This window comes from Paraburkholderia sp. SECH4 (assembly GCF_030511745.1).
In the GTDB taxonomy this organism is placed as follows: Bacteria; Pseudomonadota; Gammaproteobacteria; order Burkholderiales; family Burkholderiaceae; genus Paraburkholderia; species Paraburkholderia madseniana.
Map to the genome: position 1 here is coordinate 1 of NZ_JALOCP010000017.1, position 57,671 is coordinate 57,671.

The window sequence follows — 57,671 nt, forward strand, 5'->3', positions numbered from 1 at the left end:
GTGGCACGCTCACATTCCTGTGGACGATGGCAGGCATCGAACAACCCTAAACGACTCCTGTCCCACGTCTCGCTCGGAAGTTGACATTCGCTGAATGCTGAAACGACGGATCTCGGATGACTGCAATGGGTGATAACGGCGTGAATGAGACTGATGCGATAAACGACTTCCGCGTACAGGGCCTAAAATTATAAATAGCGCCAGTCCCTTTGTGTGGGGCGGCTCGCCCTATCCTCTTCTGTCAACGGCAGGCGGCCATGAACACTCACGATGCGCCTTTTGTTCGCCCGGTGCTGGCTGCACTTTGCGTGGCCTCGCTCGCCACACTCGCCGCGTGCGGCGGAAGCGCCTGCTTCGGCTTCGACGGCTGTAGCGGCGGAAACGGGACGCCGAACGTCGCCGTATCCGGCACGGCAGCCATCGGCAAGGCGCTCGCCAGCGCGACGGTTAGCCTCAGTTGCGCGTCGGGTTCGGGCTCCACCCTGTCAGACGGCGGTGGACACTACAGCACGACCCTCAACGCCACGCTTCCCTGCATCCTCACCGTGACCGCCGGCGGCACGACCCTGCATTCGCTGGCATTTGCCGGCGGCACTTTCAATACGACGCCTGAGACCGAACTGATGCTCGTCTATCTCGCTTCGCAACTTGGCACAAACGAGACCAGTCTGATTGCGAACTTCCAGAACAATTCACAGTTCCAGCGGGTGCTGGAAAATCAGACCGATGTACTGGCTGCGCAAACGGCAGTTGTCGCGAATCTGCAGCAGCGATATGCGGTCACGCTGACGGCACCGGCGTTTCTGACGACGCCGTTTGTCGTCGGGCAAGCAGGGGTGGACAGCGATCTCGGCGCGCTGGCGACAGCAGGCGCCATCGACGTCAATGGCATGCCCGATCCGGCTGCCGTCTCGCTGCTGTCCGCGGCGGGTCTCGCCCATCCGCTCACAACGACGTCCACACCTTCATCCGGCACTGGCGGAACAGGGAGCGCCCCCGGCGGCATGATGTGAACTGAGGCAGTTTGAGGCTGGCGTCATCAGGCAGAGGTCGGCCAGGAACGATCCATCGTCGTTGGACTCTCGCTCCGCATTCACTGCGCCGTGACCGCCATTTCGTCTGGACCAGCGACGAGAGTCCCGACACATCTGGACGCGACGTCTTCAAGCAAGCTGTAGCGGTCGTGCCCAGATGAATTTGCGCCGGCGGGTGCCTTTGCCGGCGCACACTGCTGCTGCGCCCTGAGACAGGGCTAAACCAGTTCCGCTTCAGGCTTCCTTAGAAGCGCGTGCGCAACCCGACCGTGCCGACCACCTGGTTTGCCGTCGACGACGCACCACCCGACGTATTAATGAAGGCGACAACGTTTTGGCCGATTGCGTGCTGATACATGGCTTCGGCGTAAACATCCGTGCGCTTGGAAAACGCGTAGACAGCTTGCAAGTTGACCTGATTCCACTTCGGATCCTTGCCGTACTGCGTACCGGTCGCATTAAACGCGCCTGACAGATGGGCATCGGTGTACGTGTCAGTGATGCCCAGCGTAATCGCCGGTGTCAGCGTGTACTTGGCGTTCAGTTCATAGTTGTTGAAGCGCTGCGAACCGTTGTTGAGGTTGAACGATTGCGTGCCCTGATAAAAGCTGTTCGTATACACGAAGCCGACCACTGCCGGGCCGAAGGTGTAGTTCAGACCCGCGCCGATCGTGCGCTGAACGTTCGCCCCGAACCGGAAGCCAGCCGTCTGGGCAGGCGCTTCGCCGAGGTCAACTGCGCCGCTGGTGTTCACTTGGGGGGCAGCGCCGTTGCCGTTGATCTGCAGGTAGCCGGCGGCCATCTTGAACGGGCCAAACTCGTAGCTTGCGCCCGCGCTGTAAGCACGGTTCAGCGTGAAGTCAGTGTTGTTGGAGAACGCGTAGAGGCCGCCGAACTTCAGGCCTGCATAATTGCTGCTCGTGTACTTAACCGCGTTGCTCATCCGCAGCGTGTGGTTCAGGTTGTCGTTGTCAAACGGGTGCGCGAAGCCCGTGTCGCCGAACGTGCCGGCCGTACCGGACAGCGGTGCCACGAAGTCCACCAGTGAGTCATACTGGCGGCCCAGCGTCACCGTACCGAAATCGCTGCTGCTCAGGCCGACAAACGCCTGACGACCAAACATCCGGCTGTTCTGGCCGAGCTTACCGTTCTGCACGTTGAAGCCGTTTTCCAGCACGAAAATGGCCTTCAGGCCGCCACCGAGGTCTTCGGCGCCACGCAGACCGAACCGGCTGCCGTTAATGGTGCCGCTGGTTGCCTGAAACAGGCCGCCGTGCGAAGTGGCGGAGGTCTTGACGTTGTTGGTATACATCAGGCCGGCATCGATCAGGCCGTACAGGGTGACCGAACTCTGTGCATGGGCGGCCGATGCGGCGAGTGCAGCGGATACGGCGAGAGCTACGGGGATCTTTTTCATGAATTAACTCCAGCGGATTGCGATTCAGGCGGAAAACAGCGGCGCGAGTATAAGAGGCAGGTAGCCTCATGATGTCATTTCCGGGCTGGATTTCACCGTTACGTTTTGCTGAGATAATTCGTCATAAATCCGAAATAATTCTGGCGAAATCCCTGCCAGAAAAGGCGCGGTGCTGTTTTTCATCCCATCCGGGACGCATCCGGGACGCATCGCCGTTGTATTGAAGCGACGGCATCAGGTTAGCCGGCATCCCACCACTGACATGACATCTGACAGCGCCCATCTGTATCTGGCTTTGACACAACGACACGCACGCCGACACCTCGATCTGGCCTCGACATGTTGCCGGTACGTTTTGACAAACCGAGGTACAGATGCCTCGGCTGTTCGCTGGCACGACCGTTCGTCGAGATAGAGCTAAACGTTAGACAAATGGTCGTTCAGGCTTCGCTGACCGTGCGTAGTCGGGATGGTGAGCGGCCGCTCTTTTTGCGAGGTTGGGACATTCGGAGAAGCATCCGGCCGTGCTGCTGAAGATCTACATCTACGGCTATCTGAACCGGGTTCAGTCGAGCCGCCGCCTGGAACGCGAATGCCAACGCAATGTTGAATTGATGTGGCTCACCGGCCGTCTTGCGCCGGACTTCAAGACCATAGCTGACTTCCGCTGTGACAACGGCACCGGCATCCGCAACGTATGTCGCCGCTTCGTCTGCTGCGATGATTGGGAGCGAATGAGTTTGTTGAGTTCGGCTCCTGACTTCGGGTCTTGACTTCGTTGGCGCACTCGCTCAGCTGGTTCCCTTACTTGGATTCCTGTGCCTCATTCTTGATCGCCTGGCCTCCCTTCGAAATGTCCTGGCCTGCGCCCGCCATCGTGTTGCAGCCGCCGAGAACTACGGTACCAGCAATCAGCATCCATGCAATCAATCGAATCATTATCTTCCCCTTGTTCAAATCAGGATCGGACCAGATTAATTTTAGACGATTTTGCCGTCGGCGCTGCCTGTTTCGCCTGTTGGCATCGCTTGACGCGGCATCCGGTGAAGTTCGTTAAGTCTGCTAGGGGTTCCCTTTGATTATGCGTTTTACGGGAGTAGCACGATCTTGGTCTCATGCCGATGCGCTCGTGGAAACCGGCGTTTTGCCCTGTTCCCTTCATTTCGGAAAACGTGGCGTTACCCGTCGATTGGTACGTCGAACCGCGTCCGACAACCTGGGCATTTGAATGGCTCGAAGTTACCTTGCGCCGGCAATGCTGCGAGCGGCTGCTCCTCGCCGGCGAGGTAGCAGACTGGGCATGGAAACGCTTCGTGCGATCGAAGTCGGTGCCACCGATCGACAAACCGCTGAATATCGATAGGCTGGGTGCCGTTCGCTTCGAGGTGGTCGAGAAGCACGTGGAACAGAGCGGGGCTTTGCATTGAGACCTCTGCGGCAATTTCCAGCCATCGTAGCATCCGCCACCCATGCGCGGCCCGCGCTCAAGCAGTTCCGCGCGCAAGCCACCGTGGATGTTCAGTGCTAGTGTAGTGGTGGGGATTTTTCCCAGTCACCGGGAGAACGCGATGCCGTCAGACCCCGCCACAAAATCCGCCGAGCCACCTTCGCCGCGAGACAAGCCGCTTCCTGCCGCGGCGCCGCAGGCCGAGTCATCTGCACGGGACGCAGATAAAGACGAGCCGGTACCGCATGAGCGCCCGCCAGTCCGATCAGACGACAACTGACTTTCCGCCGCGCCCTCGGTTTAACGGAAGGGTTCGTGTGTGCGGAGGTCAGAGGTCTCTCGACAGGTAGTAGCTACGCACCAGTGAAATCTGAGAGCGACTCGACTGCCTATCTCGGCCGGACTTTCGAAGGTCCGTTCTGCTCAGTTAGCTGCCCTTGCCCTGCTCGAAGGACGCTGCGGCGGTTTCGTCCATGACGTTGGTCACGCGCTGCACCGATTGCGTGTTCTCATCCATCGCAGCGCCGGACGCTTGACGAACTCGGCGCCGGCTCGCACGCCCCCCTCGAAGTCCTGGATAGTCAGTGTTGTCGCCTCCTCCGGAGCGTCGGCGGCGAAATGGCGTTTCGGTCGCGCGGAAGATCTACTGATCGATCTTTCGTGTGACGCTCGATTGCGGTTCGCTGTATGCCAACCTCCTTCGCCTCTGTGCAAACATTTGTGCGCGCTGGAACAAGTATGCGGAATTTCGTCTATCTACCCTTGCGCTGGTGCGATGCAACAAGGCGTACATGGTGTGGGCCATTGCCATCTGCCGCTCAGGGAGTTCCGGGATGTATATCAATCTTGTCGATCACGGGCATGGAGTGCTGCGCGCAGGCGGTCTTGCCCGCCGCTGGCGCGAGCTGGTTCTTGGCGCCGTCAGTCTGCTGGCGCTGCTGATCTCGAGTCACGCACAGGCTGCCGCGCCGGCGCCTGCCGAATGCGCGGCGCTGCAGGCGAAATACCCGCAATTCAAGGGCAAGACGCTAATCAACGCGATCAACCCACACACGCCGGGCTATGAAGCGCTGGACCCGAACGACCCGAGTAAATACATCGGCTTCGACATCGACCTCGGCGAAGCGATCGGCAACTGTCTTGGCTTCAAGATGGCGTACAAGCCTGTCTCGTTCGCGGCGCTGCTGACCACGCTGCAAAGCGGCCAGGCCGACATCGTAATCTCCGACATCTATGCGACCGAGGAGCGCGCGAAGGCGGCGGACTTCATCACCTATTCGAAAGTGTTCGACGGCGTGCTCGTCGCGAAGGGAAATCCGAAGAAGATCAGCGGCATCAACCCGACAATGTGCGGCACGACTGCCGCAGAGAACACCGGCTACGTTGAAGTGCCGCTGATCCAGAATCTTGCGCCGGCCTGCAAGGCGGCGAACAAGTCGGAAGCGGCCGTGCAGCTGTATGACAACAACGCGAACGCGATCCAGGCGATTCTCTCGGGCCGCGCGGACACGTACATCAACGATGTGAACACGGTGGACCAGGCGGTCAAGGCGTATCCGAACCAACTCGAAAAGGCTAGTGCAGTGACACTGCCGTATTCGATCGGTATCGGCGTTCCGAAAACTAATCCGGCAATGCGCGCAGCCGTGATGGCAGCGCTTGTCGCGATCCAGAAGGCCGGCATCCAGACTGACTTGCTGAAGAAGTGGTCGCTCGGTGTTGAAAACCTCGAAACCCCCAAGCTGATTGCCTCGAACTGATGAATCTGTTTCTGCACTATCTCGGTCTGCCGTATCTGCTGAGCGGCATCGGTTTTACGATCGCAGTCACGGCCCTCGGGCTCGCGGGCGGTCTGATCGTGGGACTGGTGCTCGCGAGCATGCAACTGAGCAAGGTGGGGCCGCTCGCCGCGATCGCGCGCGGCTACACAGTGATTTTTCGCGGCACGCCGCTGATTCTGCAACTCGTGTTCGCGTACGACGCGCTGCCGCACATCGGGCTGAAGTTGAGCGCGATGGGCGCAGCGGGTCTCGCGCTCGCGGCGAACGAGGGGCCGTTCATCGCGGAGATCCTGCGCGCTGGCGTGCTCGGCATCGACCGCGGGCAACTGCTCGCGGGGCAGGCGCTCGGCATGACGCCGACCGTGCTGCTGCGCCGTGTGATCGCGCCGCAGGCCATCCGCACGATGATCCCGGCGCTCGGGAACGAGTCGGTCAGCGCGTTGAAAAACTCGTCCCTGGCCTCCGTGATCGCGGTCGACGAACTGACCTTGCGCAGCACCCAGCTCGCGTCGTCGACGTTCGATTTCTTTTCGATCTTCTTCGCGTCCGGGCTGATGTATCTCGTGCTGACAGGCGTGATCGCCGCGATCCAGTTGTTCGCCGAAACCGCGCTCGATCTCGATCGTAGCCCGTCCGGGCGCTTCGCACGGCTGCTGCCGTGGCGCCGCGCCGGGATTGCGGCGAACTCGACCGGCGCGGCCCCGACGTTACCCGTCGATGCGCCGTTCGGACCGACGCCGTCGCCCATGCCCAACGCGGATGACCTTCACGCAGAGCGCGCGCAGCGCTACACGGCGCTCCAAAAGCAGAGCGCGACCGTGCAGGTGAAGGGTCTGCGCAAGCGTTACGGCGGGCAGACGGTACTCGACGGTTTCGACCTCACAGTCCGCTTCGGCGAGGTTATTGCGCTGCTCGGGCCAAGCGGATCGGGCAAAAGCACGCTGCTGCGCTGTATCAATCACCTGGAGCAGTGGGATTCGGGGGAAATCCGCATCGCCGGCAAGCGCCTCGGTTTTCGGGTCGATGGTCAGCAGATGACCCAGGGCGATATCGCCAACGAGCGTGCGAGTGCCGGTGTCGGCATGGTGTTCCAGCATTTCAACCTGTTCAGTCATCTGACGGCGTGCGAGAACATCGCGGGGCCGTTGCGCTGGGTGCACGGCATGGCGCCCGCCGATGCCGAGCGCCGCGCGCGCGAACTGCTCGAACGCGTCGGCCTCAGTCATCGCGCCGATGCGTTGCCGCGCCATCTGTCCGGTGGCCAACAGCAGCGCGTCGCGATCGCCCGCGCGCTTGCGCCCAATCCTCGCGTGCTGCTGCTCGACGAACCGACGTCCGCGCTCGACCCCGAACTCGTCGGCGAAGTACTCGACGTAATCCAGCGGCTCGTGAACGAAGGCGGTCTGACGATGATCATCTCAACGCACCAGTTACGCTTCGCCGATCAGGTCGCGGATCGCGTCGTGTTCATGAGCGGCGGCGCGGTGGTCGAACAGGGGCCTGCGCACGAAGTGCTCACACACCCACGCCATCCTTTGACGGCGCGATTCTTGAGCGTGATGGGCGCCGACGACCGACTCAAAGTCGCGTCGTGACGGCACGCGCCATTCAGCATCGCCCGGCCCTTTGCGCCCGGCGCCTTACGAGGTTCGAACAAACATGAAGCACCATACTCTCCCCGTGTCGCCCGAAACGGTTCACTGGGGTTACTTCAGCAAAAAAGTCGAGCCGGCGTTGACGGTGCGCTCCGGCGACCGGATCACGATCGAGACGCTGACACACCATGCAAACGACGATCACGAACGCATGGTCGCGGGCGACCCCGGCGCCGAAAGCATCTTTCACTGGACCCGGGAGCACAAGGCCATGCCGCGCCGCGGCGCGGGGCCAACCGACGGACCCTTTACGCTAGGTTCGGGCGAAGGTGTCGGCGTGCATCTGCTGACCGGGCCGGTCGCGATTGAAGGGGCCGAGCCCGGCGACGTGCTCGAAGTGCGGATTCTCGACGTACGGCCGAGGCCGAGCTGCAATGCGTGTTATCGCGGCCGTTGTTTCGGTTCGAACGTCGCCGCATCCTGGGGCTTCCACTATCGCGATCTGATCGAGGAGCCGAAGCCGCGTGAAGTCGTGACGATCTTCGAGCTCGATACCTCCGGCGAGCCGTTCGCACGTGCGGTCTACAACTACGTGTGGACGCCGCAGACCGATCCGGACGGCGTCGTTCATGCGATGATCGATTATCCGGGCGTGAAGGTCGATCATTCGCTGGTTCGCAAGCGAGAGAACATCCTGTCGAACGTGAAGGTGCCGGCCAGGCTGCATTTCGGCACGATGGGGCTGGCGCCGACGGAGGCCGACTACGTCAGCTCCAATCCACCCAGCTACACCGGCGGCAATATCGACGACTGGCGTGTCGGCAAGGGGGCGCGGATGTATTACCCGGTCGCCGTCGAAGGCGCATTCTTTTCGGTCGGCGATCCGCATGCGGCTCAGGGCGACAGCGAGCTCGGCGGTACCGCGATCGAGACCTCGTTGACGGGGGACTTCGAATTCGTGCTGCACAAAAAGAACGACCTGGGCGGCACGATCCTCGAAGGCCTCACGCACCCGATGCTGGAAACCGACGACCAATGGTCGGTGTACGGCTTCACCTTCCCGAACTACCTGGCGGCACTCGGCCCGGCCGGACAGATCGAGGTGGCGCAGCACTCCAGCCTCGACAAGGCGATGCGCGACGCGTTTCGCAAGCTGCGCCGCTTCCTGATGACCGTACACAGGCTGAGCGAGGACGAGGCCATCGCGCTGATGTCGGTCGCCGCGGATTTCGGCGTCACGCAAGTCGTCGACGGCAACTGGGGCGTACATGGCTCGATTCGCAAGAATGTCTTCGTCGACGGCGCGGGGGACTGAGCGTTCCCGTGTGGGCCGCGAGGCGATGCGGAGCCCACAAGGGCTGGCGTGCCGGATGCATCGGTACGGTGCATATGCGCGCTGCTGGTGCGGTCTCGCGCACGACTGTGGCGGCCTCGCGCGCGCTGCCGCTCAGGGCCGGCCGGGCATCATCGATGCAGTCGACGTGCGATGGCGCGAATATTGCTCTTCTGCGATGACCCGTCCGGCTCCCCGAATCCATCCAAGGGTAGCGGGCGCCCTGCGACGCGCTCGCGCCGCAGGCATCGGCCCTGGAGTCCACTTGGATCTGCTGCGCTTTACTACCGAATCCTATCCGGAAGTCGAACGGCTGCGCGCCTGGCGGGAAGCGCTCGACAGGATGGGATGGCGTAGCGGCGCGATACCTCCGGCACGAGCGTTGCACGGGACGATCCAGACGCAGCGGTCGGTCGGGGGCTTCGATCTGAGCCTGCTGGCGTCCGTTGCGCAGACGCTCGAGCCGAATGCTGCCGGCGGCGACAGCGTGCTGATCATGCTGCACCTTGACGGCGTGGCGACGCTGCTCGCCGACGGCCGACGCCAGCCCCTGACGTTGAACGACCTCGTCTATCTGCCGTCACGCGAGGGTTGCTCGCTGGTTTTCGCCACGGATTTCCGCGCCTTTGTCGTGCGTATACCGCGTGCGGCGATCAGAGGGCGGCTGCTTGCGCCGTCGTCGATGTGTGCCGGGCGGATCGCCGGAGATGCCGGCATCGGACATGTGTTTTCCGGTTTTCTGGCGTCGCTGGCGGAAAGCGTGGACACGTTGTCGGCCAACGAGTTGCGTCCGCTTGAACTCGCGCTGATTGAGTTCCTGGTAGCGATTCTCGCAGTGCATCAGCGCGAAACGCCGATCAGCGGGCTGACATCGTCGCAGGCGGCCATCTTCTCGCGCGTTTGCCGCAGTATCGATGAGCGGCTCAGCGACCCGAAAATCAGTCTCGCGCTTCTCGCCACAGAAGAGCGCGTCTCGCAGCGCTACCTGCAAAAGCTGTTCGAAACCGCTGGCCAGAGCTTCTCCACCTATTTGCGGCTGCGCCGCCTCGAACGTTGCAGGGCCGAACTAGTCGATCCGCTACACGAAAAGATGTCGATCTCGGATATCTGCTTCCGTTGGGGTTTCAACGATCCCGCGCATTTCAGCCGTGCGTTTCGCGACCAGTATCACACCTCGCCGCGTGCCTTCCGTAACGAAGCGAGCCTGGATCTGGCCCGGCATCTGGTGCAGCGCATTTCGCGCGGACTGCCGTTCAACACGGAAGCGCTGCTGCTCCATGCGCAAGCCGCGGCGCAGGCCAGCGCGCAAGCGCGGCCGCGGGAAGCAACGCTCGACGATGCGGGTACGGTCGTGGCCAGCCCCACCGTCGAGACGCGGACCGAGTCCACAAGGGGCGTCGCCCGCCGGCCGGGCAAGCCGCGCCACCACCTGTTGCGTGCGACGGCAAACACGGTGCACTGGGGCTATTTTTCGCACGACCTGAAGCCGGTGCTCGAAGTCGACAGCGGCGATACCGTGACGATAGAGACGCTGACGCAGCATGCATCGGACGACTGGGCGCGCATGGTTGCCGGTGACCCAGGCGCCGAAAGCGTGTTCCACTGGACCGCAGAGCGCAAGAACGTGAACCGGCGCGGTGCCGGACCGATCGATGCATCGATCTACGGACGCGGCGCCGGCGAAGGGTTCGGGGTGCATATCTGCACTGGTCCGATCGCGGTGCGCGGCGCCGAACCGGGCGACGTATTGGAAGTCAGGATTCTCGATGTACATCCGCGGCGCTGCGCGAATCCGCAATTCAGCGGGCGCGCGTTCGGCAGCAATGCGGCCGCGTGGTGGGGCTTCCATTACCGCGAGCTGTTGACCGAGCCTAAACCGCGCGAAGTTGTCACGATTTATGAACTCGACGCCGAGCCGCAGCCGCACGACGGTCCGCCATATGCACGTGCGGTCTACAACTACCGCTGGACGCCGCAGCGCGATCCGTTCGGTGTGGTGCATCCAACGATCGATTATCCGGGCGTGCCCGTCGACCATTCGACGGTCGAGGAGAATCACGGGATCCTGAAGGGTGTCAAGATTCCCGTGCGCCCGCATTTCGGCCTGATCGCGGTCGCGCCGCAACAGGACGGCCTCATCGATTCGATCCCGCCGTCCGCGTTCGGCGGCAACTTGGACAACTGGCGCGTCGCGCAGGGCGCAAGCGTCTATCTGCCGATTGGCGTTCCCGGCGCGTTGCTGTCAGTCGGGGATCCGCACGCGTCGCAGGGCGATTCGGAGCTGTGTGGGACCGCCATCGAATGCTCGCTGACCGGCGACTTCCAACTGGTGTTGCACAAGAGAGCGACTCTTGCCGGTCAACCGTATGCGGACCTCACGTATCCGCTCGTCGAAACCCCCGAAGAGTGGGTGCTGCACGGCTTCAGCCATGCAAACTATCTGACTGAATTCGGCACGCACGCGCAGAGCAAGGTCTACGAGAAGTCGACGCTAGACCTGGCGATGCGTGACGCGTTCATCAAGACACGCCGCTTTCTGATGACGACCAAGGGTCTCACCGAAGATGAAGCAATCTCGTTGATGTCGGTTGCGGTCGACTTCGGCGTGACACAGGTTGTCGACGGCAACTGGGGGATGCACGCGATTATCCGCAAGGCCTTGTTCGCGGATTAATTATTGTGTGACGTTCGCTATGGCGCTGCCAGGCGTCGTACGCGTACGACGCTTTTCTTTGTTCATGGAGTTACGGTAGATGGATTTATCGACGAGATTCTGGATGGTTGAGGATGCGCCTACGCCAGTCGGTCCCTTTTCTCATGCCACCGAGCAGCACGGCTGGGTGTTTCTCACTGGCCAGATGCCGACATCGCCTGACGATGACAACGCCCCGCTTCCCGAAGGTGTTGCCGCACAGACAACCCGGGTGATGGACAATCTGGTTCTCGTGTTAAAGGGGATCGGGCTTGGGCTCGAAGATGTCGTCTCCGCGCGGATCTTTCTGACCGAGTTCAAACGCGATTACGCGGCGATGAACGCGGTCTATGCTGCCTATTTCCCGCCTGCGAAATTGCCGGCGCGGACTTGCATCGGCGTGACTGGATTGGCGCGTGACGCGCTCGTCGAAATTGACTTTATTGCACACAGGCAGACTTCAGCAGCCGCTTGATATCGGTGGGCGGATGTTGACCATTCCGGTGCCGGATTCATGACTGTCAGCAGCGGGTCGGCCGTTCTTCTTGCCTGGGCCGTCTGGATGAGTCGGGAGCACTCATTCGTGCCCCACGCCCGACTACCTGGAAATCTTCTCCAGCTCGAGCCCCTTCGTCCGCGGCCCCATCAAGCCGATCACCAGCATCACAATCAGCATTGCCCCGGCGATGAACACAAACACACCAGTCGTCCCGAAGTGCTTCAACACGGCAGCGATCAGAAAGGCCGTGAAAATCGCCGAGAAGCGGCTCCACGAATAGACGAAACCCACCGCCCGCGCGCGGATACTTGTCGGAAAAAGCTCGGTCTGATACGCATGGTAGCTGTACGAAATGATGTTGCCCGCGAGCGTCAGACACACACCAAGGCTCACCAGCAACACCGCACCAGACGCCTGGCTGAACCACAAACCGCACACGATATTCACCGCCGCCATTACCACGATCACCGTCTTGCGCTCGAAGCGGTCTCCGATGAAAAGTCCGATCACCGGACCGATAGGCGCGGCCAACGCGATCACGCTCGAGTACATCAGGCTCGTGGTGATCGTAATGCCCTGCTTGATCAGCAGCGTCGGCACCCAGTTCGCAAAGCCGTAAAAACCGACAGTCTGGAAGATATTGAAGATCGTCATCATCAGCGTGCGGCTGCGGTACGGCGGCACCCACATATCGCGGAAGCTGCCGCGCGGCGCGACCGGCGCGGGCGGCGCCGGCGGCGGCAGTTCACGGCCGTATTCGCTGCGTACTTTCGCTTCGAGTTCGCTCATCACGCGATCGGCTTCGGCGAGACGCCCTTGTTGCGCAAGCCAACGCGGGCTTTCCGGCAACGCGCGCCGGATCCACCAGACAAACAGCGCACCGTGTGCGCCGATCAGCACCACCCAGCGCCAGCCGTCGAGGCCGAACAGCGTGCGCGGCACCAATAGATAAGAGAGAAAAGCCACCACCGGGACGGCCGTAAAACCAACGGCCTGCTCGCATGCGAAAGCGCGGCCACGAATCTGCTTGGGCACCAGCTCCGAGATATATGTGCCGATCGTCACGAGTTCGACGCCGATACCGACGCCCGCCACGAAGCGCCAGAAGTTCAAACCCGTCGCCGTTTCCTGAAACGCCATTACGACGTTGGCCGCCGTGTACCACAGCAGCGAATACGTGAACACGGCGCGGCGGCCGAAGCGATCCGCCAGAAAGCCGCATGCGATCGTGCCGATGAACAGCCCGCTGAACAGTGCGGCGATGAAACTCGCGACGCCGGTCGAGCCGAACAGGCCGTGCGTCGTCGCGGTCAGCAGGCCGCTTTTGACGAGGCCAGGCGCGACGTAGCCCGAGTACAGCAGGTCGTAGAGTTCGAAGAAGAAGCCGAGGCTCAGCAGCACCACCAGTTTCCACACAGAGCGCGTGGCGGGCAGTCGGTCGAGGCGCGCGGAGATGCTACCGGCGTCGAGCGTGGTGGATGCAGCGGACGCCGCGGCAGTCGCGCTTGCGGAAGACGCCGCGCCGCCGGCGCTGCGCGCGACGGACCCGGCGTGATCGGGGGATGCCATATTGTTTGTCTCCTGGTGATGCGGGTCATTCAGGCGATGCACGATGATGCTCGCCGCGACCGGTCTTGTGCCGGCCTTGGGTACTTTCGTATGTCACGCGCACCACGATGCCGGGCCGCAAGGTCCGGCCAGCATTCTAGCGGCGCGCGTGCTTCAATTGTTCGAAGGTGGTGATTTTTCCGGCCAGCGCGCTCGCCGCAACGGTGTACGGGCTCGCGAGCCACACGTTGCCCGGCCCCGAGCGGCCAGGGAAATTGCGGTTGATCGCGCTGATCGTCACCTCGCTCGCATCGGCCGACTGGCCTGGTCCGCAGTTCGCGCACGAACCGCAGCCCGGCATCACGAGCGTCACGCCCGCGCGCTCGAAAACCGGCAAATAGCCCTGGTTCTCGCAGTAGGCGCGCACGGCCATGGTGCCGAATTGCAGGAAGAGACGCGTGCCCTCGGGCACATGCATGCCCTGCTCCACGCCCCAGCGCAATACCTCGTGATAGAAGTCGAAGTCTTCGCGCTTGCCCGCCGTACACGAGCCGCCATACGCGATATCGATTGCGACGTCCTGCTTCAGTTGCGGCGCCGGCACGCCATTGCCCGGATCGCCCGGACGCGCGAGCATCGGTTCGATGGCGGTGGCGTCGATGCGGATCGTGTCGCGATACGTGGCGCCCGCATCGCTTTTCATCCAGTTTTCAAGGGCGAAATCGACGCCGCGACGCTCCTTCAGGAACGCCACGGTGCGTTCGTCCGGTTCCACGATGCCCGTGAAGCCGCCCAGTTCCGCGACCATGTTGGTGAGCGTGGCGCGTTCGTCGATCGACATCGCGCGCACCGCGGCGCCGCCATACTCGAACACGAGGCCGATCGCGCCGCCCGAGCGGATCACGTCCATCTGCAAGAGGTGCAGCACGAGGTCCTTCGCAGTGACGCCGTCGCGCAACGTGCCGTCGATTTCAATGCGCAAGGTCTCGGGCACCTTGCAACGCACGTAGCCCGTCACCCAGCTATTGGCGATTTCCGTTGCGCCCGCACCGAATGCAAGGCAGCCGAGCGCGCCGGAATGCGGCGTATGCGAGTCGGTGCCGCATGCAACCTGTCCTGGCAATGCGTACTGCTCGGCCATCAACGCATGACAGATGCCTTCCGAACCCGGCGAGTTGTCGAGCGCGCCGTGCGAGCGCACCGGATAGTCGCGCGAGAACGACGTGTGCCCTTCCATCAGATTGGCAACGCCCGGCAGCAATCCGTCGCGCACGTGCGGAATGCTTTGCGAAGCGAGCACCAGGTGATCCTGGAACGCGATGATGTGATCCGGCGCATGCAGCGGCGCGGGCTTGCCGAACGCGCGATGCATCAGATGCGCGCACATGCCGGTGAAGTAGTCGTGGCTGAAGCGCCAGTCGGCGGCGATGAACACGCCGTCGCCGCGCTGCGCGCTTTCAATGCCGGGATGAAGATGGCGTTCGATGATCTTCTCGACCAGCGTCTTCGGCTCAGGGGCGGTTGCGGTGCTTGCCGCGTTTGCCGGGTTTGCCATTTCCCGCACACGCGGCGCCGGCCAGTTCGCGAACTTGCTGTACGCAAGCAAGCCACCGCTGCGAATGATCTGCTGCGTGAGCGCGTCGCGGCCTTTGAGAAACTCGTCGATCGGCACCGTCTCTCCCGCGATCAGACGATCGAGCACGGAGAAATCGGTGGTCGTGAGAATGCCGATGTTGTCGCAGTTCTGCTGATAGATACGCTCGAAACTCTCCGCGACGATCAGGCGAATGCCCGCCGACAACTCTGCCAACGGGCTCGATTCGCGCGACGACCCCTTGCCGTAGCGCTTGCCCGCCACCGTCACCTGGAAGCCACCGTTCTTGACCGCATGGCGGCCGATCGGCATGCGCTCGCCGGCCTTGAAGCCGACGTACGGATACTGGCCGAGGCGTTCGTCATAGGTGAGCATGACGGTGACCGGTGTGATTTCGTCGGTGGAGACGTTATCGCGCAGCGCACCGGCGGTGGCGCGCGTGAAATTTTCACCGGCAAGTTGCGCCTCGATCACCGCGGGGTCCTGTGACAGGTACAGCACGCGGCCGTCCAGACGAATCGTATCGCTCATGAGCATTCTCCTTGCGCCCACTATACGGCGCGCGCAGGCAATGCCGAAGTGCCGGTCCAGCAACACAGACGTCTCGTTTGGAGAATGGTGCGAGGCGCCCTGCGGGCTAGGGCTTGCTGCCGAGGAACCCCACCAGTGCCGCCGCGCTGGCGCTTAACTGATCTCGCGACTTGAAGATCATGATGAGATGCCGCACCGCCCAGGCGTCGCTCAAGGACAGCAGGCGCACGTCGAGCGCATTCACATAGAGCAGTCCCACCTGCTCGGGCACGATTGCGATGCCGAGACCGGCATGGACCATCCGGCACAGTGCGTCGAGACTGCTGACGCGGATCTTGACGTCGATCTGCCGCCCAGCGCTGGCCGCCTGCTGTGCGAGAAGTTTGGTCAGCGCACTCTCACTGCGCAGGCCGACGAAGCTGTCGTCGAGCAACTCGTCGAAGGCCACGCGCGAAGCGGAGGCCAGACGATGGCCGCCCGGCACCAGCACCGCCAATCGGTCTTCCCGATACGGCACCTGCTCGAAAGCTTCACTGCCCGCCACCGGATTGCAGATGCCAAAGTCGGCGCCGTGTTCGTCGACGATACGCAGCACGTCGGCGCTGTTCTCTTCCTCCAGTTCGATCGACACCTCCGGGAACGCGCGCCCGAAAGCCGCCACGTCCTCCGGCAAAAACTGCACGATCGACGAGAGATTCGCCACCACCCGCACCCGCCCCTTCGCCCCCGAGGAGAAGCGCGACAACTCGGCGCTCATCTGTTCGATGTTGCCGATGATCGCCTGCGCATAGCGCAGCACGGTCTCGCCGACCGGCGTTACCGTAATGCCGCGCGACTGGCGCTGAATCACCGGCAAGCCGATCAGCGCCTCGATTTCAGCAATGCGCCGGCTCACCGCGGACGAGGCGATGAACTCACGCTCAGCCGCGCGCGCGATGTTCTGCTCCTGGCAGACGGCGACGAACAGGCGCAGCGAGGTGAGGTCGAGCTTTTTGAGGAGGTTTTCCATGGTGCTGCGTTTTACATTTGAGAGTGCAAAGGCATTGCCTTTTTCTACATTTGAATAAAGCGGTGACCGCTCCGCGAGCAAAGTCGCCGCCTTTTTAACGCCCGATTTGCCTCTATCCTACCCGTCGGCGTGTCTCGCCCCTGAAGCGGCTGCTTCGAACAATAGGTGAGGTTTGCTATGAGCATCAATGAACGTTGTTACCTACTTCGGCATTGCTCCTGCCATCGTCGTGATCAGCGAGCAGTCCATCCATACGCCTAAGGCAGTGCGATCAGTTTGATTCGAACGCTAGATCGCCTATCGCGCTTCATGCACCTTATGGTCGGCGCTTCTCTCGCGTTCCGCCGCAAACGGCCGCGGACCGGACGCGGGAATGATCTGCAGCAGCATTGAGGCGCTGGCAAAAACGAGCCCGACACCGCACACGCCCGGCCAATGCCACACGCTCCATGCATAGTTGCCAAGCGTCGCGCCGAGCGCCCCGCCCGCAAAGCGGATCGTCATATAGAGCGTGTTGGCGCGACTCATCGCGGTGCTCCGAACTGCCAGATTGCGCGCCATGTTCGAGACATGCGAGCTTTGCAAGCCTAGGTCGAGCAGGACCACGCCGACGATTAGCCCGCCGATGCTCGCGCCTTTCCAGGCAAGCAGCATATACGAGGCGATGAACACGATGCTGGCCACGAAAATGACACGACGCGGATCGTGCCTATCGGTCAGCTTTCCAACGGCATAGGACGCGCTCGCGCCGGCGACACCGACAAGCCCGAACAATCCGGCTGTCTCGCTGCCGTAACTGGCGTTGAGGCCGTGCAGGTGAAACGCGAGCGTCGTCCAGAAGGCGCTGAATGCGGCGAATTGCAACGCCGCGATCGAAGCGGTCTGCCGTACCACGGGCTCCTCGCGCAGCAGCGCAAGCAGCGAACGCATCAACGCACCGTAGCTGCCCGAGAAGGTCGGCTCGACGCGCGGAAGCACGCGCGCAAGCATGACGGCAACGGCCACCATTGCGACTGCCGCGAAGGCGTAGACAGCGCGCCATCCGAAATACGCAGCGATCACGCCCGATACCGTGCGAGAGACGAGGATGCCGCAAAGCAGGCCCAACATCACGATTCCGACGGCCTTGCCGCGGCCTTGGGGTCCTGCAATCTGCGCCGCAAGAGGCGTGAGCAGTTGCGGTGCCACACTTGCCATGCCCGCGGCAAAGCTCGCCGCCACAGCCCAAGGCAGCGTGGGCGCCGCCGCCATCGCAACGAGGGCAACGACGGACGCCGCCAACGTGAACGCGAAGAGCTTGCGAAGCTCGACCTTGTCGCCCAGCGGAATGAACAGGAGCAGGCCGAGCGCATAACCAGCCTGCGCGGCGATGGAAACCACGCCGGCCTGCCCTTCAGCAACCCTGAACGTATGCGCGAAATCGACGAGCAGCGGCTGGTTGTAATAGTTGTTGGCGACGACGAGCCCGGCTGCGAGTGCCATGACCCAGTAGATCGACTGTTTCATCTGCGTCCATCCTTTGCCGGAAATGTTCGAAGAGCTCACGCGCTCCAGGCGTGGCGCGCGGGCTTTTGCGGTTTGCTCAAAGGGGAATGTAGACTATTCCCCGATTCGGGAGTACGGTCATAAAGCGATAATGACTCTTCCGCTTCGAGGAAAGGTGACCAATGGACCGATTCGACGCGATGAACGTGTTTGTCCGAGTGGTGGAAACCGGCAGTCTGTCTGCCGCTGCACGTGCGATTCCGATGTCGCTCACTTCGGTGAGCCGCCACTTGTCGGCGCTCGAAAAGCAATTCGGCATGCAACTGCTGCGGCGCACGACACGGCACATTGCGCTGACGAACGAGGGGCGTCTATTTTTTGAGCGCGCGAAGTCGATCCTCGCGGAGCTGGACGAAGTGGGCACGTTACTCAGCGCGGGCCAGAGCGAGCCGGCGGGCCGTTTGCGCATCGCTGTGCCCACGCTGCTCGGCCGAACCGTCATCGCGCCGCTCTTGCCGTGCTTCCTTGCGCGCCACACCGCGGTTTCGGTCGAACTGCTGTTGATCGACCGCGCCGTGAATCTCGTCGAGGAGGACATCCACCTCGCGATTCATGTGGGCTGCCTGCCCGATTCAGCGCTCGTGGCACGCAAGCTCGGTGACGTGCGCATGGTCGTTTGCGCCGCGCCGTCTTATATCGAACGCCGCGGCGCGCCTTGCTCGCCTGACGAGCTGCGCCGGCACGACTGCCTCGTTTTCTCCGATCAGCCCGGCCCCGTCGATTGGCGCTTCAAGTCCGCAGGCACCCGTCATTCCGCCCGCATTACAGGTCGCCTCTGGGCCAACGCGCTCGACGTGCTCGCGGCCGCGGCGATCGACGGTGCGGGCATCGTGCGCGCCCCGTCGTGGCAAGTGGCAGCCGACATCGAGTGCGGCCGGCTGCGGCGTATCCTGCAGGACTACGAGACTATGCCTGCACCTGTGAATGTGCTCTTCGAACGCGCGCGACGCACGTCACCCTCTGTGCGGGCCTTCCTAGACTACCTGGTCGAATCGACGGAAACGGGCCCGCTCGCGGGCATGTCCCGCTTCGGCGAAGCGCTCGGCGCGGCAAACGGGTGATACCGCATTACGCCGGGCGCCTATGCGACATGTTCGTTCGTGAGTCTTAGCTCCCACGCCTTGGCGCCCTGAGCGCGCGCCAGCGTCAACGCTTGCTGCAAAATCAACGCCCGTGGCGCTCGCCGAGATGACCTCTTCTCCGAGAGCGTCCGAGACTTGACTCTCATCAGTTCAGGGGCGTTCCAAAACTGTCCAGTAGCGTCGCCGGCCAGCCGGGCATTAATGAGGCTGGCTGCTTCTCGCATACGGCCCTGTTCCAGCATTGCGCTCGCAAAGTCGGATAAGAAAACGGAATAAGCCGGATCAAATCCACGGGCTTGCAGCGTCTCCAGTGTCGATCGAAGCTCGACGAAAGAGACAGCGTTCGGATCCTGGAATACTTTCGCCCAAAGTGAAAAAGCCGAACCATAGAGTCCCCAAAAGTCCAGACCGTGAGTTCCTGCCACTTGGATAAGCTGCTGGGACACACGCTTGACGCCTTCTACGTCTCCCGAAAGTGCGCCCACGTTACAGCTTCCCTCCGCAAGGGCGCAGCATAGGGTGCAGGCGTGATCCAGTGCCATCGCCTCGTCAATCGCTATCTGGGCAGCCCGTCGCGCTTTGGCCGGGTTTCCCATTACCCACAGAATGCGCGAAAGAAAGGCCCAACCTGCCACGCGCTGGTCCATTCCAAATCTGAAATGGGAGCCATGACGTTCGTCGCGCGTATAACTGTCGAGCATGCACTCAATTTCAGACAAAGCTTCAGTGTGATTTCCCAGAAAATGATGAGATGTCCCAATCAAACGACGTGCCGTCAGAAGTGCCGCTTGATCGCGATGACTCGCGGCTAGATCTGCCATGTTTTTCCCGTGCTGGAGGGCCTGTGCGTAGTAACCGCTGCGGAGATGATAAAGCCATAGACCGTATTCAGCCTGCAGTTGCGTTTCCGCGTCGTCCAGCCGGAGCGCGAGATCGCTGGCCCTGCTCCAGGCCCGCCCATTAGCCGGAACGGGTCCACGTGACCAGGTCAGCGAAGTGGCCAGTGCGGTCTGGATCATCATCTCCTGGCGCTCTTCAACCGGAGGAATTTTCGTTTCTTCCAGTACGTTCGTAATCCGCAGGCGACACTCGTCGTAGAGTGATAGTTGTATCCAGAATGGGGCGGAGTTCGCGAGAATGAGCAGACCCGAGGCACGGCGCTTACTATCTGACAATGACCAGTCAAGAGCGGCCCTGATATCGTCAATGTGGTGTTCGTATTGTCGCTTCCATTGCGTCGTGGGTAGCGACGTCCAATCTCGTTGGGCTTGAGAAGTCAATTGCTCAACGAAGCGAGCATGCTTTTCAGTCATGGCCGCCGTGCGGTTCGCAAGCTGCTCCAGGGCGTATGCCCGCAGCATGGTTAGATAGCGATAGCGAATCGGTTGGGTTCCGGCCTGCAACGTGATCAGCGACTTGTCAACGAGGCTGCAAAGCACATCAACCAGTCGGGTGGGCTTTTCCAGATTGGTGGATACGATACGTTCTGCGGCAGCGACGGTGAAATCGGCAGGGAAAATGGCCAGCTCCTGGAACACCGCTTGTTCCACGGAGTCGAGTAATTGGTAACTCCACTGCAGCGCGTCACCAAGCGTCCGATGGCGACCTGGGGTCTGGCGTTTCTGAGCGGCAAGCAATCCGGACGAAAGGGCTAAATCTTCGGTGACCGCTGCGAGACCCAACGATGGCACGCGAGCTGCAGCGATTTCCAATGCCAGTGGAACCCCATCGAGCGCCCTGCATAACGTCGTAACCTGCTCTACGTTCGTTTCCGTAAGCTCGAAGTGATAGTCCGCGGAAGTTACACGGCGGACAAACAGTTCAACCGCACTATAGCTTCTTGCGTTTGCTGCGTTGATGGTGCGCGGAGGTAACGCGAGGGGACTGAGCCGGTAGACCTGCTCACCGTCCAGCCCCAATGGGGTCTGGCTGGTGAGCAGCACGCTCAGTTGCGGATCAGATTCCAGAACCCGCTCGAGGGCCGCTGCACAGGCCGACGTAACGTGTTCGCAGTTATCAACGACCAGTAGTGCCCTTCCCGGGTGAGACGCCAACTGTTGTGTGCTTGTCCCAGCAAGCCCCGCCAACGCGCTCGAAATAGCTGGCGATACTGAGGCTGCGCTCAGTTGCGACAAGTCGGCGAAGTAAACCCCGTCGGGAAACCAGGGACGGGATTCTGACGCGGCCTCTATCGCCAGGCGGGTCTTACCTATGCCGGCAGGGCCTGTGAGCGTACATAGCGTTTGGGTAGCCAGCAGCCGGTTCAATTCCAATAGCTCCTCAACGCGGCCGATCAAAGGAGACCGTGGGCTCGGCAGGCCAACTCGTGGTTGAGGTGCGCCTATGGACGACGTGACAGCCCGATGCGCCTGCACTGAACCTGTAAAACGATAGCCTCGACCGAATTCCGTCGCGATAAGGTCCCGATCATCCCCCAGTATTTTTCGCAACGACGAGATCTGCGCCTGCAAGCTGTTTTCCTCGATGACCTCCTTCGACCATATCCGGGAAAGAAGCGAATCTTTGGATACGACCTGGCCTGCCGTACTGACAAGCTGGACTAACACGTCCAGCGCACGCTCACCTACGTCCAGTCGTACACCGTCTCTTAACAATAGCCGCAAACGTGGGAACAACTGGTAGCTGCCGAAAGCAACCATATCGTCGTCGCGGGAGTCCGGGCCCTTCGACGGCCTTTCATGGCGAGTCTTTGTACCTGTAGGCATTTGTCAATGTCACACGGCGAGATTTCGGGGATCAACAGGGATTTCAGACGTCTGAAATTGTAGGCCAAAGACTTCTTGTGTGCGCTGCATCACGATGAAGGTCCCTGTACTACGTCGTGAGTCTGGACATGTCACCCAATACAGTTGGTAGCGAATCTCCGGCGCAGTCCGCCGCCCCTGAAGAGCCCGGGTTAACACATCACCTGGACAGTTCATTGCTGATGGTGATGGCGGTTGCCTGCGGTGTCTTCGTCGCTAATATTTACTACAACCAGCCGATCCTGGAACTATTGCAGCAGGCTTTCCCACGATCGGTTGGCCTCGTCAATCTGGTTCCGACGGCGACACAACTGGGTTTCGCCTGTGGTCTGTTTTTTCTGGTACCTCTGGGAGACCGGATTGATCGGAGAAAATTGATTCTCGGGCAAACGGCAGTGTTAGTCGTGGCGTTGGTATGCCTTGCTGCAGCCCCGAATGCCTGGTTGCTGGTAGTCGCTTCAGCAGTAGTAGGTATTTCAGGATCTGTTGCCCAACAAGTCGTACCGTTCGCGGCAGAACTAGCCGGATCCAATCGCCGTGGCCAGGTCGTCGGTACCGTGATGAGCGGCCTGCTTTGCGGCATTCTGCTGGGACGGGCCGTCGGCGGATTTACTGCCGATCATTGGGGCTGGCGTGCCACGTTTTGGCTAGGGGCCGCGATGACCGCCATTATCTGGGTCATGTTGCTAGTCAAACTCCCACACAGTGAACCCAAGACAAGTCACAGCTACTTTCGTCTCATGAAGTCACTCATCGAGTTGTGGCGAGAAGAACCGTCACTGCGCCGTGCAACGTGTATTCAAGCCGCGATGTTCGGCTCCTTTATTGGGCTATGGACGATTCTGGCATTGCGTCTGCATGAAGCCTTCGGCTTGGGGGCTGATGTCGCAGGCCTCATGGGGATCGTTGGTGCGGCCGGTATTCTGATTGCCCCACTTGCCGGCCGTGTCGCCGATCGTCGTGGACCTCATGCAGTTATCGGGCTTGGTTGTCTGATCATGCTGCTGTCATACGCGGTTCTCGGCCTTTGGGGCAGCCTCGTTGGCCTGATCGTCGGCATCATCCTGTTGGACTTCGGTGAGCAGTCGGCTCTCATCTCCAACCAACATGTGGTGTACGCACTTCGCCCGGAGGCAAGAAGCCGACTCAACACGCTATTCATGAGCGGCATGTTCGTAGGCGGTGCCGCGGGTTCCTGGGGAGCAAGTCTCAGTTGGCGACTAGGTGGATGGCACACAGCGTGCATATTCGGCGGCGCATTGGCATTGCTCGGGTTTGTTCTTCATTTCTCCGGGAGGCTGGCTGCTTATGGCACCACCAGGAGTTGAAACGTCGACAGTGGCTGAAAGCAACCGGGAATGGAATCGATGCCTCCCCCTGTAAGGGCCGACGGACGTAGCAGCTCGAAGGAATCAGGAAACTTTCGTACTCGACTCAATGTGAACGTAGAAAAGAGAGCGGGACGCAAGCGTCCCGCTCTCTTCTCACCTTGTGCTTTTGCTTACGCGTCCAGATAAGCCACTTCGCCATGCAACTCGGTATCGAGCCCGTGCTGCGCGGCGGCTTCACCGACCTTAACGGGTGTCACGCGGTTGATCAGCCACAACATGCCCCACGTGAACACGAACGCCCAGACGCCGGACACACATACCGCCACGCATTGCTTGACGAAGAAAGCGCCGCCACCTAACAGCAGGCCATCCGCGCCATTCGGATTCCACGCTTTCGACGCGAACACGCCGAGCAGAACGGTACCGACAAGACCTCCCACGCCATGCACGCCCCACACGTCGAGCGCGTCGTCGAGGCCAAGCCGGTTTTTCAGCGCAACAGCGTAATAACAGATCACACCGGCAGAAATGCCGATTATCGCGGCGGTGCTCAACGACACATAGCCGGCCGCGGGCGTGATGGTCGCAAGGCCGGCGACCGAGCCGGTCAGCAAGCCGATGAATTTCGGCTGCCGTGCGTTGGCCCATTCGATCAGCAGCCACGTAATGGCAGCGAACGAAGCGGCGACGTCGGTGTTAAGGAAAGACGAGGCCGTGATGGCGTCGACGCGCAGCTCGGAGCCGGCGTTAAAACCATACCAGCCGAACCACAGCAGACCCGTGCCGAGCGCGATCAACGGCACGTTGTGCGGCTTGTGCGTGAGGGTCTGACGGCGTCCCACATACAACACCGACGCTAGCGCGGCGAATCCGGCGGTGTTGTGGACCACAATGCCGCCCGCGTAATCGAGCACACCCCACTTCGCGAACAGTCCATCCGGACTCCAGACCATGTGCACGAACGGGAAATACACCAGCACCAGCCAGCCGGTCAGAAACAGGAAGTACGCCTTGAACGTCACGCGGTTGGTGAACGCACCTGTGATCAGCGCCGGCGTGATGATCGCAAACATCATCTGATAGGCGACGTGGACCACCAGCGGAATGCCCGCGTCATTGCCCGTGTACATCGTTTGCAGCGTAATGCCGCGCAGGAACGCATAGTAGGTCGGGTCACCAATGATGCCGTGCCAGCTTGGGCCGAAGCACATCGAGTAGCCGAACGCGAACCACAGCACGGTTGTCCACGCGAGCGAGATGAAGCTCTGCATCATGATCGCCAGCACGTTCTTGCGTTCGACTAGGCCGCCGTAGAAAAACGCGAGACCCGGCGTCATCAGCATGACGAGGCTCGCGCACAGCAGCATGAAAGCGGTATTGCCAACGTTGATCGGCATGGTTGCGGGAAGCACAGCTTGTCTCCTTGATGGTCGTCGTGATGTGTGCCTCCGGCGGCGCGAGGCACGGGCGTCGAAAAGAGCCCTTCAGCGCGGAATTTCTTTCAATTTGTAGGCTTCGTCTGTTTTCGCGCGTTTGCGGCAGGCGAAAAGTATTCTCGCGCCGGAGTCGGCGCAATACGGCTGGAAGATATAGCGGGATTCACGTGCCCCGTATGGCCGTCTCAGGCCCGACCGGCGACCGCTCGCCATCGTCAGCGTGCTGTAAGCGCGGGTAAACCACGTCCGCTCGAACGGCCGCTCATTGCGATGCCTGCGCAAAAACGTCGCTTTTTTGCGTCAGTTTCACATCGCTCCGTCCGCCCCGCCCACAGGCCACACAGGCTTAAAAACACCTATGATTTACAAGACATATTTCCTTCAAAAGGAAATTTAATCACTTCATGAAACAGCTTATTGTAAAAAAGTAGAGACACATTGGAACCGGTTCCATTTACTATGGCGCCGAAATCCGAAGACCGTCCGTGCACACCACGGCGCGCCCCCATCTCGCGATAAAGAACAATATGGCTCAATCTCCCCTCACCTCCCGCCGCGGCTTCTTACGCACGGCCGTTGCGCTGGTTCCCGCCGGGACCCTCGCCGGCTGTGAAGTCAAGCAATCCGCCACGACTGCTCAGGGCGCGAGCGGCACCGCCTCCGCGGGCCAGCCCTCCGGTGCCGACTACAAGCCGCATTTCTTCGACGCGAAGGAATGGGCGTTCATCCACGCGGCGGTCGATCGCCTGATTCCATCGGACAGCGAAGGCCCGGGCGCGGTCGAAGCCGGCGTGCCCGAGTTCATCGACCGGCAGATGGACACGCCGTATGCGCACGGCGCGCTCTGGTACATGCAGGGCCCATTCATGCAAGGCGCGCCGGAACTCGGCTATCAGTTGAAGCTCGTGCCACGCGATCTGTACCGGCTCGGCATCGCGGCGGTCAACGCCTACTGCACGAAGACCTACTCGCATCCGTTCGACGCCCTCGACGCACCCACACGCGACACCGTGCTCGCCGCGCTGGAGACAGAAAAGATCGATCTCGCGGACGTCCCGGCCGGCGTCTTCTTCGGCCAGTTGCTGCAAAACACCCGCGAAGGCTATTTCTGCGACCCGATCCACGGCGGCAATCGCGACATGGGCGGCTGGAAGATGATCGGCTTCCCCGGCGCGCGCGCCGATTTCATGGACTTCGTCAACCAGAACGGTCAGGCCTATCCGTATGGCCCCGTGTCGATTGAAGGAAAGCGCACCTGATGACCACACAAACCAAACCGCACGTCGACGCGGTCATCGTCGGCTTCGGCTGGACCGGTGCGATCCTCGCGAAGGAACTCACCGAGGCCGGCCTCAAAGTGGTCGCGCTCGAACGCGGCGAGTATCGCGACACCTATCCGGACGGCGCGTATCCGAACACGATCGACGAGCTGACCTACAACGTCCGCAAGAAGCTGTTCCTCGACCTCTCCAAGACCACCGTATCGATCCGTCATAACGTCGGCGACACCGCCCTGCCTTATCGGCAGCTTGCCGCGTTTCTGCCGGGCGAAGGCGTCGGCGGCGCCGGCTTGCATTGGTCAGGCGTGCATTTCCGCATCACTCCGGAAGAGCTGCGTCTGAAGAGCCACTATGAAGAACGCTACGGCAAGCGCTTCATTCCTGACGGGATGACGATTCAGGATTACGGCGTCAGCTACGACGAACTCGAACCGCATTTCGACTTCGCCGAGAAAGTGTTCGGCACCTCGGGCCAGGCTTATAAGGTCAACGGCAAGGTGGTCGGCGACGGTAACGTGTTCGACGCGCCGCGCAGCGACAACTTCCCGCTCCCCGCGCAGTTGAACACCTACTCGGCCGAACGCTTCGGCAAGGCCGCGCGCGAACTCGGACTGCACCCGTACCGCCTGCCTTCGGCGAATACGTCGGGTCCGTACACGAACCCGTACGGCGTGCAGATGGGACCGTGCAACTTCTGCGGATTCTGCAGCGGCTACGCGTGCTACATGTACTCGAAGGCGTCGCCCAATCTGAACATCCTGCCGGCGCTGAAGCAGTCGCCAAACTTCGAACTGCGCTCGCGTTGCCACGTGCTGCGCGTCGAACTCGACGATACGAAAAAGCGCGCCAAGGGCGTCACGTACGTCGATCCGGCGGGCAACGAAGTGTTTCAGCCTGCGGATCTCGTGATCGTCGCGGCGTTCCAGTATCACAACGTTCACCTGCTTCTGCTCTCGGGCATCGGCAAGCCGTATGACCCGATCTCGGGCGAAGGCGTGGTTGGCCGCAATTTCGCGTATCAGAACCTCTCGACGATCACCGCGTTCTTCGACAAGGACACCTTCACCAATCCGTTCATCGGCGCGGGCGGCAACGGCGTCGCCGTCGACGACTTCAATGCCGACAACTTCGATCATGGTCCGCTTGGCTTTGTCGGCGGCTCGCCGTTGTGGGTGAATCAGGCGGGCACCAAACCGATCAGCGGCATCGCGACACCGGCCGGCACGCCCAACTGGGGCGTGGACTGGAAGAAGTCGGTAAAGGACCACTACGCACACACCATTTCGATGGACGCGCATGGCTCCAACATGTCGTATCGCGACGTGTTCCTCGATCTCGATCCGACCTATCGCGACTCCTACGGCCAGCCGCTGTTGCGCATGACCTTCGACTGGAAGGACAACGACATCAAGATGGCGCAATACGTGACCGGGCAGATGCACAAGATCGCGCAGCAGATGGGGCCGAAGTCCATCGGCGTCTATACGCGTGAATTCGGCGCGCACTTCGATTCGCGCCGCTATCAGACGACTCACCTCGTCGGTGGCGCGATCATGGGCACCGATCCGAAGACGAGCGTGTTGAACCGCTACCTGCAAAGCTGGGACGTGCACAACGTGTTCGTGATGGGCGCGTCGGCGTTCCCGCAAGGCATCGGCTACAACCCGACCGGCCTCGTCGCGGCGCTCGCCTACTGGTCGGCGCGCGCGATCCGCGAGCAGTATCTGAAGAACCCCGGCCCGCTGGTGAGCGTATGAAGAAAAACATCGATGTGAAACGCCTGGGTCAGGCATTCAGACGCGTGCGCGCAGCGTCGTTCTGCATCGCGGCTACGTTGTCCGTTCCGCTCGCCGCGCAAGCCACAACGCTCCCAACTCAATCCGACGCGGCGTTGAGCGCGCACGGCGAATACCTCGCGCGTGCGGGTGACTGCATTGCTTGTCACACAGCGCAATCGGGCAAACCCTTCGCGGGCGGCCTGAAGTTCGACACGCCGATCGGTGCGATCTACTCGACCAACATCACGCCCGATCGCAACACCGGCATCGGCTCATGGACCTTCGCGCAGTTCGATCGCGCGGTGCGTGCCGGCGTGCGCCCTAACGGCGACACGCTGTATCCGGCGATGCCATACCCCTCGTATGCTCGCCTGAGCAATGACGACATGCACGCGCTGTATGCGTACTTCACGCAAGGCGTCGCGCCGGTGAACCAGGCGAACCGTGCAGTCGATATCGTCTGGCCGCTGTCGATGCGCTGGCCGCTCGGTATCTGGCGTTATCTGTTCGCGCCTGATCCCGTGGCGTTCGATTCGAAGCACTATGCCGATCCGGTGATCGCACGCGGTGCCTATCTCGTGCAAGGCCTCGGCCACTGCGGCGCCTGCCACACGCCGCGTGCGGTGACGATGCAGGAACGCGCGTTGAGCGATCTCGACGGCTCCGAGTTTCTCGCAGGCGGCGCGGCGATCGACGGCTGGGTCCCGTTGAGCCTGCGCAGCAATCCACGCACCGGCATCGGTTCGTGGAGCGAGGCCGATATCGTGCGATTCCTGAAGGCCGGACGCACGCAGCACAGCGCGGCATTCGGCGGCATGACCGACGTCGTGCAGCACAGCATGCAGCACATGAACGACGCCGACTTGACGGCGATTGCGCGTTACCTGAAGACGCTGCCGTCGACCGATCCGAAGGAAACGCCGTACGTGTACAACGATACGGCGGCTCGCGCTCTGCGCACCGGCGACGCCACAACGCCAGGAGCCGCCGTATACCGCGACAACTGCACCGCCTGCCACCGCAGTGACGGCCGCGGCTACACGCGCGTGTTCCCGGCACTGGGCGGTAATCCAGTCGTGCAGGGCAAGGACGCGACCTCGCTGATTCACGTCCTGCTGACCGGCAATACGCTCGAAGGCACGAAGACCGCGCCGTCTTCGTTCACGATGCCGGCCTTCGGCTGGCGGCTGAACGATCAGGAAGTCGCCGACGTCACGAACTTCGTGCGCAACAGTTGGGGCAACACCGGTTCGACAGTCAGCGCGGCAGATGTCGCCAAGGTCCGCAAGACCGTCACGGTGCATGCGCCCGAAATGCCACCTGCCGCGGCACTAAGCCACTAACATCGCGCCCTTGCAACTCGCCCGCAATCAGGGCGAGTGACGACAAGGGTTGCGCAAGCCGCTTCTCCCCTTCACGCAATCTGCTCCGTTGGTCATGAGGCGAAGCGGCAGTAGCGATTCGCTTGCCTCTGCCGCTCACTGCTGTTGCTGGACCGCGTCGAGCATCTCAAGATGACGCGCTTCCGTCTCGTCGTCTGCGGGGAACATGCATTCGATACGCAGCTCCTGTGCCGCGACGGCTTGCGGCGTGCCCACGGTTGCGACCATTGAAAAGTAATTCAGGACCTTGCCGCCCTTGACGAAACCGATTGGGATCACCGGCATGGCCGCAGCAGCGGTCCCGGTTTCCACGGTGCGCTGCGAAGCCTTCAAATCAGGCTGCACATCCGGATAGGCACGCAGCGCGGCAAGCAACTCGTGCGTCTGTTCGTCGACCACGCGACCGACCGATTCCCGATAGACACGCTGAATCAGGCTATTCGACACCGCTTGCCAATCGGCAACGAACGGACGCATTCCATCCGGATCGAAAATCAGATGCAGCATGTTGCGCGGCCCCTTGCGCGCAGCCATATCGATGAAGCAATTGAAAAAGCGCGGCGCGGATTCGTTGGTCATCAGCACGTTCCAGTAGCGGTCCATAACGAGTGCGGGAAACGGCTCGTGCTGACGCAACATTCTCCCAAGTGCTTTCGTGACACTCTGCATTTCCTGTGCGTTCCAGGTGCCATCGGCATACATCGGCGCATAGCCCGCTTCCAATAGCAACGTGTTGCGTTCGCGCAGAGGAATGTCGAGCGTCTGAGCGATATCCATCAGCATCTGACGGCTCGGCACGCTGCGTCCGCTTTCGATAAAGCTGATGTGACGCTGCGAGACACCCGCGTTGAACGACAAGTCCAACTGGCTGATGCCGCGCATGTCTCTCCAGTGACGCAACAACGCGCCGAGTTCATTCGGTGGCGTCTTCCTTCCGGGATTCGCAGGATTCATCGGTCTGTGGTCCGCTAGTCGATACAGATCAGGTTCGGTGATCGATGGCGCCGGAGCATCGTGGACGTCCGGCGCCAATCGGTCGTTCGAACCGCGCCGGTCAGCATACTCCCAGTTGCCGACCAACCCTTCCAGACGCGACCTATGCGGTCCAGACATATTCCTGGAACGGCGCTTCGAGCGGCGGCTTTGTGATGTTGCCGGCGTAGTTCGTGATAGTGGAAGCAGCCAGCACCGTGAGGACCTCGAGCACCTGGTCCTGACGGAAGCCGGCCTCGATAAACGGGTCCACGTCCTTATCGTCCAGGTGTCCGCGCTTTTCGATCGCTGTTTTCGTCAAGGTCGACAACGCGGCATGCTTGCGATCGGCAGGTGCGCGGCCATCGCGAATCGCTTCGAAATCGGCGGGTGAAAGGCCCTCTTTCAGTGCGAGCGCGGTGTGAAACGCAACCGCCCACGTACACGCGTTGGTCACTGCGTTAGTCAGCAACAGCGTCTGTATCTGCGCTTCCGTGAAAGTACCCGCATGAACCTTCTGGAAAATACCGATGAAACCGTCGATCAGCACCGGCGATTCAGCCATCGCGCCCGCGATGTTGGGGATAAGGCCGAAGTTTTGCTCAAGCTGCCGAAGCACCGGCCTGGATTGTTCGGGCGCGGATTCAATCGTGTGAATGTGAAACGTCGACATGGTATGTCCTCGATCGTAAGCGCCGCTCGGGATGAGTTGCGCGATGACCGAAGATTAGGCGTGAGTGTGCGGTCCGCCAATTACCTCGGATGTAATAGGTTTCGGTAACCGGCACGCGGCCATGCAAGCGTTCACGAAAAGCAAAAAGCCGGGTCTGAACTGCCCCCGGCCTTTCTCACCGCAAAAAACTACCAATCAGAACCGGTGAATAATACCCACACCCACCGCCAACTGACTGCCTGAGGAAGACGGCGCACTGTTATACCCATCGCCGAGTGTTGCCGTGGCGTCGATGATCTGCCCGGCGCCGTTGGTGCCCAGCGTCTTGCCCTTCGCCTTCTGATAAGCCTCCAACGCATAGAAACCCGTGCGCTTGGACAATGCGTAGTACTCGGAGAGATTGAACTGGTGGTATTGCGCATTGTCCTGAATGCCGTTCGCGCGTGTAGCACGGGTATAGCTGTACCCCGCGCCAAAATCCCACGCAACGGCCGGTTTCCAGTGCAAGACCGTACCAGCCGTATTGAAGATCGCCGTATCGTGGAACTTCGAGCCACTGCCCGGAATGTACTGGACGTTCGAATAGGTCGCCGTGATATCCCACGCGCCATTGAACTTATAGCCGCCACCCACCGCGAAACGCTGTTGCGCCTGCGCAGTCTGATAGCCGTTCGTCAACGCGGATACGCCGATCTGCGAGCCGCCGTTCGTGGTGGTCGAATCCGCGCCCCATGAGCCGCCGCCCGCGGTCGAATTGTTGATTCGCGAGAAGCCGACTGCGAGGCCGACCGGCCCCATCGCATACTGCACCGCGGTCGCCCAGGTCGAGCCCTGGTTCGTGCTGCCCGCCACGCCGCCCAGCGAATACGAGCCGCTCACCGTCAGGCCATAGAGCTTCGGCGACGTGTACTCCAGCGTGTTGTTCGCACGGTAGATCGTGTCGAGGCCGTCGATATCGCCAGGATGCGCGCCGTAGTAGCCGGTGATCCATGTGGTCGGGCTATACGGTGAGAGCAACTGGTAGTACGAAGCGTACTGGCGGCCCGCCGTGAAGGTACCGTACGTCGGGTTGGTCAGGCCGACCCACGCCTGCCGGCCGAACATCGCGTTGGTGTATTGCTGGGCACCGGTTGCCGAATTGAAGCCGGACTCGAGTTGGAAGATCGCTTTTGTGTTGCCACCCAGGTCTTCCGCGCCCTTGAGGCCGAAGCGGCTGCCCGCAAATACACCCTGCGTCATCTTGACGGCCGATTTTCCTCCGCTAGTGGAGCCGAGCGACGTCAGATTGTTCGTATAAGAAAAGCCGTTGTCGACGATACCGTATAACGTGACGCTGTTTTGCGCGAAAGCCGGCACGCAAGCCGCGATCGCTGCTCCCAACAGCACAACGTCTACTCGTCTGATACTTTTACTCATTCTCCAGATCTCCAAATCATACGTGTTATTGAAATTGTCTCAATCGGCATTGACACTCGAGGTTCGCCAAACACTTTGTTCTATCGCCCTTGCGGCTGCAGCAGTCGCTTTACCGTCAAGGCTAAGGGGACCGTGAAGAAGATATGGGACATGAAGCCACCGATGATCACAGCCGGGTCGTAGTAGTTCGGATGGTTATCGGAGGCGATCATGATTGCCACATGCATCGCGATCCACGCAAAAACCGCGTAAAACAGCGCCACGAAAGTGGCTTCGTATCCGCGCCGGCGAAAGTAAGGCCAGATTGCCGCGAACAGAACGCCCCACGCCGACGCGAACACGAAGTGAATACCCGTGCCGACGATATAAGCCCACACACCGAGCGACTCCTGCACCTGCTTGCCGAACACCAGCCCCGTCGCGTTGCGTGGAATGCCCGCCAACGGCATCAAGTGCTGCGCCCCTACCCAGACGAGTGCTTCGTAAATCCAGATGATCACGGCGCCGACCAATCCGCCGATCACGCCCGCGCGAATCATGGCCATGCGGTTCGGCCATTCCGTCACATTGGCCGTCTCACCCTTGTTGAGCCCACTTCCGCTCACGCTCAAATCGCCACTCATGTCTGCTCTCCTTCAATAACTTCTGGTTAGGGCTGCCGTGCACACAGCAGCCAACACGCCCTTGCGTGGGCCCGCCGCTGGAAACGCGTTCAGGCGTCGGCCACGGGACTCGTGATAAAGCGCAGCGCGAGACGGTTCATGACGATCGCCGCAGCAGCGATCAGCGCAGGCACAGCGAGCACCGCGAATACGGTTTCGAAACTGAATCCCAGCGACAGCAACGCGCCACCCACGAGCGAGCCCAGAATGCCGCCGAGCCGGCCGAACCCAAGCATCCAGCTCACGCCGGTTGCGCGGGCACGAGTCGGATAACAGCTCGGGGCAAGTGCATTGAGACCGGTCTGCGCGCCGCTCATGAAAAAGCCGGCACAGGTAACGAGAACCGGCAGCAGGTTCGACTTGAGCGTGCCCATGCCCAGCGCGAAGATGAACACGCCACCGAACAGATATGCCGCACCGATCACCGCGTTGCGATCCATGCGGTCCATCGCGAAGCCGACCGCAACGGCGCCCACGGTGCCGCCCAACTGGAACATGCCGGTGATCGCGGCGGCACGCTCGACCGGCAAGCCGGCATCCTTGATCAACGTGGGCAGCCAGCCAGTGAGCAGATAGATGATCAGCAGGCCCATGAAGTACGTGAGCCAAAGCATCAGCGTGCTGAATGCGTAGCCGTCCGCGAACAGCATCCGCACCGGCGCCTTCGCAGCGACCACCGGTTCGGGCGCGGTGAAGCGCACGTCTTGACCGAAGACATGTCCGCAGACGCGGCCGAGCGTTGTCGCGATGCGTTCGGTCGACATTTTGCGCACCAGCATCAAACGCGCTGACTCAGGCAGCAGCCACAACAGCAAGGGAACACTGAGGATCGGCAAGATGCCGCCGAACATGAACACCGCGCGCCAGCCGAAGTGCGGAATCAGCGAAGCCGCCACGAATCCGCCGGCCCCCGAACCGAAGTTGAAGCCAGTGAACATGATCGTGAGCAACAGCGAGCGACTGCGTGACGGTACGTATTCGGAGAGCAGCGTGGTCGAGTTCGGCATCGCGGCGCCGAGACCCAGGCCCGTCAGAAAGCGCAGCGCAACGAGTTCCATGGGTGAGTCGGCGAATGCGCAGGTCAGGCTGAAGAAGCCGAAGCAGAGCACGGAGGCAATCAACACTTTCTTGCGCCCGATGCGATCGGCAATCGGCCCTGCCGCCAGCGCACCGATCGCGAGGCCTACCATCGCGGCGCTCATCACGGGACCGAAGGCGGCCCGGCTGACGTTCCAGTCATGCATGATGACGGGCGCGACAAAACCCATCACGGCCGTGTCCAGCCCGTCCATCATGACGATCAGAAAACATAGAACGAGGACCAGCCATTGGTACGCCGACATCTTGCGTGCGTCGATAAACGCCTTGATGTCGACTGAGTCTGCAGATTTCATGCGTGTCTCCGAAGAAAACAGTTTCCCGCCCCGGCGTTCTGTCGAAGCCGGGGTCTTCTTGGTATTGAAATGAAAAACCGCTAAAAAAAGATGCGGCGCAGGGCCGAGTCGCCTTAGACGGCTTCCGGCACCCTGCGCGTTTTCAGAAACGCCTCGAGCGTTTCGCCTCGCATGCTGGCGTACATGCCGAGATTCGTGATCTTCACCACGCGCGCAAATTTCTCGAGAACGAAGAAACACACGCCATATCGAATCAGCCCGATCCAGTCCGTGTTGTCGACGAGCGCGCGCTCGTCCGCCGTCAGGCTGGCCACGTCGTACGCAGCGGTCCGGTTCTCCAGCCACAGCGTGCGAGCCGGCGCTTCCCGCATCTGCCAGAAGAAACGGTTCAGGCGCATCGCTTTCATACTCTGGCGGATATCGAACGGATACGTGCCCTTCAATTCCTCGATACCGATCAGTTGCGGGTTCATTGCATCACCTCTTCTTCGTAGAGGGTCACGGCCATCGCGGTGCTCGTCGCAAGGTAATAGCTGCGATGCAGTTCACGGACCTTCGGCCCGAGCGCGCCGCGCATCGCGAGCCACATGATCGTCTCGACGCTCTCCGCGCCTCCAAGGCGCACATAGTCGACATGCTTCATCGCGGCGAGACGCTGCGGCTCATGCACGATCAGATCGAGGAACTCGATGTCCCAATCAGTATTGTTGAAGCCGCTTCGCTCGCCGTGGACCTGGTGCGACAACCCGCCGGTGCCGACCACCACGACATCCAGATCCTGCTCGAACGACTCGATCGCGCGGCGCAGCGCCTGACCGAGACGGTAGCAGCGGTTCGCGGTGGGCAGCGGATATTGCAGCACGTTGACTTCCATCGGCACGAGCGACATCGGCCAGCCGCCGTCGTGCGGCAACATCAGCGAAAGCGGGGAATTGCATCCGTGATCGAGTGCACGATCCTGGAAAATCGTGAGATCGAACTCGTCGTTGACGAGCTGCTCCGCAATGTGGATCGCCAGATCGGGATGACCGGCAATGTCCGGCAGCGGGCGCTTGCCGGCGCCCTCGTCAGCGAACTCGTGATTGGCCGATACACCTAGCGCGAAGGTCGGATAGCAATCGAAGAAGAAGCTGTTCGCGTGGTCGTTGTAGAACATCACCATTACGTCCGGCTTGCGCTCGGCGAGCCAATCGGCCACCGGTTCGTAGCCTTTAAAGAGCGGCGCCCATGCGGGATCGTTCTGCTTGCCCTTGTCGTACGCCATGCCGATAGTGGGCACATGCGATGTGCCGATTCCACCAATGATCCTTGCCATATCCCGTTGTCTTCCGTTGCTTCGTGCCGCGCGCCAACCAGCGCCAATCGGATGGGTCGCCGCTACCGGGGTGGCAGCCATTGCAACCATCTTGATGGTGCGACCATAAAGATCATGCAGGCTTGCCGAAAGTACGGGTAAACCACATTCGCACCGGTTAAATTGCTCGCAAGCGCCCTGAATGCCAGTGACCGGCGCACGGATAAGCGCTGAAAGCCCCACCGGATAGGGGGTTTGGGGCATCGCTGACGAGCGTGCCGAGCCCCGGCCTCGCCTCCTGACTATCCACATGCGATAAACAAAACAGATGCCCGGGAAACGAAGTCGCAAGCCGTCTGGCAAGCGTGGTACGGGACGTGATGCGTCGCTATACTTGATGGCCTCGAATGAGTAGATACCCATGAACCAGATCACCCAGCACACGATCGCGGACACGTTGAACATCCGCCAGCCAGAACGCCACCATCCGTGAGCAGCAAAGAACTCCTCAACCTCGCGCAATTGCGAGCATTCAGACTCGTTGCCGAGATGGGTAGCGCCACGCGTGCGGCAGCGGCGCTATTTCGCGCCCAGTCGGCTGTGACGCGTTCCGTGCAGGAACTGGAGTCGGCACTCGGCGAGGCCCTCTTCGATCGCGGCCCCTCCGGCATGCTGCCGACGCCCGTTGGCCGCGCCGTGCTGCAGCGTTGCGAGCGGATCTTCGCCGAACTGGAAGAACTCGCGCAGTGGTGCTCGGCGAGGCAGGCACGCCGGCGGCCAACAGCAGAAGGCGCGCTGCCGGCCTATCTGCTCAACACCCGGCGGCTTCAGCTATTCATCGCATTGGCGCGTCATCGGCACATGCCGAGCGCGGCGAAGACCTTCGGCATCAGTCAGCCGGCCGTGAGCACAGCGATCCGGGTGCTGGAAAGCGGCGCCGGTTTGAGTCTGTTCCATCGCAGCCCGCGCGGCATCCTGCTCACCACGGAGGGCGAAACGTTTCTGCTTCACGTGCGCCGCGCATTGAACGAATTGCGGCATGTGCCCGACGATATCGCCGCCCTGCACGGCAAGATTCAAGGCGCAGTGACAGTGGGCGCATTACCGCTCGGGCGCACGTTGCTCCTGCCCAAGGCGATTGCGCGGATGACCGCGCAGCATCCGGGCGTGAGAGTCGTCACTGACGAAAGCGCCTATGAGGCGCTGGTCGCCGGCCTGCGCGCGGGCGATATCGACTTCATTCTCGGCGCGCTGCGCGATAACGACGCCAGCAGCGGTCTGAAGAACGAGCGCCTGATGTCGGAAGATATGGTCGTTCTGGTGCGCCGCGATCACGCGCTCACTCGCGCGCGCGATCTGAGCATCATGGATTTGCGCGACGCGCAGTGGATCGTGCCACGCAGCAATGCGCCGGCTCGCTCACTGTTCGAAGCGCAATTCAAGCGAATGAAAGTGAAGCCGCCGATGCCCACGGTCGAGACAGCAGACCTTGCGGTGATTCGTGGGCTGCTGCTCGGCACGGACATGGTCGCGGCATTATCGGGCCAGCAACTGCACTACGAAGTTCAGTCTGGTCAACTGGCGATGCTCGACGTGCAGTTGTACAACACCCGGCGCGACATAGGACTGACCATGCGGGCAGCCGGCACGCCCTCACCTGCGGCGCGTGCGTTGATCGACGCGATCAGGCTTTCGGTTGTCGATGTCACGCGCACGATCAGCATCGCCGCGAATTAGTCGCTGCGTACAGGGGCTTTCACAACGAGCCTTAACGCGCCATAGTCACTGGAAACTGGAATTCAGAATTACAAAGATAGCCAGAATATGCTGCTGCCGCCTTGGTCGAATAGTGACGATCAAGACAACGGAAGCAATATGAAAAGCCAACCTTTTTTGTTAGCACTATTCGCGGTCGCCGCGTTCTGGACTGCCGATAGCCAGGCCGCGCAGCCGGGTTACGCCTATTCGACGACGGTGCATCTTTCCGACGGCAAAACGCTGAGCTGTGCTGTGAACGAGCCCTTGAGCGCCGTGCGCGACACCGGTACCACGCTCACCCGACGCGAAACGACGGAAGCCGACGTATTGGCGACTCAGCGACTGCGCCTGCTCAGCGGCCCCACGTCTGAGTATCCATCACCGTACACTGCGCCGAACGTCACGTGCGGGGCCATCAGTTGACGCTGAGTGGGACGACGGAGTTCGTGCAGCTCATTCGGTACGATGCGGAACATCGTTCGGGAAAGGATAGGGGGCGTGAGGTCCTGGCCATTCCGCCGCCGGTGGACCGCGTAGCGCATCGCATCCGGCGAGACCTGCGAGAAAGCTGCACGTGAGTAAAGCGGCGCAAATGCACCGGAATACTGCTCGACCGTTCATCGCACACCTCCTCGCATCTACCGCATACGCTACTTCTTGGACCTCCGGTCGGGGTGGCAGGTTGCACACAGGCCGGTTCGACCGTCATAGAGCCGGCCTGCGGCGATGGGTGTCATGCGAAAACCGTGCTATCTGATTCCAGTTCTGTCCGCTGGGTTCGTGGGGCGGACAGCTTGTCTGTTTCGCGCAGCCTGAACACGGCCACCGCATCGACGAGCGCACGAGCCTGATCTTCCAGCGATGCCGCAGCAGCGGCGGCTTGCTCGACTAGCGCGGCGTTCTGTTGCGTCGCGTTGTCCATCTGCGTCATCGCGGTATTGATCTGATCAATACCGTGCGATTGCCCTTCGGAAGCAGCACTGATCTCGCTGACGATACCCGTCACGTTGCGGGCCGCCGTGACGATTTCGGCCATGGTTTCGCCCGCGCGCGTTGCCAGTTCGGCGCCGTTCCTCACCTTCGCAACTGAATCGCCGATCAGTTCCCTGATCTCCTTCGCGGCGGCCGCCGAACGTTGCGCGAGCGCGCGCACTTCTCCCGCGACCACCGCGAATCCGCGTCCCTCCTCGCCGGCACGTGCAGCTTCGACGGCCGCATTCAAAGCGAGTATGTTGGTCTGGAACGCGATGCCCTCGATCGCGCCGATGATATCGACGATCCGCTTTGAACTCGACGACATGTCCGCGATCAGGTCGACAACCTGGCCAACAACCTCGCCGCCACGTGCCGCGATCTCCGATGCATTTTCCGCGAGCGCACTGGCCTGCCGCGCGTTATCGGCATTTTGCCGGACCGTCGCCGTCAACTCTTCCATGCTCGATGCGGTCTTCTCCAGCGTCGCCGCCTGCTGCTCCGTACGCGTCGACAGGTCCGCATTGCCGCTCGCGATCTCGCCCACGCCGTGCGTAATCGCCGCCGTTCCCTGCCGCACCTGGCTCACGGCCGCAACGAGCCCCGCCTGCATCCGGCCGAGTGCGGTCATCAATCGTCCCATTTCGTTGACGCGCAGCGTTGCGATCTCACTGGCCAGATCACCAGCAGCAATGCGCTCGAAATGGCGAATAGCGGCATCGATAGGCCGCACGATCGAATTCGTCAACGCGGATCGCGCGACAAGGCCGAGGATCATTGCAGCGGACCCGATTGCTCCAAAGAGCCAGAGCAACATATAAAAATGCTGCTGTGCCGATGCAAAGCGCGCTTTTTGCTGCTCTGCCTGAAAATCCTCCAGCGCGCGCGCGGCGTTCCGGTAGTCGCTAAACAGTGTGTCAGGCGCCTGCCGTTGCGTCGTCCGGAACGACATGAAATCGTTCTGGTCGAGTGCCGCGACTTCGGGGCCAAGCGCCTGTTTCATCAATAGCTCGCGCTTCACACGCAGCGCGTCGGTCAGCTTCCTCTCAACCTCATTCGACGGCGGTTGCGCAGCATAGGCCGCCAGCTCGCGATCACTACTCGTCTGCTCCGCATGCACTCGCGCGAGCACCGCATCGGTTGGCTTTCCCTGCGCGACGAGCGTCTCGTACGCACCGAGATCGACTCGCACCTGCAGAAGCGCTTCGCTGCTGGCGCCAAGGTGTCGCAGCGCAGCCGTCTCTTCGCTGTACATCCTGTCGAGCGCTGTATTGGCCGTTTCCAGGCCCGCAATCGACGTTCCGATCACAAGCATCAACGCGGCCGTGTAGCCGGCAATCGTGATGGTCAGAGCGGTCCGGATACTGGTATTTCTGAACATGGCTGTCTTCCTCGACCCGGTGAGCCAAAAAAAAGCGGCGGGTGGATAAGTCCGCCGCCGCTAGTAGGAGCACATCGATGAATGAATCAGCGCGAATCTGATTCCCGGATCAGAAGCGAGTGCGCACGCCCGTGGTCAGTTCGAGCTGGTTGGTCGCACCGAAGGTGGATCCGACGGTGTAGCCGCCATGCAGCTTCATGTAGTCGCCGGCCAGATACACTTCAGTACGCTTGGACAGGTGATAGAACGCCGACCAGTACAGCGTTTCCTTGAAACCGTTGTGGAGGCCTGACGTCGGATCGAAAGCGCCGATGTTCGCGTTCGGAATATCGCCGTCGACGTTGTAAGCGGCGTTGTGCACGCGCATTTGCTGATAACCGAGTTCGTAGTCGAACGGACCCTTGGGCGACAGCTTGAGCGACGCCGTCCACGCATTGTCCTGACGCTGACCGAGCGCGCCCTGATTGCCCAGGTAACGGAAGTAACCCGCATTGGCGCGCAGAATACCGAACGTGTAGTTGCCGCCCACTGAGAACGTCTGGTTTGTAAAGCCAACGCGATTGACATGGCTATAGAAGCCAGACACGTCGAACACTCCACCGTTGTACCCGAGCGCTGCCTGGTAGTTGGAGTTGGAGCCGAAACTCGTGGAGTTGCCGAATGCGTAGCCCGCGCTGGCGAAAATGCCATTGCTGAACAGTTTCTTCCATGCCACGCCATTGTTATAACGTGTGCCGGTCGCGCTGGCCGCGTAGAAAATCATCTGCTTGAAGTTATTCGAATTGGTCCAGCCGCCCTCTTCCGTCGTCAGGCGCGCCGAGCCGTACGGGTCGCCATAGATCGTCGATGCGTCGCGCGCGATCGTGTTCTGGAAACCTGCCGTGATCTTGCCGAACGTGTCGTTCTCGATACCCACCCATGCGTCACGGTCGAAGATCTGGCCCGGATCTTCCATCTGGCCGTTGGCGACAACGAATTCGCTCTCAAGGCGGAAAATGACCTTCGTTCCACCACCGATGTCTTCCGCGCCCTTCAGGCCCCAGCGGCTGCCGCTGAACCACGGTTCGCCGTCGTTGCCCATACCAATGACATGATTGCCGTTCGCATCCGCGTGCGTCCGATAGGTGGGAAAGCTCAGGTCCATCAGGCCGTAAAGCTGGACGCTCGACTGTGCGTGCGCACCGGTTGCGGCGAAAGCGCCTGCCGTAACGGCCAAAGCCAGATACTTTTTCTTCACGATCGTCTCCTCTGATTACAACGTTGAAATTTTCGTTCTCGTCGACTGCGGTGACTGCCGTCCGAATATCCGGACAACGGCCCCGACTGCCGATGAGCGCAATCCTAGTTTTCTCAATCCTTCACGCAGCTTTCCCGTATCACCTGCACAACTAAGTGAATTCACTGATATACGTCGCTAATTCGGCGTTCGCTACGCGGTATCGATGCTGCACGGGATGGTGCCGACCCGCTTTAGCGTGGCAGGCCGTTCGGAGAAATAAAGCGGCACGCCACCGGCGTCGAACTCGATCACCGGCGCGTCTTTTGAAACAACGTGATTCATCAGGTAAAGCCGTGCAAGTCGCCGGCACCGCGAAGGCGGCGCCGGCGGCGCAACGAAATTGCGCTGCAACAGACAGGCAGCAGCGACCGGCAAGCGCCGGCTTATTTCGAACCGGTGAACTCGTTGGTGTAGGTTTTCGCCAGCTCGATATGCTTGCCTTTGACCGACGGGTTGAACGCCGACAGCACCTTCAGCACGGTCTCGGGACCGTCGGCCGGCATCTTGCCGTCCTTCGTAAACATGGGCAGCGACGCTTTCAACGCGCTCACGTAAAGCTGTTTGTCTTTCTGATAGTCGTCAGGCATTTTGGCTGCAATTTCTTCCGCGCTATGCGTGCTGATGAATTGCATCGTGCGAACGAACGCGTGCGCAAGCTTTGCTGCTTCCGCCTTGTGGGAATCGACCCATGCCGCCTGGACATAGAGGCTCGACGCCGGGTAGGTGCCGCCCAACGCCGCCTTCGTACCTTCGACCGAACGCATGTCGACAAGCACCTTCGCGTCGCCGGACTTCTGCAAGGCCGAGACGGTCGGCTCGGTCGTCATGCCGGCGTCGATGCGACCTTGTTTGATCGCCGCGATAAAGCTGGCGTCAGCGCCCACCGGCAGCATCGTGTATTCCGTGGACTGGATGCCGTGCTGTCCGGCGAGGTATTGCGTGAGGAAGCTTGTTGAAGAACCGAGGCCAGTCACACCCAGCGTCTTGCCCTTCACGTCCGACATCGATTTGACCGTTTCGGCCGCTTTGGTCGATACCATTTCGACCTCGCCCGGCACCTGCCCGAACACGACGATCGCCTTGACGTCCTTGCCCTTGGTTTGCAGATCGATCGTATGGTCATAGAAACCGACGACGGCCTGAACGGCGCCGGCCAGCAGTTCGTTTTCAGCGTCAACGCCCGCTGGCTGCGACAGAAGCTCGACATCGAGCCCTTCATCTTTGAAATAGCCGAGCTGTTCGGTCAGGCGCGCCGGCAAATAGATCAACTTCGTGATACCGCCGACCATGATCGTGATCTTCTCGCCGCCGGCGGCTATCGCTTGCTGCGACGCAAGACTGAACAGCAGGCCGGAAGCAACGGCGATATGGCGCAGCGTGCGAAAGCTAGGGGTCATCGATAGTCTCCGTTATTGTCCGGTGCGGCGGAATGCCGCCCGTCTGCATCGATGAGGCGATTCTAGGGGGCCGAATCCTTCTCGCTGCTTACACGGAGACCGAGGATCCGTACGGGATTTCCATGAGAGACGAGCACCAAAAAAAAAAGCCAGGGCGGTGGAGCCTTGGCTTGGAGAATTCTGCGGATCGAGCGATCCGGCAGAATCCAGAGGTGCCTGCTGCGCCTTGGAACGCAGCAGCCCCCAGGTACGGCAACAACAGCCGGGCGAGCGCGAAAGCTCAATGCCGGGCTTTGCTCCAGTGGGGCCAGTAGTGGCGGTGATCCAGATGTCTAAGCCGCTTGCGACGCATCTGCTCCCGGTAATAATGAGCGGCGACGAACACAGGTGCCATCGCCAGCACGAACGAACCCATAACGATTCCCACTGCTTCACTCATCGCGACCTCCATTGCAGAACTAGCGAACAGGTGACCACACCACTTTCAGTCCACGAATTGGACACTGGAATTCGTGATCCCAGCATCCATAAGCAATCCTTCATATGGGCCAGAGACCTCAACACGGGCATTGCTGCCCGCGTCAGTTCTATCGCTTCGCGCCCGCGGCTACGGGAGCCTGCTCTGAGTTGCTGCGCACTGCCTTCGATGCCGTGGCTGTGACTGCATCAAAATTACTCTCGACGGCATGCACGGCCTGCTGCCCCGTTTTCTGCAGCGTTTCATACAGGGTCGTGGTGGCGGCAATCGCGGATTTCCACGCGGCGATCGCTGCTTCGGAGCCAGTGGGAGCATGCTTCGCCGCTTCTTCGACGAGTGCCTGCACGCGATCGTTGTACCGCTCGTAGTGCGTCTGTGCGAGTTGCGTAACTTCAGCCTGAGTGGTCGATGCGATCTCGAACACTTGCTTGCCGTATGACAGCGATTTTTCCGCGAAGGGTCCGGTGAAACCGGCTTGCAGCGAGAACCATTGCGGCGGCTCCGTCGTGCCGGACGCCTTCGCCATGTTTTCCTGCGTCTCGGCCAGCGTGGCCCTGACGGCCTGCAGGTTCAGCGCGACCAGTTTTTCGACGCCTTCAAAGATCTTTCCGGCCACCCCGAAGAACGCGTCGACGTTGGCCTTCTGTGCAGCAACCTGCTCGGGACTCAATAGAGCCATGATTGAATTCCTCAAAATTCGGTCCGGCGCGCGAAGCCCCGATCGGACGGGTGTGATGCGGCGGATCGCGATGGTGAATAAATCGAAGTGGGTGTCGCAGATGCCTAGCGCATCCGGGCAACCGCCTTGAGAATGGAATCGCCTTCGCTTGTGATCCGGGGACGCGAACGTCCTGACGCGAGGTTTTCCAGTGATATGAGTTGCCGCTCGAGCAGGGCGTCGAGCTCGGCGCGGCCCAGTTCGATCTGATCCGGCGCGTTCTTGATGAGCATTAAGGTAGCGAATTCATGGGGACTCAGCATATCGTCTCCTCGATTTAGTCTATCTGCACGGGAAGCATTAATTACCCCTCCAGCGTGAATGCCCGGCAAATATTCCTGCCGTCTCCGCAAAGCGATCGTTCGAGAAATCGCATCGGGGAGACGCCATCATAACCGCTCAATTTTCAAATGCAATATGCGGGATGCGTTTTATCAAAGCGGCTGTTTTGTCTGTTGAATACTTCCGCATCGCGTGGTCGCGCCTTGCTCCCGACAACACCGCCCCACCCCCGTGGATACTGGCCTGGCATGGCCGATAGGTTGATCCGGTCAACACTCCAATGTTTGAATCGAAGGCTTAATTAACAATATCGATTCACCTTGACTTCATGGAGTCTGTTTATATTTGAATATTGTATTTATAGACCGGCACTTTATCGCGGCGACCATCCATACCGCGACATTGCGAAATATTTATTACAGCGCGCATCAATTTTAAAAATAGCCAGAATTTCAATCAGCGCGAAGGCCTCTGACTTATTTATCGGGTTGAACTCCACAACCCGCAATACCGCTAACCGCGCAGAAACCAACGGAGGCGATTCGCCTGAAGTCCGCTCAGGTCCGTGCCGGCCAGACTGCCGAAGGAATGCCGACTGCTCCGTCGAATAGCCACCTCGCTGTGCGCAACAGCGCCGCGCTCAGCACTTCAGGCTGGCCGGGGCTTCCGCCGAGAACGAGTTCCACCGTAAACTCGCCTGTCGGGTGCTCCACCGACACGCGTTTTCGCATGCCGTCAGCGTCCACATCGACCAGGCCCTCGCAGACCGTACCCGGCAGCACCGCGGCCGTGGCCACGCTCACCGCACCGAGTACACCGATCGACGCGTGGCAGCGATGCGGAATAAAGCTGCGCGTACTGATCGTGCCGCCCTGGCGAGGCGCCGCCACCAGACACATCTTCGGGACCGTGCGCGCGCCCACATCGCCGAGATTCATCATCGGTCCCACCGCAAGCCGGATCTTTTCGATGCGCGCTTTCAGTTCTTCATCCGCGTCGAGTTGCTCGCGCGTTTCGTAGCCGGTTCGCCCGAGATCGCGCGCTCGCATGAGCACGAGGGGCATGCCGTTGTCGATGCACGTCACGTCGATACCGTCGACCGTATCCTTGAGATGCCCCGTAGGCAGCAGCGTGCCGCAGGTGGAACCAGCCGTGTCCCGGAACTCGAGCGGAATCGGCGCTGCGAGGCCTGGCACGCCGTCAATGCGGGCATCGCCTTCGTAGGTGACCTGGCGTCCCGGCGTGCTGACCGTCGCCACCGCAATCTGCCCGGTGTTGACCATGTGAATCGCGACCCGTGTGCTGCCATCGCGCGCATCCACGAGACCGCGTTCGATCGCAAACGGGCCGACGCCCGCGAGAATGTTGCCGCAGTTCTGTCCGAGATCGACCCGCGCCTCGTTCACGACGACTTGTGCAAACAGATAGTCGACGTCGGCATCGTCGCGTGTGGAGGGCGAGATGATCGCCACCTTGCTCGTCAACGGATCGGCGCCGCCGATACCGTCGATCTGACGCGGATCAGGCGAACCCATCACGGCAAGCAGAACACGATCTCGCTCAGCGAGATCGGCCGGCAAATCCGACGCCATGAAATAGGCGCCTTTCGACGTGCCGCCGCGCATCATCATGCACGGAATACGCGTTTGTGCGCGACTGGGCATGACCTCGCCACTCCGTCAAAGATCTTCGGCCGAGACGACGTAGCGTAGGCCTTTTTGCGCGAGTTTCTCGCGCATCGCGTAGTAGTCGAGACCGAGCGCGCCGCCGGCCAGCGCAGCACGCGTCCTCTCTTCCTTCGCCATACGTGCTTGCGACGCCTGCGCGACACTCGCCACGGTATCGAGCGGTACGACGACCACGCCGTCATCATCCGCAACGATGACATCGCCGGGATTCACGATCTGCTGCGCGCATACCACCGGAATATTCACCGAACCGAGCGTTTCCTTGACCGTGCCTTGCGCGGACACGGCCTTCGACCAGACTGGGAATTTCATTTCCCTGAGCGAGGCGACATCGCGACATCCCGCGTCGATGATCAGTCCGCGCACGCCGCGCGCCGCGAGCGAGGTCGCCAGCAGGTCGCCGAAATAGCCGTCCTCGCAGGGCGAAGTCGGCGCCACAACGAGAACGTCACCCTCGCGGCATTGCTCGACGGCAACATGCAGCATCCAGTTGTCCGACGGCGGCACCAGCACCGTCACCGCCGACCCCGCGATAGCCGGCCCCGAGTAGATCGGCCGCATGTAGGACGCAAGCAGGCCGAGACGGCTCTGCGCCTCGTGAACGGCGGCGGCGCCCGCATGCTGCAGCACGGCCACGTCGCGCGGATCGGCGCGGCGGATAGTCGTCACCACGACGCCCCGCTTCATGCCAGATCTCCCGTCACGGCCGGCGTGATGCGCTGATAGCCTTCCGCGTATTGAATATCGCGCGTGGCCGTGATGCCGATATTGCGCTTGGCCTGCACGCCGCGTTGCAAGGCGACCCGCGTGTAGTAGTCCCACAGGTGCTCCTGGCCGGCCATGCACTCGATCGCGCGGCGTTTGGTGTCCCAGACCTCGGTGATATCGAGGAACGTATTGGGTATCCATTCGCATTGTTCCGTCTGATGCGGTTCGAACGCGTAGACGGGCGGCGCACCGACCACTTTCTGCCCGGGATTGTGACCTTCGGCCTGGGCGATGATCCGCGCTTCCTGCGCCACGTGCATAGCGAGCGGATGATCGAAGTTGTATGGGTCTTTCTGCGAATGACTCAACACGAACGCCGGCTGCAGTTCGCGGTATACATCGACAAGGCGCATCAGGGCCTCGTCCGACACGCGCAACGGGTAATCGCCGAGGTCGAAAAAATCGACTTCCGCACCGAGGATGTCCGCGGCCCGCTCGGCCTCCTCCCTGCGCGCCGCCTTGACCTTCCCGAGCGTCATTTCGCCCTTGCGCCAGAGTTTGGCCGACTCTCCGCGCTCGCCGAAAGAAAGACACACGACCTTCGTACGGTATCCGTTTTTTTTGTGGAGAGCGATTGCGCCACCTGCTCGCCACACGAAATCGGCGCTATGCGCGCTCACCACCAACATCGCCTTGTCTGCCATTTCCAACCCACCCGTGTTCACTATGTGATGGGCACTATTGTAGGATTCGAAGGTGGCCAGGAAGCACCTAAAGGAGCGTGCAATGCTATCTAATCTGTTTATCGGAATGTATCGGAACCGCGTTGGCCCGGCATTTTTCCGCCAGAACGGGGCAGGAAGATTTCTTGACCCACATCCACCCGGACGCGCACCGTTTTTATGAAAAACTCTGCTTCGTTGCCAGTCACGATGGTTGCAAGATCATTTTCTGGTGCTGCAGAGTTCGCTAGCCGTCTCATCGGAAAACCGCTCCGCACACGCCTGCCTCACCCTCTCGACCGTCACGGCCCAGCCTTCGCCCGCTGCCCGGCGGAACAGCCGCAGCGTGTGCGGATACCACGGCGAATCGTTGCGCTCGTGCATCCAGCGCCAGTCGATGTCTTTCTCCGGCAGCATCACCCAGCACGGTTTGCCCAGCGACGCGGCCAGATGCGCCGTGGACGTGTCCACGCAAATCACCAGATCGAGTTGCTCGATGATCGCGGCGCTGTCCGCGAAATCGTTCACCGCCGAGCCGAGTTCGAGCAGCGGTTGACCGGCCGGCGGGTTTTGCGCCTCATCCTCGCCCTGGCCTTTTTGCAGGCTGACGAAGCTCAGACCCGGCACGCTCCAGAGCGGCGCGAGCGTGGCCAGCGTTGAGATCGACCGGTTCGCATCGTTATGGTGTTTCGCATTGCCTTTCCACACCAGCCCGACCTTGCGGCCGGGCGGCAGGGTCTCGAGTATCGGCCGCCACTTTTCGACGAGCGACGGCTCAGCCGCAAGACGAACCGCGCGCGGAATCGTGTCCACCGTCGTACGCAAGTGCAGCGGCGCGCTCAACAGGCTCGTCCAGCAGTCGTATGTCGATGCAGCTACGCCGGCCAGTGCCGTATCGTGATCGAGCACGGCATCGACGCCGTCCACCGCAGCCATCAGCCGGTGCAAGGCAGGCGCACACGCAAAGGCGATATGCGCGGCTCCTTGCGCCTTGAGCAAGGCGAAATAGCGGCTGAATTGGACCATGTCGCCGAGTCCGTCTTCCTGCCAGACCAGCAAGGACTTGCCGGCGAGCGTGTCGCCTTGCCATTGCGTACAGCTCAACATGGCGCGCGTCTTGTGATGCACGAAACCCGGCTGTTCATAGCGGCACTCATATAACCGCCAACCCTCTTCAAAGCGGCCCACACCGAGCACCAGCACAGCCAGACCGAACCGGGCGTCGCCGTAATCGGGGCGTAGAGCGAGCGCCCGCAGGTAAGCGGCTTCGGCTTCGGGCAGCCGTTTGAGTTGCGCCAGCGCGGCCCCGACGTTGTAGTGAGCCTCGGCCAGATCGGGACGAAGCGCGAGCGCTTGTGCGAAGGCCTCGACTGCCTCCGGCAAACGGTCGAGCAGTCGAAGCACGCAGCCCAGGTTGTTGTGCGCGTGAACGATGTCGGGCCGACAGCGAATCGCCTCGCGATAAGCCATTTCGGCCTCGGGCAAACGCTCCAGGCTGGCTAGCGCGAGGCCGAGGTTGTAGTGCGCCTCGGCATAGTCCGGACGATGCGCGATTGCCTCCCGGTACGCCGCCTCAGCCTCAGGCAGACGCTTGAGATCCGCCAGCACCGCACCGAGGTTGAGGTGCGCCTCCGCGTAATCCGGGCGAATCGCCAGCGCAAGCCGGCAAGCCAGCTCGGCCTCGGGTAGACGGTACGTCGCCTTCAGCACACCGCCGAGGTTATTGAGCGCTTCGGGATACTGGGGCTTGATGGTCAGCGCCTGCCGGTACGCGGCGTCAGCCTCGGCAACGCGGCCGAGTTCCATCAGCACGTTGCCCAGGTTGCTGTGCGCCTCGGCGTGTTCCGGCAGTCCGATCAGCGCCTCGCGATAGGCCACTTCCGCCTCATGCAGGCGGCGCAGTTCGTGCAATACGATAGCCCGGTTGTAGTGCGCCTCCGCGTAGTCGGGGCGGATCGCGACCGCCTGACGATACGACGCCTCCGCCTCGTCCCTGTAGCCCATCCCGTAGAGCACGGTACCGAGATTGTTGTGCGCGTCGGCCTGGCCGGGACGCAGCGCGACCAGCTGCCGATAGACCGCCTTGGCTGCCGACAGGCGGCCGTGCGATTTGAGCAGCATGCCGAGACTGCTGTACACCTCGGCATAGTCGGGTTTTGCGCGCAGACACTGGCGCCAGTAGGTTTCCGCGTCGGACAGGCTGCCCATGCCGTACCAGCAGGCGCCCGCAAGATTCAACGCGTCGGCCCGCGCGTCTTGCGCCACCTCGTCGTGCGGTTCGAGGATCGGCTTCACCAACGACCAGGCATCGGCGAATTGCCCGTTTTTGCAGAGCAATGCCGCCTGCTGATTGATGTCGGCTATCGAGGAGGCGCGCGTCTGCGTGGCGGTCATGAGTCGTGGTAACTGGTGGCGGCCGCGGTCGGGCCGGGTCAATCGTGTTTTGTGCACCCTGTCCGGCGTTTCGCGTTTCTGCGCGTCCACGCAGGGGGGCGAAGCGCCGACAGGGAGAGCGGAACATTTACCACGCAGCTTAAGGGAAACGGTCAGGCTGTAACGCCCCGAAATGAGCGGGATTCGCCCTTCTAATCCAATGCTATAAACGGAATCACACGAGAAAAGACCGTGTGGCAGTGCTAGAATCGCCCGCGTCTTTACGTTCACCACCATGACTCCACGCTCCCATAACCGCATGACCGCATGGCTTGGCCTGATCGCCATGTGGCTTGTCGTGTTCGCGCCGGTCGTGAGTCAGATGCTGGTATCGAACCGCGCGAACGAGCCCTTCGCGGCGCTCTGTTCGGCGCTACAGCCGGCCAATCAGAGCCTGGTGAGCCAATCTACGCAGGCCAACCCGGCGCCTGTCCATCTCAGCCATGACGACGCCTTCGGCGCATGCGGCTACTGCCACCTGCTCCAGCATCACGTCGCCATGCCGAGCGTCGCGGCCGTCGAACCGCCGGCCGCGCTCGCGCTTGCCGGCACTGTGCCGCCCGCCCTCTCCACCCGCTTCACGCCGCTCGGCGCGTTCCCGTCCGGACGCCCAAGAGGCCCACCCGCCGTTTCCTGATCGCTGTTGTTCCTGATCGCGCATCTTGTCGCACCCGTTGAGGGGGCGTGCGATCGCCTGTTCAATGCATCAAGGAAACGTTCATGCTCAACTTCGCTCTGCGAAGGCTGCCCTTTTGCGCCCGCCGCGGCGCCCGGCGCATTCCATCCGGCCGGCGGCCGCTGTCGTATTTTCCGGCGTATTTTCCTGCGTTAGTTCCGGCCTTCGCACCGGCATTTATCGCCTCCCCGGCTCACGCGGATAGCACGCCAGCCGACGCCACGCTGCCTGCTGTTAGCGTCACCGCCAATGCCAATACCGTCGCCGCCCCGCGCGCCGTCGACCCTGACCTGCCGGCCTCGGTCGAGACTGTGACGCGCGAACAGTTCGACAACTGGAACGTCGTCAACACCGAAGACGTGTTGAAGTACATGCCGAACCTTGCCGTGCGCAAGCGCTTTATCGGCGATCTGAACTCGATCATCGCCGTACGCGGCACCAGCAATACGCAGAGCGCACGCGGCCTCGTCTACGCGGACGGTCTGCTGCTCAGCAATCTGCTGGGCAACAGTTATTCGTTCCCGCCGCGCTGGTCGATGGTGTTTCCCGACGAGATCCAGCAGGTCGACGTGATCTACGGGCCGTTTTCCGCGCTCTATCCGGGCAATTCGCTAGGCGCCACGGTACTCATCAGCACCCGCATGCCGAAGAAGTTCGAAGCCGACGCGGACGTCAAAGCCTTCACCCAGCACTTCAGCCTGTTCGGTGTGAATCAGAATTTCAACGGCAGCGAGGCGAGCGGGTCGATCGGCGATCAGATCGGGAAGTTCTCGTATCGGTTGGGCGTGAATCACCTTGAGAACACGAGCCAGCCGCTGCAATTCGCCACGCTGGCGAAGTCGAGTACGCCCGCGAAGGCCGGCGACACGCCGGTGACCGGCGCTTACTTCTACAACAACCAGACCAACACGCCGACCGCGGTGCTCGGCGTGAACGGTGAAGGAATCGAACACACGGTGCAGGACCAGTTCAAGCTGAAGATGCAGTACGACTTCACACCGACACTGCAGGCCGCCTTCACGCTCGGCTACTGGCACCAGACCTATAACAGCGCGACGTCGAGTTTTCTGCGCGATGCGAACGGCAACCCGGTATACAGCGGCAAGGTCGCGATCGGCGGCTACGAGTACACGATTCCGGCTGCCGCCCTCGCCCCGAGTCTCGGCCACAGCGAGAACTGGCTATACGGCCTCACGCTGACGACCCGCAACGCCACCGGCTGGAACGGCGAAGCGATCGCTTCGTACTACGACGTCGGCAACAGCGTGGCGTGCACCGCGAATTCGGGTGCACCGGGCAACGGCCCCGGCACGGTGATTTTTGGCGACGGTACCGGCTGGAAAACGCTCGATCTGCGCACCACCTACACACCCGTCACGCCGCAAGCAGGCTTGACGAGTCACGCGCTGAGCTTCGGCTATCACTACGACAACTACTTCCTCGACAACGAGAGCTACAACACGCTGAACTGGCGCGACGGCGCGGCGACGTCGTTTGCCAATGCATTCAAGGGCAAGACGCAGACCCAGGCGCTGTACGCACAGGATGCATGGCACTTTCTGCCGCGCTGGAAGCTGGTCTACGGCGTACGGTACGAAGACTGGCAAGCCTATGGCGGCTCGCAGGCGCTGCCCGGCAAAGCCTTTCCGTACAGCGACGCGAACCAGCATCATTTTTCGCCGAAAGCCTCGTTGTCGTTCGATGTCACCGACGATCTGAGCTTGCGCGCTTCCATTGGCCGCGCCTATCGGTTTCCGACGGTGGGCGAGATGTTCCAGGGGCAGATCAACGGCTCCTCGATCATCAACAACAATCCGAATCTGAAGCCCGAAGACGATTTCTCGAAGGAGTTGACCGCTGAATGGGCTCACTGGAATGGCGTGTTCCGTTTCTCGCTGTTTCAGGACGACGTGAAGAACACGATCTTCAGTCAGACCGATACGACGGTGATTCCGAACGTGACGAATTTCCAGAACATCGGCAAGGTGCGCTCGCGTGGCGTCGAAACCAGCTACTCAGGACAGGATGTATTCGTGCGCGGTCTCGATCTGCTGGCGAGCGTGGCGTACACGCAGTCGAAGATCATCGCGAATGCGCAGAACCCGGCGACCGTCGGCAAGTACTTCTATCGGATTCCGCTGTGGCGCGCGAATCTCGCCGCGACGTATCACATCGACGAACGTGCGGCGCTCACGCTCGCCGCGCGCTACTCCGGCCGCGAATACAACACGCTCACCAATACCGACACGAATCCCGATGTATTCGGCGGCACCAGTTCGTACACGGTGGCGGACGCGAAGTTCACGTTCAAGCCGACCAAATTGAGTGAAGTCGGCATCGGCGTCGACAACCTGTTTGACGCGCGCTATTTCGTCTATCACCCGTATCCGGGCCGCACGTTCTACGTCGAAGCGAAGTTGCGTATGTGAACACGCGATTGGCATGCGCGGTTTGCGCTCGCCCGGTACTCGACGTGCTCGTCTTGTACTCGACGCGCTCGCGAGTTGCAAACCAGCGCATGCATCGCTGCGCAAACCGATCGACCCATTTTTTGCTTCAGGAGGATTGAATGTCCACCACCACCGCTCAACGCGCGACCTCGGCAACTGGCGCCGCGAACGCCGGCTACCGGACGCTCTGGCGCTGGCACTTTTACGCGGGTCTCTTTGTGATGCCGTTTCTGGTGGTGCTTGCGATCACCGGCACGCTATATTGCTTCCAGCCACAAATCGAGCCGCTGCTTTACCCGCACCGCCTGATCGTCGAACCGCAATCCACACCCAGGCTGACTGAAGACGCATTGCTTGCCAAAGCCCGCGCGGCGATGCCGGCCGATGCGCGCGCGGTGACGGCGCCTATCGCGAGCGCGTCGGACCGCAGCACGGAGTTCATCTTTCGCCTAGCCGATGGCGAAAAACAGAGCGTCTATCTGAACCCATACAGCGGCGAAGTATTGGGCACGCTGAGCGTCGAGCGTCGCTTCATGCAGGTGGACCGCATGCTTCACCGTAAGCTGCTGCTCGGCAAACCAGGCGAGTTGCTGATGGAGTTGGCCGCGTGCTGGACGCTGGTGATGATCGGCACCGGCATCGCACTCTGGTGGCCGCGCGAGAAGACTACTGCGCGCGCGGCGCTGGTGCCGCGTTTCTCGCTGCAAGGACGCGCGCTTTGGAAGAATCTTCATGCCGTGATGGGTATCTGGCTCGCGCTCGGTGCGCTCATCTTCGTGCTGAGCGGTCTGCCGTGGACAGGCTCGTGGGGTAAGCAGTTCAAGGCGCTCGCGAGCGCCGCCAATCTTGGCGCGCCGCCGGGTTCGTGGGGCGGCTTGCCGTTGCGCTCCGCGATGCCGGGGATGAGCGCCGGTGAGCATGCGGGTGTTGCCGATACACGCGCTGAAACGCACACGGCTCACGGAGCGAACGGAGCCCACGCATCAAGCAATGAACACGGCGCGCACGAAGCGAACATGGACTCGATGCCGGGCATGGTGATGGACGATCTGCCGTTGCCGCTCACGCCATGGGCCGTCGGCAACACGCCGGTGCCGCAATCCGCCGATGCACACGCGGCGCAAGCGCTGCCGCTCGGACGCATCGTTGCTCTCGTCGCATCGCTCGGCGTCCCGGGCGGTTACGACATCGTGCTGCCTGCATCCGCTACAGGCGTCTACACCGTCTCGTACTTTCCCGCCGATCCGAAAGACGAGCGCACGCTGTACATCGACCAATACAGCGGCACGGTGCTGAAAGACATCCGTTACGGCGACTACGGCGCGGTGTCGAAGGCCGTCTCGTACGGCACATCGTTGCATATGGGCCGCTATTTCGGCGTCGCCAATCAGATTCTCTGTGCCGCGATTTCGCTTGGGCTCGCGGGGATGGCCGTGACCGGCTGCGTGATGTGGTGGAAACGTCGCCCGCGACGCTCACTCGGCGCACCGTCGCGCGAGCGCGCCGCGCCACCGATGCGTAGCTGGAAAACCAGCCTCGTTCTGCTCGGCATCGTCTTCCCATTGATGGGCGCCACGCTGCTCGCGGTGTGGCTCGCCGATCGCACGATTTTTGGCCGCGCCATGCGGCAATCTGCTTAACGCTTCATTTCCGCCGTTAGAACCAAAGAGCACATCATGAAGACATCACGCAAACTTTTACTCGCCGCCTTGCTGTGCGGTTCATCCATTCAGGCCTTCGCGGGTGCCGCTGCAACCGCAAGCGTATCCGACTGCTGGATCCGCGCGCTGCCCGGTGACCTGCCATCGGGTGGCTATTTCAAGGCCAGTAATACGGGTGATCAACCGGTCAATCTCGTCGGCATCAGCACTGAAGCTTTCGGCATGGCCATGCTGCATCAGACGCAAAGTCAGGGCAGCACGTCTTCCATGGCGATGGTCCATCAGGTAGCGGTGCCCGCGCACGGCTTGCTCGTCTTTGCACCGGGCAACTATCACGTGATGCTGGAGCATCCGAAACAGCCGCTCAAGATCGGCACGACGATCCCGCTGACGTTCTCGTTCAGCGACGGCGAGAAAATCACCGCCGCCTGTGCCGTAAAAAGCGCGAGTACGATGAGCCAGTAACATGCCGGATAATCAATGCGGCAAGCTTAAAATCGCCTTACACATGACCCCGGCGCGGCGAATCAGGCGCACCGCATCGGCCCCGAGGCAGCCCATGCCGAAGCGACACTTGCAATGGTGCGGCGTGCGATCCACCGCCGCTTACTCAGGAGAAGCAAATTGAACTCGAAACTTAGCCGGCCGGCATTGATCGCCGCTGCCCTCGCAGGACTCGCGGCCACCGGGATCGGCGCAGCGCATGCGGACGAGAAGGTTCAGTGCTTTGGCATCGCCAAGGCCGGTCAGAACGACTGCGCGAGCAAGACCGGTGTGCACAGCTGCGCCGGTGAGGCCAAGGTCGACAACGACAAAGGCGACTTCAAGACCGTGCCGAAAGGAACCTGCAAGAAGATGGGCGGCAAGATCGACGCACAGCATTCCTGATGCCAATGCGGCGATCCTGTGCCAGTCGATGCCTATGATGCATCCCCTCGTCCCTTCTGCCTGCGCGCCGCCCGGCATCGGTATCGGGTTGCGCCATGCCCATTACCGCGACTTCCTCAGTGCTACGCCGGCGGTCGACTGGGTCGAGGTACACAGTGAAAACTATTTCGGCGACGGCGGCTTCGACCTGCACGTGCTCGACACCGTGCGACGCGACCTGCCCGTCAGTTTGCACGGAGTCGGTCTCGGCCTTGGCTCGGCGACGCCACTCGACTCAGCACACGTTGCGAAGCTCAAACGTCTGATCGAGCGGATCGAGCCGGCAGTTGTCTCCGAACATCTTTGCTGGGGCGCGACATCGGCCGGCCATCTGAACGATCTTTTGCCGATGCCCTTGACTGAGGCGGCGCTCGCGCTGCTCGCTTCGCGTGTCAGCGAATTTCAGGACGCGCTCGGGTGGCCGGTTTTGCTGGAAAACGTCTCCACCTACGTTCGATTCCGCGACGACCAGTACAGCGAGACGGCATTCCTTGCCGAACTCGCGTCACGCACGGGTTGCGGCGTATTGCTCGACGTAAACAACCTGTATGTGAACCAATGCAATCATGGAGAGGACGCCGTCGCGGCCATGAACGCGCTGGCGATCGGCACGATTGGCGAGATTCATCTTGCGGGTCATCGCGTAACGGACATCGCCGTCGTCGACGATCACGGCTCGCCTGTCACCAACGAAGTCTGGGCGCTCTATGAATACGCACTGCAGCGATTCGGCACGATACCGGCGCTGATCGAGTGGGATACCGATATACCGGCGTTAAGCGTCATGCTCGATGAAACCAGCCGCGCCCGTGATATTCAGAAAACCGTTCACACCAGGCGATCGGCCCTCGCTCATTCGACTCAACACGACGCCGGCGATGCGCACGTCGCTTGAGTCACTGCAGCGCATGTTCGCCGAATCGCTGGAGGGCGAACAGCGACCTGTGCTTTCGCAACTGCAATGCACGGCGCGCGGAGTCGATCACGCGCAAGGCCGCGCCGACGGCCCTGCATTCGTCGCTGAACAAACACCCTGCTGCAACGGCAACGGCAACGGCAACGGTGCCGAACTCAAAGACAATCTGCGCCAGCGCGTCGACCTCTATCGGAGCAGCATTCGCGCTAATCGGCGGACTGCACTCGCGAGCGCCTATCCCGTCTTGTTGGCGCTAGTCGGCGAAGCCTACTTCGATGCGCTGTCAGTGGCCTACACGCAAGCACATCCGTCACAGAGCGGCGACCTCAATCGCTTCGGCGCAGCGCTACCGGCTTTCGTCGAAACCTACGAACAGGCCCCCCGTTTCCGTTATTTCGCCAACCTCGCGCGTCTCGAATGGTCGCTGCATCTGGCCTACTTTGCCGCGGACGCCAACGTGCTTACACAAGCGGAGTGGGCCGCCATCCGTCCCGAAGACCTGCTCGAAACGAAACTGGCCGTACATCCCGCCTGCGCGCTCATCTCTTCACCCTATGCGATCGCCGAGATCTGGACTGCGCATCAGCCGGGTGGCTCCTTTCCGGCAGATCCTGAGTCACCGACCTATGCACTGGTTGTGCGACCGCAATGGCGGCCGCAGATACTCGTTCAAAGCGCCGCCGCACATGCGGCCTTCGATGCGTTGCAACGCGGAGCGACGCTCAATGAAGCGCTCGACTCGGCATTTGCAATCGATGCCGAATTCAATTTCACGTCGCAATGGCGCGCGTGGATCGCGGCCTCGGCGATTACTGGCCTCCAGCCCGGTACGCAGACCGCCCAGCCAGCGCCTTAACGACCTGCCGAACCGTCCATTCAGAAGAATTTCGATTGCACCGTTGCCCACTCTGCTCGTTTACGTTAAATTATGCTCGATTATGATCGTTTGGCAATCGAGCAAGGTGAAGTCATGCAACGAACGCGACAGGACGCAATGGACGGGCTTCTGCCCGAGGAACGGGAGCGGCTGATTCTGGAACGGCTGCACGCGCAGGGCCGCGTATTGGCATCCGAACTCGCTGCCGAACTCCAAACATCCGAACATACGGTCCGCCGTCACTTGCGCGAACTGGCCGATCAGGGCCATTGCAAGCGCGTGTACGGCGGCGCCCTGCTGATCTCGCCAGCCGGCGTAGACGCCTCGGTCCGCATGCACGAAGCCGTGGATCGGAAGGCCTGTCTCGCAGTCGTCGCTGCGTCCATCGTCCGGCCCAAGCAGATCATTTTGCTGGACACTGGGTCGACCAACGTCGCGATCGCCGCGGCGCTCCCGGACAACGCGGATCTAACCGTCGTGACGAACTCGCCTGAGGCTTGCGCCCGCCTCCTGAACCGGCCGGGCTTCGACCTCATTCTCATCGGCGGGCGCATCGCTCAGCATGCAGCCGGCGCGACCGGCGCCACCGCCTTGCTGCAGATCCAGCAGATCAAAGCTGACCTCTGCTTTCTGGGTGCGTGCGCATTCGATCCAGACGAAGGAGTCGCCGCGTTCGACACCGAAGAAGCCGAACTCAAACGGGTGATGGTGCAGGCAAGCAGCCAGGTCGCCATCGCCATGACGTCGGAGAAGCTGATGACCGCTGCGCCGTTTTCCGTTGCGCCGGCGCGCGCCGTGGACTACCTGTTCGTCGAAGCGGATGTGACGGCCGAGCGGCGCGCCCAACTCGCAGCGGTG

The 57,671-nt window shown here is 61.4% G+C and carries 48 protein-coding genes and 1 pseudogene (1 of these 49 running past the window's edge); 23 read left to right on the top strand and 26 right to left on the bottom strand.

All coding sequences use genetic code 11. The features are described from left to right. Positions 1-257 precede the first annotated feature (257 nt). Positions 258-1,013, top strand: a complete 756-nt coding sequence (locus M0D67_RS22085) for a hypothetical protein (protein WP_266239638.1) — start codon at positions 258-260, stop codon at positions 1,011-1,013. A 265-nt stretch (positions 1,014-1,278) separates the two neighbouring features. On the opposite strand, the gene M0D67_RS22090 is transcribed toward M0D67_RS22085, so the two are convergent. Further along, positions 1,279-2,451: a porin gene (locus M0D67_RS22090; RefSeq protein ID WP_154566171.1), complete on the bottom strand. Its 1,173-nt coding sequence runs from the start codon at positions 2,449-2,451 to the stop codon at positions 1,279-1,281. Positions 2,452-2,948: 497 nt separating this feature from the next. On the opposite strand from M0D67_RS22090, the pseudogene M0D67_RS22095 reads away from it, so the two are divergent. Beyond that, positions 2,949-3,164 (top strand): annotated as a pseudogene (locus M0D67_RS22095) (transposase); the annotation flags it as partial. Between the two features lie 91 nt (positions 3,165-3,255). Here M0D67_RS22095 and M0D67_RS22100 read toward each other — a convergent pair. After that, the gene (locus M0D67_RS22100) at positions 3,256-3,390 is read right to left on the bottom strand and encodes an entericidin A/B family lipoprotein (RefSeq protein ID WP_154566170.1); all 135 of its coding nucleotides are present in this window, start codon (positions 3,388-3,390) and stop codon (positions 3,256-3,258) included. A 176-nt stretch (positions 3,391-3,566) separates the two neighbouring features. Between M0D67_RS22100 and M0D67_RS22105 the strand changes: the two genes are divergently transcribed. From M0D67_RS22105 to M0D67_RS22130, 6 genes are all read left to right on the top strand, one after another. Continuing rightward, positions 3,567-3,878, top strand: coding sequence for a hypothetical protein (locus M0D67_RS22105; RefSeq protein ID WP_154566169.1), 312 nt, complete (start codon positions 3,567-3,569; stop codon positions 3,876-3,878). 853 nt (positions 3,879-4,731) lie between these two features. Further along, a complete protein-coding gene (locus M0D67_RS22110) occupies positions 4,732-5,658 on the top strand; it encodes an ABC transporter substrate-binding protein (protein WP_266239639.1) in 927 nt (308 codons plus the stop codon). After that, positions 5,658-7,274: an amino acid ABC transporter permease/ATP-binding protein gene (locus M0D67_RS22115; RefSeq protein ID WP_266239640.1), complete on the top strand. Its 1,617-nt coding sequence runs from the start codon at positions 5,658-5,660 to the stop codon at positions 7,272-7,274. Before M0D67_RS22110 ends, M0D67_RS22115 begins: the two co-directional genes overlap by 1 nt. 64 nt (positions 7,275-7,338) lie before the next feature. Then, complete coding sequence (locus tag M0D67_RS22120) at positions 7,339-8,589, top strand: acetamidase/formamidase family protein (RefSeq protein WP_171929281.1); 1,251 nt, start codon at positions 7,339-7,341, stop codon at positions 8,587-8,589. Between the two features lie 283 nt (positions 8,590-8,872). Next, a complete protein-coding gene (locus tag M0D67_RS22125; RefSeq protein ID WP_266239641.1) occupies positions 8,873-11,281 on the top strand; it encodes an acetamidase/formamidase family protein in 2,409 nt (802 codons plus the stop codon). 79 nt (positions 11,282-11,360) lie between these two features. Next, entirely contained in the window at positions 11,361-11,774 is a 414-nt protein-coding gene (locus M0D67_RS22130) for a RidA family protein (RefSeq protein WP_266239642.1), read from the top strand. A gap of 123 nt (positions 11,775-11,897) precedes the next feature. Here M0D67_RS22130 and M0D67_RS22135 read toward each other — a convergent pair whose 3' ends face one another. The 4 genes from M0D67_RS22135 to M0D67_RS22150 all read right to left on the bottom strand — a co-directional run bounded on the left by M0D67_RS22135 (position 11,898) and on the right by M0D67_RS22150 (position 17,986). After that, positions 11,898-13,367 carry an MFS transporter gene (locus M0D67_RS22135; RefSeq protein WP_266239643.1) on the bottom strand — a complete coding sequence of 490 codons (1,470 nt, stop codon included), beginning with the start codon at positions 13,365-13,367 and terminating at the stop codon, positions 11,898-11,900. Positions 13,368-13,503: 136 nt separating this feature from the next. Then, positions 13,504-15,471 carry an aconitase family protein gene (locus M0D67_RS22140; protein WP_266239644.1) on the bottom strand — a complete coding sequence of 656 codons (1,968 nt, stop codon included), beginning with the start codon at positions 15,469-15,471 and terminating at the stop codon, positions 13,504-13,506. 106 nt (positions 15,472-15,577) lie between these two features. Continuing rightward, positions 15,578-16,480 carry a LysR family transcriptional regulator gene (locus M0D67_RS22145; protein WP_266239645.1) on the bottom strand — a complete coding sequence of 301 codons (903 nt, stop codon included), beginning with the start codon at positions 16,478-16,480 and terminating at the stop codon, positions 15,578-15,580. A gap of 297 nt (positions 16,481-16,777) precedes the next feature. Then, positions 16,778-17,986 carry an MFS transporter gene (locus M0D67_RS22150; RefSeq protein WP_266239646.1) on the bottom strand — a complete coding sequence of 403 codons (1,209 nt, stop codon included), beginning with the start codon at positions 17,984-17,986 and terminating at the stop codon, positions 16,778-16,780. Positions 17,987-18,147: 161 nt separating this feature from the next. On the opposite strand from M0D67_RS22150, the gene M0D67_RS22155 reads away from it, so the two are divergent. After that, positions 18,148-19,086, top strand: coding sequence for a LysR family transcriptional regulator (locus tag M0D67_RS22155; RefSeq protein WP_266239647.1), 939 nt, complete (start codon positions 18,148-18,150; stop codon positions 19,084-19,086). Positions 19,087-19,106: 20 nt separating this feature from the next. Here M0D67_RS22155 and M0D67_RS22160 read toward each other — a convergent pair whose 3' ends face one another. Then, positions 19,107-21,767, bottom strand: a complete 2,661-nt coding sequence (locus M0D67_RS22160) for a winged helix-turn-helix domain-containing protein (RefSeq protein ID WP_266239648.1) — start codon at positions 21,765-21,767, stop codon at positions 19,107-19,109. A 194-nt stretch (positions 21,768-21,961) separates the two neighbouring features. Between M0D67_RS22160 and M0D67_RS22165 the strand changes: the two genes are divergently transcribed. Continuing rightward, complete coding sequence (locus M0D67_RS22165) at positions 21,962-23,200, top strand: MFS transporter (RefSeq protein ID WP_266239649.1); 1,239 nt, start codon at positions 21,962-21,964, stop codon at positions 23,198-23,200. A gap of 173 nt (positions 23,201-23,373) precedes the next feature. Here M0D67_RS22165 and M0D67_RS22170 read toward each other — a convergent pair whose 3' ends face one another. Next, a complete protein-coding gene (locus M0D67_RS22170; protein WP_216674285.1) occupies positions 23,374-24,615 on the bottom strand; it encodes an ammonium transporter in 1,242 nt (413 codons plus the stop codon). A gap of 551 nt (positions 24,616-25,166) precedes the next feature. Here M0D67_RS22170 and M0D67_RS22175 point away from each other — a divergent pair. Genes M0D67_RS22175 through M0D67_RS22185 form a run of 3 tightly spaced genes read left to right on the top strand, consistent with a single transcriptional unit; the run spans position 25,167 to position 29,040 of the window. Beyond that, positions 25,167-25,898 carry a gluconate 2-dehydrogenase subunit 3 family protein gene (locus tag M0D67_RS22175; protein WP_266239650.1) on the top strand — a complete coding sequence of 244 codons (732 nt, stop codon included), beginning with the start codon at positions 25,167-25,169 and terminating at the stop codon, positions 25,896-25,898. Further along, positions 25,898-27,676 carry a GMC family oxidoreductase gene (locus M0D67_RS22180; protein WP_266239651.1) on the top strand — a complete coding sequence of 593 codons (1,779 nt, stop codon included), beginning with the start codon at positions 25,898-25,900 and terminating at the stop codon, positions 27,674-27,676. The genes M0D67_RS22175 and M0D67_RS22180 overlap by 1 nt, the downstream gene beginning before the upstream one ends. Next, positions 27,673-29,040, top strand: coding sequence for a cytochrome c (locus tag M0D67_RS22185; RefSeq protein WP_266239652.1), 1,368 nt, complete (start codon positions 27,673-27,675; stop codon positions 29,038-29,040). Before M0D67_RS22180 ends, M0D67_RS22185 begins: the two co-directional genes overlap by 4 nt. Before the next feature lie 135 nt (positions 29,041-29,175). On the opposite strand, the gene M0D67_RS22190 is transcribed toward M0D67_RS22185, so the two are convergent. The 7 genes from M0D67_RS22190 to M0D67_RS22220 all read right to left on the bottom strand — a co-directional run bounded on the left by M0D67_RS22190 (position 29,176) and on the right by M0D67_RS22220 (position 35,511). Next, complete coding sequence (locus tag M0D67_RS22190) at positions 29,176-30,033, bottom strand: helix-turn-helix domain-containing protein (RefSeq protein WP_266239653.1); 858 nt, start codon at positions 30,031-30,033, stop codon at positions 29,176-29,178. Positions 30,034-30,175: 142 nt separating this feature from the next. After that, a complete protein-coding gene (locus M0D67_RS22195; protein WP_266239654.1) occupies positions 30,176-30,724 on the bottom strand; it encodes a carboxymuconolactone decarboxylase family protein in 549 nt (182 codons plus the stop codon). Positions 30,725-30,919: 195 nt separating this feature from the next. After that, positions 30,920-32,140, bottom strand: coding sequence for a porin (locus M0D67_RS22200; RefSeq protein WP_266239655.1), 1,221 nt, complete (start codon positions 32,138-32,140; stop codon positions 30,920-30,922). Positions 32,141-32,220: 80 nt separating this feature from the next. Continuing rightward, positions 32,221-32,763 (bottom strand): hypothetical protein, encoded by a 543-nt coding sequence (locus M0D67_RS22205; RefSeq protein WP_266239656.1) that lies wholly within the window; start codon positions 32,761-32,763, stop codon positions 32,221-32,223. A gap of 89 nt (positions 32,764-32,852) precedes the next feature. Next, positions 32,853-34,196: an MFS transporter gene (locus M0D67_RS22210; protein ID WP_266239657.1), complete on the bottom strand. Its 1,344-nt coding sequence runs from the start codon at positions 34,194-34,196 to the stop codon at positions 32,853-32,855. 113 nt (positions 34,197-34,309) lie between these two features. Further along, entirely contained in the window at positions 34,310-34,669 is a 360-nt protein-coding gene (locus M0D67_RS22215) for a protocatechuate 3,4-dioxygenase (RefSeq protein WP_266239658.1), read from the bottom strand. Beyond that, on the bottom strand, positions 34,666-35,511 hold the full coding sequence (locus M0D67_RS22220) for a gallate dioxygenase (protein ID WP_200652869.1): 846 nt from the start codon (positions 35,509-35,511) through the stop codon (positions 34,666-34,668). The genes M0D67_RS22215 and M0D67_RS22220 overlap by 4 nt, the downstream gene beginning before the upstream one ends. A gap of 468 nt (positions 35,512-35,979) precedes the next feature. Here M0D67_RS22220 and M0D67_RS22225 point away from each other — a divergent pair, with 468 nt between their 5' ends. Further along, on the top strand, positions 35,980-37,227 hold the full coding sequence (locus M0D67_RS22225; protein WP_266239659.1) for a LysR substrate-binding domain-containing protein: 1,248 nt from the start codon (positions 35,980-35,982) through the stop codon (positions 37,225-37,227). Positions 37,228-37,314: 87 nt separating this feature from the next. Further along, a complete protein-coding gene (locus M0D67_RS22230; RefSeq protein ID WP_266239660.1) occupies positions 37,315-37,671 on the top strand; it encodes a hypothetical protein in 357 nt (118 codons plus the stop codon). A 310-nt stretch (positions 37,672-37,981) separates the two neighbouring features. Here the strand turns inward: M0D67_RS22230 and M0D67_RS22235 are convergent, their stop codons facing one another. The 11 genes from M0D67_RS22235 to M0D67_RS22285 form a co-directional block, all read right to left on the bottom strand. Continuing rightward, positions 37,982-39,601 (bottom strand): methyl-accepting chemotaxis protein, encoded by a 1,620-nt coding sequence (locus tag M0D67_RS22235; protein WP_266239661.1) that lies wholly within the window; start codon positions 39,599-39,601, stop codon positions 37,982-37,984. 109 nt (positions 39,602-39,710) lie between these two features. Beyond that, a complete protein-coding gene (locus tag M0D67_RS22240) occupies positions 39,711-40,841 on the bottom strand; it encodes a porin (protein WP_233464743.1) in 1,131 nt (376 codons plus the stop codon). A 189-nt stretch (positions 40,842-41,030) separates the two neighbouring features. After that, entirely contained in the window at positions 41,031-41,162 is a 132-nt protein-coding gene (locus tag M0D67_RS22245) for a hypothetical protein (protein ID WP_266239662.1), read from the bottom strand. A gap of 101 nt (positions 41,163-41,263) precedes the next feature. Beyond that, on the bottom strand, positions 41,264-42,277 hold the full coding sequence (locus tag M0D67_RS22250; protein ID WP_266239663.1) for an ABC transporter substrate-binding protein: 1,014 nt from the start codon (positions 42,275-42,277) through the stop codon (positions 41,264-41,266). A gap of 280 nt (positions 42,278-42,557) precedes the next feature. Then, positions 42,558-42,716, bottom strand: coding sequence for a hypothetical protein (locus tag M0D67_RS22255; protein ID WP_166618145.1), 159 nt, complete (start codon positions 42,714-42,716; stop codon positions 42,558-42,560). Between the two features lie 148 nt (positions 42,717-42,864). Beyond that, on the bottom strand, positions 42,865-43,434 hold the full coding sequence (locus tag M0D67_RS22260) for a phasin family protein (protein ID WP_266239664.1): 570 nt from the start codon (positions 43,432-43,434) through the stop codon (positions 42,865-42,867). Between the two features lie 104 nt (positions 43,435-43,538). Then, entirely contained in the window at positions 43,539-43,736 is a 198-nt protein-coding gene (locus M0D67_RS22265; protein ID WP_172309250.1) for a hypothetical protein, read from the bottom strand. A gap of 576 nt (positions 43,737-44,312) precedes the next feature. Then, positions 44,313-45,419: a 4-oxalomesaconate tautomerase gene (locus tag M0D67_RS22270; RefSeq protein ID WP_266239665.1), complete on the bottom strand. Its 1,107-nt coding sequence runs from the start codon at positions 45,417-45,419 to the stop codon at positions 44,313-44,315. A gap of 15 nt (positions 45,420-45,434) precedes the next feature. Beyond that, entirely contained in the window at positions 45,435-46,130 is a 696-nt protein-coding gene (locus tag M0D67_RS22275; protein ID WP_266239666.1) for a 4-carboxy-4-hydroxy-2-oxoadipate aldolase/oxaloacetate decarboxylase, read from the bottom strand. Next, a complete protein-coding gene (locus M0D67_RS22280) occupies positions 46,127-46,855 on the bottom strand; it encodes a PIG-L deacetylase family protein (protein ID WP_266239667.1) in 729 nt (242 codons plus the stop codon). Before M0D67_RS22280 ends, M0D67_RS22275 begins: the two co-directional genes overlap by 4 nt. Before the next feature lie 240 nt (positions 46,856-47,095). Then, the gene (locus M0D67_RS22285; RefSeq protein WP_266239668.1) at positions 47,096-49,267 is read right to left on the bottom strand and encodes a tetratricopeptide repeat protein; all 2,172 of its coding nucleotides are present in this window, start codon (positions 49,265-49,267) and stop codon (positions 47,096-47,098) included. Positions 49,268-49,541: 274 nt separating this feature from the next. Here M0D67_RS22285 and M0D67_RS22290 point away from each other — a divergent pair, with 274 nt between their 5' ends. The 8 genes from M0D67_RS22290 to M0D67_RS22325 form a co-directional block, all read left to right on the top strand. Further along, complete coding sequence (locus tag M0D67_RS22290; RefSeq protein ID WP_266239669.1) at positions 49,542-49,943, top strand: DUF2946 domain-containing protein; 402 nt, start codon at positions 49,542-49,544, stop codon at positions 49,941-49,943. An 83-nt stretch (positions 49,944-50,026) separates the two neighbouring features. Next, on the top strand, positions 50,027-52,411 hold the full coding sequence (locus M0D67_RS22295; protein WP_266239670.1) for a TonB-dependent receptor: 2,385 nt from the start codon (positions 50,027-50,029) through the stop codon (positions 52,409-52,411). A 140-nt stretch (positions 52,412-52,551) separates the two neighbouring features. Beyond that, entirely contained in the window at positions 52,552-54,072 is a 1,521-nt protein-coding gene (locus M0D67_RS22300; protein WP_266239671.1) for a PepSY domain-containing protein, read from the top strand. 36 nt (positions 54,073-54,108) lie between these two features. Next, positions 54,109-54,558 (top strand): copper chaperone PCu(A)C, encoded by a 450-nt coding sequence (locus M0D67_RS22305; RefSeq protein WP_266239672.1) that lies wholly within the window; start codon positions 54,109-54,111, stop codon positions 54,556-54,558. A 159-nt stretch (positions 54,559-54,717) separates the two neighbouring features. Continuing rightward, on the top strand, positions 54,718-54,981 hold the full coding sequence (locus M0D67_RS22310) for a DUF2282 domain-containing protein (protein WP_266239673.1): 264 nt from the start codon (positions 54,718-54,720) through the stop codon (positions 54,979-54,981). Positions 54,982-55,015: 34 nt separating this feature from the next. Continuing rightward, the gene (locus M0D67_RS22315) at positions 55,016-55,915 is read left to right on the top strand and encodes a DUF692 domain-containing protein (protein WP_266239674.1); all 900 of its coding nucleotides are present in this window, start codon (positions 55,016-55,018) and stop codon (positions 55,913-55,915) included. After that, entirely contained in the window at positions 55,899-56,792 is an 894-nt protein-coding gene (locus tag M0D67_RS22320; RefSeq protein WP_266239675.1) for a DNA-binding domain-containing protein, read from the top strand. Before M0D67_RS22315 ends, M0D67_RS22320 begins: the two co-directional genes overlap by 17 nt. A gap of 114 nt (positions 56,793-56,906) precedes the next feature. Further along, positions 56,907-57,671, top strand: partial view of a DeoR/GlpR family DNA-binding transcription regulator gene (locus M0D67_RS22325; RefSeq protein ID WP_266239676.1) — the 5' portion only. Its footprint extends 30 nt past the window's final position; the window shows 765 of its 795 coding nt (coding positions 1-765); it begins with the start codon at positions 56,907-56,909; the stop codon falls past the right edge of the window.

Bases quoted from the DNA above. Each gene is read 5' to 3' on its own strand.
- M0D67_RS22290 (WP_266239669.1), top strand. From the start codon at position 49,542: ATGACTCCACGCTCCCATAACCGCATGACCGCATGGCTTGGCCTGATC.
- M0D67_RS22270 (WP_266239665.1), bottom strand. From the start codon at position 45,419: ATGCCCAGTCGCGCACAAACGCGTATTCCGTGCATGATGATGCGCGGC.
- M0D67_RS22220 (WP_200652869.1), bottom strand. From the start codon at position 35,511: ATGGCAAGGATCATTGGTGGAATCGGCACATCGCATGTGCCCACTATC.
- M0D67_RS22135 (WP_266239643.1), bottom strand. From the start codon at position 13,367: ATGGCATCCCCCGATCACGCCGGGTCCGTCGCGCGCAGCGCCGGCGGC.
- M0D67_RS22160 (WP_266239648.1), bottom strand. From the start codon at position 21,767: ATGGTTGCTTTCGGCAGCTACCAGTTGTTCCCACGTTTGCGGCTATTG.
- M0D67_RS22295 (WP_266239670.1), top strand. From the start codon at position 50,027: ATGCTCAACTTCGCTCTGCGAAGGCTGCCCTTTTGCGCCCGCCGCGGC.
- M0D67_RS22100 (WP_154566170.1), bottom strand. From the start codon at position 3,390: ATGATTCGATTGATTGCATGGATGCTGATTGCTGGTACCGTAGTTCTC.
- M0D67_RS22195 (WP_266239654.1), bottom strand. From the start codon at position 30,724: ATGTCGACGTTTCACATTCACACGATTGAATCCGCGCCCGAACAATCC.
- M0D67_RS22260 (WP_266239664.1), bottom strand. From the start codon at position 43,434: ATGGCTCTATTGAGTCCCGAGCAGGTTGCTGCACAGAAGGCCAACGTC.
- M0D67_RS22280 (WP_266239667.1), bottom strand. From the start codon at position 46,855: ATGGCAGACAAGGCGATGTTGGTGGTGAGCGCGCATAGCGCCGATTTC.
- M0D67_RS22185 (WP_266239652.1), top strand. From the start codon at position 27,673: ATGAAGAAAAACATCGATGTGAAACGCCTGGGTCAGGCATTCAGACGC.
- M0D67_RS22210 (WP_266239657.1), bottom strand. From the start codon at position 34,196: ATGAAATCTGCAGACTCAGTCGACATCAAGGCGTTTATCGACGCACGC.
- M0D67_RS22140 (WP_266239644.1), bottom strand. From the start codon at position 15,471: ATGAGCGATACGATTCGTCTGGACGGCCGCGTGCTGTACCTGTCACAG.
- M0D67_RS22090 (WP_154566171.1), bottom strand. From the start codon at position 2,451: ATGAAAAAGATCCCCGTAGCTCTCGCCGTATCCGCTGCACTCGCCGCA.
- M0D67_RS22105 (WP_154566169.1), top strand. From the start codon at position 3,567: ATGCCGATGCGCTCGTGGAAACCGGCGTTTTGCCCTGTTCCCTTCATT.
- M0D67_RS22230 (WP_266239660.1), top strand. From the start codon at position 37,315: ATGCTGCTGCCGCCTTGGTCGAATAGTGACGATCAAGACAACGGAAGC.
- M0D67_RS22145 (WP_266239645.1), bottom strand. From the start codon at position 16,480: ATGGAAAACCTCCTCAAAAAGCTCGACCTCACCTCGCTGCGCCTGTTC.
- M0D67_RS22130 (WP_266239642.1), top strand. From the start codon at position 11,361: ATGGATTTATCGACGAGATTCTGGATGGTTGAGGATGCGCCTACGCCA.
- M0D67_RS22315 (WP_266239674.1), top strand. From the start codon at position 55,016: ATGATGCATCCCCTCGTCCCTTCTGCCTGCGCGCCGCCCGGCATCGGT.
- M0D67_RS22285 (WP_266239668.1), bottom strand. From the start codon at position 49,267: ATGACCGCCACGCAGACGCGCGCCTCCTCGATAGCCGACATCAATCAG.
- M0D67_RS22120 (WP_171929281.1), top strand. From the start codon at position 7,339: ATGAAGCACCATACTCTCCCCGTGTCGCCCGAAACGGTTCACTGGGGT.
- M0D67_RS22180 (WP_266239651.1), top strand. From the start codon at position 25,898: ATGACCACACAAACCAAACCGCACGTCGACGCGGTCATCGTCGGCTTC.
- M0D67_RS22190 (WP_266239653.1), bottom strand. From the start codon at position 30,033: ATGAATCCTGCGAATCCCGGAAGGAAGACGCCACCGAATGAACTCGGC.
- M0D67_RS22175 (WP_266239650.1), top strand. From the start codon at position 25,167: ATGGCTCAATCTCCCCTCACCTCCCGCCGCGGCTTCTTACGCACGGCC.
- M0D67_RS22235 (WP_266239661.1), bottom strand. From the start codon at position 39,601: ATGTTCAGAAATACCAGTATCCGGACCGCTCTGACCATCACGATTGCC.
- M0D67_RS22205 (WP_266239656.1), bottom strand. From the start codon at position 32,763: ATGAGTGGCGATTTGAGCGTGAGCGGAAGTGGGCTCAACAAGGGTGAG.
- M0D67_RS22255 (WP_166618145.1), bottom strand. From the start codon at position 42,716: ATGAGTGAAGCAGTGGGAATCGTTATGGGTTCGTTCGTGCTGGCGATG.
- M0D67_RS22215 (WP_266239658.1), bottom strand. From the start codon at position 34,669: ATGAACCCGCAACTGATCGGTATCGAGGAATTGAAGGGCACGTATCCG.
- M0D67_RS22245 (WP_266239662.1), bottom strand. From the start codon at position 41,162: ATGAATCACGTTGTTTCAAAAGACGCGCCGGTGATCGAGTTCGACGCC.
- M0D67_RS22150 (WP_266239646.1), bottom strand. From the start codon at position 17,986: ATGAAACAGTCGATCTACTGGGTCATGGCACTCGCAGCCGGGCTCGTC.
- M0D67_RS22305 (WP_266239672.1), top strand. From the start codon at position 54,109: ATGAAGACATCACGCAAACTTTTACTCGCCGCCTTGCTGTGCGGTTCA.
- M0D67_RS22250 (WP_266239663.1), bottom strand. From the start codon at position 42,277: ATGACCCCTAGCTTTCGCACGCTGCGCCATATCGCCGTTGCTTCCGGC.
- M0D67_RS22300 (WP_266239671.1), top strand. From the start codon at position 52,552: ATGTCCACCACCACCGCTCAACGCGCGACCTCGGCAACTGGCGCCGCG.
- M0D67_RS22165 (WP_266239649.1), top strand. From the start codon at position 21,962: ATGTCACCCAATACAGTTGGTAGCGAATCTCCGGCGCAGTCCGCCGCC.
- M0D67_RS22110 (WP_266239639.1), top strand. From the start codon at position 4,732: ATGTATATCAATCTTGTCGATCACGGGCATGGAGTGCTGCGCGCAGGC.
- M0D67_RS22115 (WP_266239640.1), top strand. From the start codon at position 5,658: ATGAATCTGTTTCTGCACTATCTCGGTCTGCCGTATCTGCTGAGCGGC.
- M0D67_RS22200 (WP_266239655.1), bottom strand. From the start codon at position 32,140: ATGAGTAAAAGTATCAGACGAGTAGACGTTGTGCTGTTGGGAGCAGCG.
- M0D67_RS22085 (WP_266239638.1), top strand. From the start codon at position 258: ATGAACACTCACGATGCGCCTTTTGTTCGCCCGGTGCTGGCTGCACTT.
- M0D67_RS22265 (WP_172309250.1), bottom strand. From the start codon at position 43,736: ATGCTGAGTCCCCATGAATTCGCTACCTTAATGCTCATCAAGAACGCG.
- M0D67_RS22320 (WP_266239675.1), top strand. From the start codon at position 55,899: ATGCGCACGTCGCTTGAGTCACTGCAGCGCATGTTCGCCGAATCGCTG.
- M0D67_RS22155 (WP_266239647.1), top strand. From the start codon at position 18,148: ATGGACCGATTCGACGCGATGAACGTGTTTGTCCGAGTGGTGGAAACC.
- M0D67_RS22275 (WP_266239666.1), bottom strand. From the start codon at position 46,130: ATGAAGCGGGGCGTCGTGGTGACGACTATCCGCCGCGCCGATCCGCGC.